Consider the following 57671-nt stretch of genomic DNA (forward strand, 5'->3'; position numbering starts at 1 on the left):
GTAAAATTAGGTCTTCCAGCTTAGAAAACTTCTCAATTTCCGCCCATTGTTTTTCAATATATCCAGAGTATTTAGCTTCTATCTCGGCTTCCTCTAACACTTCAGAATCCAAGTTATTTAATTCAGGTATAAGTTCAACTATTTGTTTAAGAGTAATCTCCGGCCTGCGAATTAAATCTTGAGCACTTATTCCCCCACGTGTTGGAGTCGAATTAACCTCAATCATTACCTTCTGTAAGGTTTCATTGAATGGAGAGAATACATTAGATTTTAATAGTTGATTAATATACATCAAATTACTTTTCTTCTCTTGATACCTTTGCCAACGATCATCACTCACTAATCCAACAGATCTTCCTTTTTCTGTCATTCTCAAATCAGCATTATCTTGACGAAGAACAAGTCGATACTCCGCTCTTGATGTCAATAAACGATAGGGTTCCTTAACTCCCTTTGTGACTAGATCATCAACCAAAACCCCCAAGTACCCATCTGAACGTCGCAGCACTAAAGGTTCTTTGGCTAAAGCCCGAAGAGCTGCATTTATCCCTGCCATCAAACCTTGAGCAGCGGCCTCTTCATACCCAGAAGTACCATTTAACTGACCAGCAGTAAACAAGCCATTTAATTGACGTACTTCTAGACTAAGAGAAAGTTGATGAGGTAATACATAATCATATTCAATTGCATACCCAGGTCGGAGCATTCGAACATGCTCTAAACCTGAAATGCTTTGTAGAATTTTTACTTGAACATCCTCAGGCATACTGGTTGAGAGACCCGCAACATAAAGCTCATCACTTTGCCAACCTTCCGGTTCTAAAAAAATCTGATGAGCATCCCTTTCAGCAAAACGAACAACTTTATCTTCAATTGAAGGACAATAACGTGGGCCAATACCCTCAATTTTTCCCGAATACAATGGTGCCCGATAAAGATTCTCCCGAATAATATCGTGGGTAATCGTTGATGTATATCCTAACCAGCAAGGGACTTGTTTAGAAGTATTACCTTGCCAAAAAATACTCTCTGTCGGTAGAAAGGAAAACCCCCAAGGTCTTTCATCTCCAGGTTGTATTCTAAATTTAGAATAATCTACTGACTGCCGCTGAATTCTTGGAGGAGTTCCTGTTTTAAACCTTCCTAATTCTACACCATACTCTTTGAGGGACTCTGAAAGAGAAATTGCAGGCATTTGACCATTAGGTCCACCTTCATACATAGAATCGCCAATGATAATTCTCCCTCTTAGATAGGTACCACTTGTCAATACTACGTTATTAGATTCAAAACGGGCACCTGTTCGAGTTACAACACCAGCTATTGAATAATTATTTATGACAAGTTTCTCTACCAAGCTTTGAACTATAGTTAATCTCGGTTGTGACAACAATGCATTACGCATATGAGCTTGATAGGCTTGTTTATCCGACTGAATTCTTAAGGCATGAACGGCAGGTCCTTTTCCCGTGTTTAACATCTTAGCCTGTATAGATGTTTTGTCTGCTATGATACCCATTTGCCCGCCTAAGGCGTCAATTTCGCGTACCAGATGCCCCTTAGCCGGTCCTCCAAGTGAAGGATTACATGGCATATGGGCAACCGTATCTAAATTTAGAGTTAATAAAAGCGTTTCACATCCAATTCGTGCAGCAGCAAGAGCGGCCTCACACCCGGCATGTCCGGCTCCAACTACAATCACATCATATTTTCCAGCAAAGTATTCCAAAGCTCTTCCTACTTTCCTATACAAAATCGAGAGAAAATATCGTCAAGAAGTGATTCTTGTACGTTATGACCTGTTATTTCTGAAATATGTTGTAAGGCATGTCGAATATCAATAGAGAGTATATCCCAAGGCATTCCCTGCAACAAACTTTCTAAAGCTTGATTTAATGAATTTTTACAATTATCTAGTGATGATATTTGTCTAATATTTGAGAGTAATGGATCTGATGATATAGCTGTATCTCCCTGAAAGACACGTTTTCGAATCGCATTTTCAAGTTCATCAAATCCTCTGTGTTCTAAAATAGAAAGGGGTATACCTAGTCCATAGTTATTATTTATAACAACTTCTTGATTATTCTTTAATAAGTCTGTCTTATTTAGAACTACAATAACCTTATCTTTATAAGTATTCAATATTTTATTCTCAACATCTGTAAGAGGAATATTTGCCTGAACAACCAATAAGATAAGCTCTGCAGACTTCAATGCATTCCATGATCGTTCAATTCCCAGCCGTTCTACAAAATCACTGCTCTCACAAATTCCTGCAGTATCTACTAACTTTAAAAGAATTCCACCAACACTGACCGATTCTCTTATTTCATCACGAGTTGTCCCTGGTATATCCGTAACAATTGCTCTATCTTCCTTCAATAGGGCATTGAGCAAACTAGATTTTCCTACATTAGGTTGACCTACAATAACTGTTAATAAGCCATCTCTGAGAATTTTACCGGTTTTACTTCCTCTTAAAAGATCCTCAATACTACTTAAGGTCTTTCCAATAAGTGATTCTAAGTTATTTCTATCAAGGCTTTCGACATCATCTTCAGGAAAATCAATTCCAGCTTCAATATAAGCTAGTATTTCTAATATTTTTTCTCTTAAATCTGTTATTTGGTGGGAGAGTCCACCACTAAGCTGAGCTAAAGCTAAGTTTGCTGAAGTTTCTGTTCGAGAGCTAATTAAATCAATAACTGCTTCTGCTTGAATTAAATCTAACTTTCCATTTAGAAAAGCCCTCTTAGAAAATTCCCCTGCTTCTGCTAAACGGGCACCATTTCTAATACATTCTTGCAAAATTCTTTGAGCTACGTAGGGACCACCATGACAGTTTATTTCATAGACATCTTCACCGGTATATGAAAACGGAGATAGCATTTTACCAATTAAGACTTCATCGAGGACTTTATGTTCATCATGAAATAGTCCCAGATTCAGAGTAAAGTTTTCGCCTAATTGCCAACGTTCACTATTTTGGGGTTTAAAACATTTTTCTATTATTTTTCCTGCCTCAGAACCACTTAATCTCAAAATATGAATACTAGCTTCACCCATAGCGGTAGCCATTGCAACTATTGTATCTTCCAAAGTATTCATCTCCAATTAACAAAACTTATTTTCTTTCTCTTCGTAAGAATATCTTTAGCCAGTGCTTAAAGATACATACCCTCTTTATTCTAATCACTTAAACTTCGGCAGCCTTAGATGCATAATCCTTAACTATATACTTGTTATTCTTTCGGGGTAATAACATAAAAAAGAGGGGTATACCCCTCTTAGCCTCGTTTCAGTGATATGACAACCCTTCGATTCGGATCATCTCCCTCACTAAAGGTTGCAATTCTAGCTTCATCCTGCAAAGAAGTGTGTATAATCCGCCGTTCATGAGGGTTCATCGGTTCTAACACTATTCTTGTACCCGTTCTCTTTACCTTTTCAGATAATCTCTTTGCTAGACGAACCAAGGTTTCTTCCCGTCTTAACCTATATCCCTCAACATCAACAACTATTCGAACTCTTTCGGATAGTTGTTTAGCTACTGCCAAATTCGTTAAATATTGAAGTGCATCTAGGGTATCACCACGTCTTCCTATCAGGATTCCAAGCTCAGGCCCACTAATATTAACATGCCAGTGCTCCCCATCCTTGCTCACCTGAGTATCAGCATTGACACTCATAACTTGGCATACTTTTTTTATAAAATCTGCAGCTAAAATACCCGGGTTGTCTTCACAAGAAATTCGCACCCTTGCTAAACGTGTTCCAAAAAGTCCAAATAAACCTTTCTTGGCAGGTTCTTCGAGAACCTCTATTTTTACCCGATCACGATCGACGGCTAGTTCGTTAAGACCCGCTATAATAGCCTCTTCAACTGTTTTCCCAGTTTTCTCTGCAATCCTCATGAACGATCCTCCTCACGCCTTACACATCCCTATATTGCTTTCTTACCTTTGTTCGATAATCTACTATTAATAAATAGTTGTTGAAAAATCGACACAACATTCATAGTAACCCAATATAAAGCCAAACCTGCTGGAACTGTTACACTAATGTACGCGAAAAACACCGGCATAATATAAAGCATTGTTTTTTGAGTTGGGTCAGTAGAAGCATTAGGACTGGTTAACTTAGTTTGTAAGTATGTAGTCGCAGCTGCAAATATGGGTAAAATAATATGATATGTTAGGGCAAATCCATAAATTTTTGTCAAATCAAATCCTAAAAATAAATGCGCAGAAGCATTAGCTGGATCATAGGGAAAATGTAACAAAGCACTATACAATGCCCAAAAGATCGGCAATTGAATAAGTATTGGCAGACACCCACCCAAAGGGTTTACATTATGTTCTTTATACAACTCCATGACAGCAGCATTAGCTTTTTCTTTATTATTTTTATGTTTTTCTTGAATAGCTTTGATCTTCGGTTGTAAATCTACGGTTTTGCGCATTGAGGCCATCTGTTTATAAGTGAGCGGAAAGATTAAAGTCTTGATCAAAATAGTCAAAAGAATAATCGCAACACCATAATAAGGCAACCCAACAGCGGTAGAAAAACTATATAGTATCTTTAATAAATAAGTCATTGCTTCAACAATAGTACTCACAAAAGCCCTCCTTATACTGGGTCATGTCCCCCTGGGTGAAACGGATGACATTTTACAATCCGTTTAATAGATTTCCAACTTCCTTTTATAAGACCGTACTTTAACAAAGCCTGAGCAGTATATTCAGAACAACTTGGGTAGAAACGACAAGTGGGCCCTTTTAAAGGAGATATAAAAACTTGATAAAAACGAATTAGAGCAATTAGAATACGTCTCATTACTAATCTCACCTTTTTATTAAGGTGTTGGCTCTTTTCAAAATATACATGATATTGCTTTCGACTTCGGAGTAAGAAACTCCTTTGATTCTAGCCCTTGCAATACAAATAATTTGTATATCTTTTCTAATTTCCGGCAGGTTAAGTCTTATTACCTCCCGCATAAGCCTTTTCGCACGATTTCTTTGAACCGCATTGCCGACTTTCTTCGAAGCAATAAAACCAAATTTATTAGGTCCTTTAAATAATACATAAATAGCTACATTTTTTGCAGAGTAATTTTTACCGATCTCAAAAATTGCTTTAAAACCAGATTTTTGACGTAAGCGAAATTTCCTTTGCAGCATATATCCTCCAGGTTTACATACCTTCTATATTCTAACTCACTATGCATTAGTTTAAACGTTTAAAGATTAAGTATGTTTACCCAATAAAAATAATTAAATCTGGGAAGGGACCGCCGACTTATGTATGGACGCTTACCCCATAGATATTTCACATCAGAAAACTATTCTTCACTAATGTAAAAAAAAGGCCACATTAATGCGGCCTTAAACTGATACTTTCTTCCGACCCTTTAAACGACGGCGCTTTATTACATTTCGCCCCGTTGGCGTACTCATACGGCTTAAAAAACCGTGAACACGCTTATGACGCCGATTCTTCGGTTGGTAGGTTCTCTTCAATTTAACGACACCTCCTTTATTTCAAACGAAAAACATTTCGAAGACAATCAAACTTACTTAGAGATTATACTCTAATAAAATTTAATCTGTCAAGCAAAGGACTTTGACAGTGTGTGGATAACTTTGATTAAAAAAAGGTTATCCACTGTGAATAATTTTTGAAACGTCGAATATTCCTGTTGATAACCCTTGGGAAACTTGATATTATATTTTTACAATACCTGACGACAACAACAAATCGTGTTTAAGGTTATTCACAACACGTAATTTGTTTAAGTTATCCACAAATGTGTATAAGTTTGTGTATAACTTTTTTATTGTCATTATTTTTTTTCATTTTTAGACAAGGGAGGTCCGTCAATGCCACCACAGTCGAACTCACTCCAATTATTGTGGCAGGAAACGCTAGAAAAACTAAAAAACGAACTTTCTAAGCCCAGTTTTGAAACCTGGTTGAGTTCTACACGACTTCTTAATATTGATGGAGATACACTTGTCATTAGTGTCCCCAATGAATTCGCAAAAGACTGGTTAGAAAGTCGTTATGCACCAATGATTCGGTCATCAGTTCAATCAGTTTTAGGTCATTCTGTCAGTCTGCGCTTTATTTTGTCTACTTCAGATGATATCTACAGTGATAGTATGTCGGCTGGCGATCCTGTTTCTACCGAAATTACTAAACAAGGCGAGCCAGTAGCTAATTCGCTAAATACTAAATATACCTTTGATACATTTGTCATCGGAAACAGCAACCGATTCGCTCATGCGGCTTCACTGGCTGTGGCTGAATCACCCGCTAAATCCTATAATCCACTCTTTATTTATGGTGGTGTAGGTTTAGGTAAAACGCACCTTATGCATGCAATAGGCCATCATGTACTTCAAAGATCGCCCAATACTAAAGTAATTTATGTCTCTAGTGAAAAGTTTACAAACGAATTAATTGATTCCATTAGAGACGAGAACCCTGAAGAATTTCGCAACCACTATCGAAATGTAGACATCCTACTAATTGATGATATTCAATTTCTAGCAGGTAAAGAACGAACTCAAGAAGAGTTTTTTCATACATTTAATGCCCTTCATGAAGCAAATAAGCAAATAATTATCTCATCTGACAGACCTCCTAAGGAGATTCCAACCTTAGAGGATCGTCTACGTTCTAGATTTGAATGGGGGCTGATTACTGATATTCAAGCACCTGATTTGGAAACTAGAATAGCTATCCTCAGAAAAAAGGCGAAAATGGAAAATCTCCAAGTACCTAATGAAGTAATGGTTTATATAGCAGATAAGATTCGTTCAAACATACGTGAATTAGAAGGAGCACTCATTAGAGTAATGGCTTTCGCTTCATTAAGCTCAATCCCTATAACCCCAGAGGTGGCTGTAGAAGCATTAAAAGATATTATTCCGGCGAATAATACCAAGCAGATTACTATTGACACTATCCAAGAATCCGTTGCAAGATTTTATAACTTATCACCAACTGACTTTAAAGCAAAAAAAAGAACCCGAGCTGTTGCATTTCCCAGGCAAATTGCGATGTACCTATCGCGGCAACTTACGGATTTTTCTTTACCTAAAATAGGTGATGAATTTGGCGGAAGAGATCATACTACTGTCATGCATGCTCATGATAAAATTTCTCAAGCTTTAATAGCAGATCCTTTGCTTGAGAAAAAAATAAGTGAAATCATTCAACGCATTCAATCAGATTAAATGCTCTTATTTAAATCAAGATTTAATTAGGGTTATAGATGGTCTAAAAGGTGGATAACCTGTTAATAAAGTTGGTATATAATTTTGCATGTGGACACGTGGATAATATTATCCGGTTGTCCACAACTTTTTCAACATACCTTTTATCAGCTATTTGAACCCCTCAGTAAACTTATACACATGTTGACAAGTAATACTACTACAACTACTAACTATTATCTTATTATTAATAACCAAGGTTTAGAACTAAAAAAATACAGAAGCTCTAAAGATTTTTTATTAAGGTTTTTTGTACTAGTCAGAAGGTAATAAGGCAACCAGCCCAGGTAAACTTTCTTTAACTAATAAAATTAACACTTGAAGAATCTTACTAGGTGTCTATTGAAGTTAAGATAACTACAAGACATCAGCACAAAAAATTATAGGAGGATTCGATTCATATGAAAATCTTCTGTTCAAAAGATGGACTGCTTTCTGGTGTAAATGCTGTACAACGGGCTGTTTCTAATAAAAACCCATTGCCAGTCCTACAAGGAATATTAATACAGGCCGAAAACCAGTCTTTACAATTTGCAGCAACTGATCTTGAAATGGGGATTCGCTGTGATGTTCCAGCCCAAATTATTGAGGAAGGTACAATGGTCGTTCCTGCTAAATTGTTTACAGAAGTCGTTCGAAAATTACCAGATACAACAATTACTTTAGAAGAACGTAATCAAAAAATAATTATAAGTTATTACCAATCTGAAATAGTTTTGAATGGATACGATCCAGAAGAATTCCCTTTACTTCCAGATTTGATTGAACCCTTATCATTTACATTGCCTACAGTAATATTTAAGAATATGATTAGACAAACAATATTCTCATGTGCTGCAGAAGAGAACAGACCAGTCTTTAACGGTATATTACTTCAAATTGAAGGATCAAATATTCGATTAGTAGCCACAGATACTCATAGATTAGCTTATGTAATTTCAGAAATAACAAATACAGGGGATTCAAGATTTAGTGGTATTATACCCTCCAAAACTCTTTCTGAAATTTATCGATTACTAAGAGATGAAGATGAAGTTTTAACAATAAGCCATAGCAACAATCAGGTAGTTTTTCAATTTGGGACAATATTTCTCATATCAAGACTGATAGAAGGTCAATTTCCTAACTATAAACAAGTTATTCCACAGGCATGTGAAACTAAGGTATATTTATCAGTTAGAGAATTTCTTGACGCAGTAGAAAGAGCTTCTTTATTATCTCGCGATAAGAGTTCAGCTAATATTGTCAGGATAAATGTTGTAGATAATGAATTAAGGATTGATCAGACTTCGGAATTAGGTAAGATATCCGAGCAAATAGGCATTGAAATGGATGGTAAAGAGGTAAGAATTGCTTTTAATGCAAAATTCCTAATCGATGCTCTGAAAGTAATAGATAGTGAGCAAATATTATTTGAGTTATCCGGACCATTTAGTCCAGGCGTAATGCGTCCTATTGATAATCCAAATTATATTTATCTTGTTTTACCTGTAAGAACTTCTTAATTTAATTATGATGATCAACAGCATAAGACTACAAAATTTCCGTAATTATGTGGATGAGAGTATCCACTTTATGCCTGGTACAAATATCTTAATTGGTGACAATGGGCAAGGAAAAACAAATATCATTGAAGGAATTTATTATTTACTAACTGGAAAGTCGTATAGAGTACATAGAGAACAGGAACTTCTGCGTTGGGAACAAAGTGATTTTCATATCTATGGACAATTTCTTATGAATCGTCATAAAGTTTCGCTAGAGAGTCATTATAAAGATAAGAAGAAGATGGTAAAGATTAACCAGGTGGCCTGTCAGCGTTTATCCGATTTTGTAGGTACTATTAACGTTATCTTCTTTTCTCCGGATGACCTTGTAATGATTAAAGGTGGGCCTGCAGAAAGAAGAAGATTTTTAGACTTACATATTGCCCAAATGCGCCCAGGCCATGTTAGCATTCTTAATGCCTATAATAAGGCACTTCAGCAAAAGAATGCTTTATTGAAGTCATATAATGACAAAAGCTTTAAATACTCACAATTACAGCTTTGGAATCAACAGATTATTGAATTAGGGAAAAAAATAATTCTCAATAGAGCTGATTTAACAGAACGTTTACAACATGTCGTTAAACCTATATTTCGAAATTTATCATCGGAAAAAGAAACTATAAAAATTATGTACTATGCCTTAGGCAAAAGCTCTGTTTCAGAGGCAATTTCGGAATTCGCGAATTTGCTCAATGAAAAGTTAGATCAAGAGATAGAACGTCAAATGATTCTAATTGGACCTCATCGTGATGATTTACAAATTTTTTTAAATGATAAACCAGGAAGACTTTATGCATCTCAAGGTCAACAACGTTCATTAGTGCTTAGTTTAAAGCTTGCTGAACTTGAACTAATGAGACAAGAAAAAGGGGAATACCCCCTTCTTTTACTTGATGACGTTTTGTCTGAATTAGACCGTTTTAGGAGAGACTATTTAATAAAATTTATTGAGTCTTCAAAAATACAAACCCTTATTACTATGACAAGTGCAGATAATCACCTAGACTTAGGTACAGTTTATTTTGTAGAAAAAGGGCATATAAGGAGGGAAGCTTAATTGTATATACATCTTGGAGGAGATGTTTTGCTTAAGACTGATAGAATAGTAGCAATCATTGATTTAGAAATGACAAAATTAAGTCAAGTCAATCAGATCTTTTTAGATAAAGTTCACAAAAATAATAGAAAAATAAATTATATTTCAGAAAAGGGTAGAGAAAAGACCTTAGTTGTAACAATGACTGACTTATATTTTTCTCCAATATCTTCAATTACATTATTAAAGCGTTCTTTTACTGAGGTTGGAAAAGACAATTAACAAGCAAACTTTAGCTTTAGATAGCTTTAAATTGATACCACTTTAATTTTAGTGTACAATAATAAGGTTGAAGGCATTTTTTGGCATATGGATTAAGCCAAAGATGCAACTATAAAGTCAAGTTTTCTATTAGGAGGAAACAGCTTTGCAAGAAAACAAAGAGCAACTAGTTCAAACTATTAGTGACAATTATAATGCGGGGCAAATCGAAGTGCTTGAAGGTTTAGAAGCTGTTCGTAAACGTCCTGGAATGTATATTGGTACCACAGGTCCTCGTGGTCTTCATCATCTTGTTTACGAAATTGTTGATAATAGCATTGATGAAGCCTTAGCTGGCTTTTGTAATGAAATTGATGTCATAATTCATCAAGACGACAGCATTACAGTAGTTGATAATGGGAGAGGAATTCCCGTCGATATCCATCCTAAAACAGGTAAACCGGGTGTTGAACTTGCATTGACAGTGTTACATGCCGGAGGAAAATTTGGTGGAAGCGAAAGTGCATATAAAGTTTCCGGGGGTCTCCATGGAGTAGGTTTAAGTGTTGTTAATGCTTTATCAAAGTGGTTAGTTGTAGAAGTTTCTAAAGGTGGACATGTTTATCATCAGGAATATTCAATTGGTAAACCAACAACGAAACTGATAAATGTTGGAGAAACCAATAAAAGTGGTACAAAAATATCGTTTATGCCTGATTCGGATATTTTTGAAGAGACAGTATATGATTTTAATATTTTGGCTCACCGCCTTAGAGAACTGTCATTTTTAAATAAGAGTGTAACAATCAATTTAACGGATGAGAGAACTGACGTTAAAGAGACATTTTTACATACAGGTGGTATTCAGGATTTTGTTCGTTATCTTAATAAAAACAAGGATTGCTTACATCCTCAACCAATATTTATTGAAACTTTAAAAGATAGTGTTCAAGTTGAAGTTTGTATGCAATATAATGATGGTTATGCTGAAAATTTGTTTTCTTATGCCAATAATATTAATACCCAAGAAGGCGGAACCCATGAGGCTGGTTTTAAGTCGGCATTAACACGAGTGGTTAATGATTATGCACGAAAAAACAATATGATTAAAGCCGGTGATTCCAATCTGACGGGCGATGACATAAGAGAAGGTTTAACAGCTGTTATATCCGTGAAAGTACCTGATCCGCAATTTGAAGGGCAAACTAAAACAAAACTCGGAAATAGTGAGATTCGTGGAATTGTAGATTCTGCTACGGGCGAGGGGTTAACAACCTTTCTTGAAGAGAATCCCTCAATTGCCAGAAAATTTATTGATAAATCTGTTCAAGCTGCCCGAGCACGGGATGCTGCTCGAAAAGCAAGAGAATTGACTCGTCGTAAGAGTGCTTTAGAAGGAACTTCTCTTCCCGGGAAACTAGCTGATTGCTCTTGGAAGGAACCGGATATGTGTGAAATGTACCTTGTCGAGGGAGATAGCGCAGGGGGTTCGGCAAAACAAGGCAGGGATCGTCGCTTCCAAGCTATTTTGCCATTACGAGGGAAAATTATTAACGTCGAAAAAGCCAGGCTTGATAAAATATTAGGAAGTACAGAAATTCGAGCCATGATTACAGCTATGGGAACCGGTATATCTGAGGATTTTGATATTGAAAAAGCTCGTTACCACAAAATTATTATTATGACAGATGCTGACGTTGATGGTGCTCACATTCGAACCTTATTACTGACCTTCTTCTACCGTTACATGAAACCCTTAATCGAAAATAATTTCGTTTATATTGCTCAACCTCCTCTTTACAAGGTTAAAAAGGGCAAAGATGTTCAATATGTTTACTCTGATAATGAATTAACAAAAATTCTTGAAAAAATAGGTCGGGATAAAGTGGAAATTCAACGCTATAAGGGTTTAGGAGAAATGAATCCGGAACAATTATGGGAAACCACCATGGATCCGGCCAAAAGAACTATCCTAAGAGTGACTATGGAAGACGCTATGAGGACGGAAGAAATGTTCTCGGTGTTAATGGGGGATAAAGTGGAACCCCGTCGTGATTTCATTAATCGCTATGCTAAGGATGTTCGTAATCTAGATGCTTAAAGGAGTGCTCAATCATGGCTGATGAAATATTGGAAGGGAAAGTCGTTCCCGTTGAAATTGCAGATGAAATGAGAAAATCATTTATCGATTACGCGATGAGTGTTATCGTTAGCCGTGCTTTGCCCGATGTTCGTGATGGGCTCAAACCTGTGCATCGAAGAATCCTATATACACTTCATGAGTTGGGTTTGACCCCTAATAAACCTTATAGTAAATCGGCACGTCTTGTTGGAGATTGCATGGGAAAATTTCATCCTCATGGGGATTCATCGATTTATGATGCAGTTGTACGTTTAGAACAAGATTTTGCAAGCCGCTATCCACTTGTTGATGGACATGGTAATTTTGGCTCAATTGACGGAGACTCAGCTGCAGCAATGCGTTATACAGAGCTTCGTATGGCAAAGCTTTCAACTTATATGTTAGAAGATATTGATAAAGATACGATTGATTTCACTCCAAATTATGATGAGAAACAAGATGAACCTACTGTATTACCTGCCAAATTTCCAAATTTATTAGTTAATGGGTCTTCGGGAATTGCTGTTGGTATGGCAACAAATATACCGCCTCACAATTTAGGAGAAGTTGTTAATGCTACTGTTGCCTTACTTGATGATCCAAATTTATCAATTGATGACCTAATAAAATATATTCAGGGACCTGACTTTCCAACAGGTGGAACTATTATGGGTCATGAAGGAATTAGATCTGCTTATTTAACAGGTAGAGGTTCAGTTAAAATTCGAGCTAAAGCTCAGATTGAGCAGATGGAGAAGGCTGGAAAAACTCGAATTGTCGTCACAGAAATTCCATTTATGGTTAATAAAGCTCGAATGATTGAGAAAATAGCTGAGCTTGTTAGAGATAAAAAAGTAGATGGGATTACTGATCTAAGGGATGAATCTGATCGATCTGGTCTGAGGGTCGTTGTTGAATTGAGACGGGATGTAAATCCCAAAGTCATTTTGAATCAACTCTATAAACATACTCAGTTGGAAGATACATTTGGAGTAAATATGTTGGCATTAGTCAATGGACAGCCACGGACGCTTACTCTTAAAGATATGATTTATCATTTCATCGAACATCAAAAAGATGTTGTCGTTCGAAGAACAAGGTACGAGCTTAATAAAGCCGAGGCTGAAGCTCATATTATTGAAGGATTAAGAATAGCCCTTGATCATATTGATGAGGTTATTGAAACTATTCGTTCTTCGCCTGATGAATCAAGAGCAAGAGAAAACTTATCACTTCGTTTTGGTCTAAGTGATAAACAGGCTCAAGCTATTGTGGATATGAGATTGAAGCGTTTAACCGGACTTGAACGAGATAAATTAGAAAATCAATATAAAGAATTGATGGATACAATTGCCTATCTCAAATCAGTCCTTGCTTCTGAAGCAAAGGTTATTGGAATTATTAAAGAGAAACTCGAAGAGATTAAGAATAAATTTGGTGATCCCCGACGAACCCAAATAACACTTGATGTTAGTAAAATGGACATCGAAGATCTCATTGCCGTTGAAGATGTTGTTATTACTGTAACTCATTATGGCTATATTAAGAGATTACCTCTAAGTACTTATAAGAGTCAGAACCGAGGGGGTAAAGGTGTTCATGGGATGGCTACAAAAGAAGAAGACTTTGTAGAACATCTATTTACTACGACTACTCATCACTATATTCTCTTCTTTACATCACAAGGTAAGGTTTATCGATTAAAGGCTCATGAAATTCCTGAAGCAAGTAGAACCGGTAAGGGAACCGCCGTTATAAATCTCTTAAATCTAGAACAAAATGAAATGATAACTGCAGTCATGGCCATTAAAGAGTACAGTCCTGATTACTTCCTGATTACTGCTACTAAAAAAGGGATTATGAAGAAGACTGCCCTGCAGGAATATGATTCATCACGAAAAGATGGGTTGATTGCTTTAACTCTCGATGAAGGGGATGAGCTCATAGGGGTTAAATTAACCCAAGGGTTAGATGATATTCTTTTAGCTACAAAAAATGGAATTGCAATTCGTTTTCCTGAATCAGATGTGCGTTATATGGGACGTACAGCGCGTGGGGTGAAAGGAATAACCCTTGCGGCCAACGATTTAGTTGTAGGTATGGATGTAATTGGTGATGAGGGTGAACTCCTTACAATGAGTGAAAATGGGTTCGCCAAACGTACAAATCTCAAAGAGTTCCGTGTTCAAGGACGTGGCGGCAGAGGGGTTATTGTCATGAAATTGAATGCCAAAACCGGGACACTTGTTGGGCTTAAAGTAGTACAAGTGGAAGATGAACTTATGGTAATAACCAATAATGGAATTATGCTCAGAATTCCTGTTTCCAGCATTTCAAATCAAGGTCGTTCAGCACAAGGAGTTATGGCCATGCGTACCGGTGAAAGTACTGTAGTTGCTATTGCTAAAGTCTTGATGAAAGATGATGAGGAACTTGTAGAAAGCAATAATGAGGATCCAGAAGAAGTCTAAAATTGACAAAATTTGCGCAAGGTGTTACCATGTCTGAGATTCATAGAATGTCGTTTTTATACATACACTAGTATTTAATATTTAATCTTGAGGAGGAACAAATATAATGACTGACATCGGCTCATTTAAAGTAAAAACCGGACTTGCGGAAATGCTTAAAGGGGGAGTTATTATGGATGTAACAACCCCTGAACAGGCTATTATTGCAGAAGAGGCAGGAGCATGTGCTGTCATGGCTCTGGAGCGTGTTCCTTCAGATATACGTGCAGAAGGTGGAGTTGCACGTATGGCAGATCCATCGATAGTCCAGAGCATTATGGCTGTAGTGTCTATTCCAGTCATGGCTAAGGCAAGAATTGGTCATTTTGTTGAAGCTCGGATTTTAGAAGCCTTGGGCGCTGATTATATTGATGAGTCTGAAGTGCTAACACCTGCAGATGATTCTTATCATATTAATAAGCACGATTTTAAAGTTCCTTTTGTTTGTGGATGTCGGAATCTAGGGGAAGCATTACGCCGTATTGGTGAAGGTGCCGCCATGATTCGTACGAAGGGTGAGCCTGGAACTGGTAACGTTATTGAAGCAGTTCGACATATGCGAACTGTTATGAGTGAAATACGTGCTTTAACCTTAACTCCCAAAGAGGAGCTTATGTCTGCAGCTAAAAATATGGGTGCACCCTATGATCTAGTTCTTTATGTTGCAGAACACGGCAAGCTGCCTGTTGTTAATTTTGCTGCAGGAGGGATAGCAACACCGGCAGATGCTGCATTGATGATGCATTTGGGAGTAGATGGTATCTTTGTAGGATCTGGTATTTTTAAATCCGGTGACCCAAAAGCACGAGCCAAAGCTATTGTAATGGCAACAACTCATTATAAAGATGCAAAATTGCTTGCAGAAATTTCTAAGGATTTAGGACAACCTATGTCTGGAATTGAAATATCAACCTTGACTGAATCTCAGAGAATGCAAGAACGGGGTTGGTAAGAATGAAAAAGCGTGTTGGCGTATTAGCACTACAAGGTGCTTTTCGCGAGCACCGGCAGGTTTTGGAAAAATTGGGCTGCGATGTTGTAGAGGTGCGTAAGACAAGTGATCTTGATGGAATACAAGGGCTTATCATTCCAGGTGGAGAAAGTACTACTATAGGTAAACTCCTGAGAATTGATGAGATGGGCGATAAGATTAAGGAACTTGGCGCTAAAGATATGCCTATTTTTGGAACTTGCGCAGGTATGATTTTACTTAGCAAAACTATTGTTGACAGTGAACAATATAGTTTGAATCTTATGGATACGGTAGTGGAACGTAATGCCTTTGGCAGACAAATAGCAAGTTTTGAAACAGATCTCCAAGTACCTGCGTTAGGAGTTAATCCTTTACGTGCTGTTTTTATACGGGCACCTTACCTCAAGGAAGTTGCTCCAAATGTAGGTATATTAGCGGAGTATAACGGCAAAATTGTATTTGTAAGACAAGGAAATTTGTTAGCCAGCGCATTTCATCCGGAACTTACCTCAGATCATAGAGTTCATCAATACTTTTTAAAAATGATTGATGAGCATTAAGTATAACTTGTGAATCCTTATAGCAAGTCATGGCTACTGGGGTTAGCCAATCCACACTACAGGAGTATGCCTATTGGGTTGCAGTGTGCGATAAGCGGACGAGCTTATCGCCATAGCCATCGCTTTCACGTAGGTTAATATGTGCGGAGACGGTGTCTGCAAGTAGGGATAATTCGTGCGAAGACAGTGTCTTCAAGTAGGTTTAACTCGTGCGAAGACAGTGTCTTCGTGTGCGTGCGTGTGTGTGTGTGGCGCTAGCCTAGTCTTCATATGGCATGGGAGGGTGTTTTGTTTGTTAGATCTTAAGTATGTACGTAATAACCCTGAAGTGGTAAAAGAAGCTCTGCTGAAGCGAAATGTTTCAATTAGTCTCGATCACTTCTTACAACAAGAAGAAGAAAGAAGAAAACTTTTATTTGAAATTGAAACGTTGAAGGCTCGTCGTAATTCTGTTTCTGAAGAAGTTGGTCGTCTTAAGAAAAAGGGTGAAGATGCTGAGTCTCTCGTATTAGAGATGCGAGAAGTAGGTCAAACAATCAAAGAACTGGAAGAAAAATCAGCCGGCATTGTAGGAGAGATGGAAAGAGTTCTCTATGATATTCCGAACATTCCCCACTCTTCTGTGCCAATTGGTTCAGATGAGAGTGCCAATGTTCAAGTTCGCACTTGGGGAACCCCTCGAGAATTTGATTTTGAACCCAAGGCCCACTTTGAAATTGGTGAAAAGCTAGATGTATTTGATTTTATCAGAGCAGCAAAGGTCACAGGTGCTCGCTTCACATTTTACAAAGGCTTAGGTGCAAAGTTAGAGAGATCCCTAATTTCTTTTATGCTTGATCGCCATACTTCAAAGGGTTATACAGAAATACTTCCTCCGTATATTGTTAATCGTGCTTCTATGACTGGAACCGGTCAATTGCCTAAATTTGAGGACGACGCCTTTAAAATTGTAGGAACGGATTATTTTCTAATTCCTACTGCAGAGGTTCCTGTGACAAATCTATATCGTGATGAAATAATGGATGGTAGTCAATTGCCGATCCATCATTGTGCTTATAGTTCATGTTTTCGCTCAGAGGCTGGTTCGGCTGGAAGGGATACAAGAGGACTTATTAGACAACACCAATTCAATAAGGTAGAACTAGTCAAATTCTCACTTCCAGAAAACTCCTATGAGGAACTTGAATTATTAACCAAGGATGCGGAAGGTATTCTTCAAGATTTGGAACTTCCTTATCGTGTCATGGCATTGTCCTCAGGAGATCTCGGTTTTTCGTCAGCTAAAACCTATGATTTAGAAGTTTGGTTGCCAAGCTTTAATACTTATAGAGAAATATCTTCTTGTAGCAATTTTGAGGATTTCCAAGCACGACGAGCTAATATCCGCTTTCGTAGAGGGCCTAAAGATAAACCTGAGTTTGTTCATACCTTAAATGGTAGTGGGTTAGCGATTGGAAGAACAGTTGCAGCTATCATGGAAAATTATCAAGATAAAGACGGCAGAGTTCGTGTTCCTAAAGTCTTACAACCCTATATGGGCGTTGAATATATTGGTTAATAGTAAATTCAACAAAAATTTTTACTGTTTATTGGACTAAATCTCAAATTTCCAGTAAATAATAGTATTTAGTAGTTGAAACTTTAGAAAATATATGGTATGCTTTTATTCGGTTGTTTCACTTGGAGGGGTGTTCGAGTGGTTTAAGGACCCGGTCTTGAAAACCGGTGACTTCGTAAGGGGTCCGTGGGTTCGAATCCCACCCCCTCCGCCATTATTTAAAGTGGATGACTATGATTATTATTTTGCGCTTGTAGTTCAGCTGGATAGAGCGTCAGACTTCGAATCTGAATGTCGGGGGTTCGAATCCCTCCGAGCGCACCAATTATTGTGTAAACAGGTTCGATATTCGAAGTGCGTATATCGAACTTTTTGCTCTTTTAAAAAACTAATGGCCTTGTAGCTCAGGGGATAGAGCGGGGGTTTCCTAAACCCTGTCTTGCGGAGGTTCGATTCCTCCCAGGGTCACCAAAAAATTGAGGTAACTATGCTTCATCAAGATTGGATGCGTCTTGCTCTGGTTCAAGCAGAGAAGGCTTTAGTTCTAGGGGAAGTTCCGATTGGAGCCATTATTGTTAAGGACAGCCAAATAATTGCCTCGGCGTTTAACGAAAAAGAACTGAGGCAGGATCCTACTGCGCATGCTGAAGTCTTAGTGATTCAACGTGCGGCTGAGAAGTTAGGTTCTTGGCGTCTATCAGACGCTACGTTGTATGTAACCCTAGAGCCTTGTCCAATGTGTGCAGGAGCTATCGTACAGGCTCGTTTAAAGCAACTTGTTTATGGGGCTGCAGATTTAAAAGGTGGAGCAACAGGTTCTGTTTTGAATGTCTTGAATACAAAGCTATGGAATCATAAGGTTGATGTTGTAGCAGGGATTTTAGAAGATGATTGTTCGAATATCTTAAAAACATTTTTTAAACGATTACGGTGAAATTCTTATCAGAAATGGTAGAATTCATCATAATTATATACGGAGGAGTATCGAAGTGGTCATAACGAGAGCGACTCGAAATCGTTTGACGGTGTGAGCCGTCCGTGGGTTCGAATCCCACCTCCTCCGCCATTACATAACTATGACAAGTGCCTTTGCGGTTCGCCGCAAAGGCACTTTTAAAATTGATCAAAAACATCTACGGATCAATAAGCACAATTACTTAAGATAATTAAAATTTGTAGGGATTATCTGCTGTTTGCAACCTAACTTAACCAACAGACTTAAACTCGTGGAATATTTCGACCATAAAATATTTCAGCCATTTCTCTAGTTAGACGCTGTTTAATTCTCTTCTTTTCATTGGGTGAGAGTTCGTTCTTAGCAGTACCAAATAGGTAATTATCTAGATTAAAGTCTTTTAGAATCATTTTGGTATGAAAAATGTTTTCTTGAAAAACATTTACATCAATCATTTGATAGAGTTCTTTCTTTTTTTTAGCGATATAGTTTTGAATGGAGTTAATCTTATGATCAATAAAAAACTTCCTGCCTTCGAGATCACGTGTAAATCCTCTAATTCGGTAATCAATGATGGCAATATCCGAGGAGAAACTAGTTAGTAAATAATTAAGAGCTGTGAGAGGGGAAATCTTTCCGCATGTAGAAACATCAATATCTGCTCTAAAGGTACTGATACCTTTATTCGGATGACTCTCTGGATAGGTGTGAACAGTGATATGACTTTTATCAAGATGAGCTACAACAGTTGAAGGAGATGACTCATTTGTATCTGATAAAGGTTCTAGAGTGTTACCTTGTTCTTCTGAGACAAGCATAGTAACACTTGCTCCTTGAGGATCATAATCTTGTTTAGCAATATTTAAAATACGAGCACCAATTATAGTAGATACTTCGGTAAGAATTCTTGCAAGACGGTCTGAATTATATTCTTCATCAATGTATTGAATATATTCTTGCCTATGTTCTGGAGATTTTGCATAGCAAATATCATACATGTTGAAACTGAGAGTTTTTGTAAGATTATTAAATCCGTATAGTTTAAGTTCCCGTAATTGTTTGATCTCCATTCCATCCTCCATAAAATATAGAACGTAACACAGACATACTTTGCGATTTTTGGGATAAAAATATTCAAATATCAAAAAAAATGTAAGAATACATATATTTACAGTCATTTAGGGATTGACGTGCCTGTCTATTTGCGATATAATCTCTCTTGTTCACTAAATTCCTCAAAACGCATATGTTTTGACGAAGGAACACCATTGGAGAGGTGGCTGAGTGGTCGAAGGCGCCCGCCTGGAAAGCGGGTACATTGGGCAACCGGTGTCGAGGGTTCAAATCCCTCTCTCTCCGCCATTGTGTTATCAAGCCAAAGCATCTGACTTGGGCTTTTTTACTTCTATAGATTAAATTATAAGCGGTACCATCGATGACTATTATGAGTCAGCTAAGGAGGCACCGATTGTCTCCTAAAGGCTTGGCGCTAGCCAAGTTTTCTATATTTTGCTATAATTGATTTAGCCGTACTAGACGGGGAGGTAGCGGTTCCCTGTAACTTGCAGCCCGCTCTAGCAAGGTGGAATTCCTGCGAAAGGGTCACGCTTGTGAAGCTGTCTTTGATTGGCGGCGATGATATTTTGGTCTTACGCAACAGAACACTCCGAACCGTGTCAGATCCTGACGGAAGCAGCACTAAGGAGAACGTTTTGTGTGCCGTAGGGTTGCCTGAATTGAGTCTGCTGATCAAGGTAACGTTCGGAAGCGATGATTCAATCAAAGGTGTACGGCTATTTATATGAAATAAAGGTGGTCAAGTACCATCTTTTTTGATACTATTCAAAAGTATAATTTTTATATATACACTCTATTTATTGAGGGTGAAGACATGGCATATTTAGCACTTTATCGTGAATGGCGCCCGAAATTGTTTAGAGATATAGTCGGACAAGAACATATCTCTAAGACGCTGCTTAATGCTCTAAAACAAGATAAAATTGCGCATGCCTACTTATTTAGTGGGCCAAGAGGTACGGGTAAAACGACTGCAGCGAAAATATTAGCCAAGGCATTGAATTGCGAAGAACGTAATGGTCAGGAACCTTGTAATAAATGCTCTTCCTGTATTAGTATTGATCAGGGCTCAGCCATGGAAGTTTTCGAGATTGATGCAGCTTCTAATCGTGGTATTAATGAGATACGCGATTTACGCGAAAATATTAAGTTAAGTTCAATTCAAGGTAAACATAAGGTTTATATTATTGATGAAGTACATATGCTGACTACAGAGGCCTTTAATGCTTTACTTAAAACTTTGGAAGAACCTCCTCCAAAGGTTGTTTTTATTCTAGCAACGACCGAAGTTCAGAAAATCCCTTTAACAATCTTATCCCGGGTACAACGTTTTGAATTTCATCGAATTTCAATCGAAGGTATCCAAAGGAGACTGACTGAGGTTTGTGCTTCTTTAAAGCGGGAAGTTAATCCCAATGCGCTGGTAGTTATTGCTCAGAAATCTGAGGGAGGACTTCGAGATGCGCTAAGTATCTTAGATCAGTGTCTTCTTCAAGAGGGTCCAATAGGGGTAGAAGAAGTTTATTTGGTTCTAGGTATGGTTGGTGAAACCTATAGTTCAAAATTAGTCGATGAACTTGCTTCAGATGATTATGGTAAGTGCATAAATTTTTTATCTGATGGTATTCAACAAGGGAGAGATCCTCGGCAAATTATTAGAGAACTCTTAGATTATTTGCGTCAAATGCTGTTAACTGCTGCAACTGGCGACACTCCTATGGTTGCACCACATATTCAAGAGCGGTTAATTAAACAGAGTAAACAAATTGGGATCTCACGTATTTTGAAATGGATTTCGATACTTTTACAAGGAGAAGGTCAGCTTAAATACGCTTCTAATGCCAGATTAGCCGCGGAACTATTATTGGTGCAAACTATTTATGGAACGCAACATCAACTGATGAATGGGCAAGAAGAAGTTTTACAAAGACTGTCTGCCCTCGAACAACAGATCCAAGGGGTATCTCCTATCAATAAAGTTCCTCGTGAAGTGAAGTCATCTAAAATATCGAATACAGGTGTCCTAAATACTCTAAATAATGTAGTAAAAACAGAAGTAGTAGAGAACACTAGTAATCTGGAGCAAGCACCAGCCAGCATTTCTAAATTAACAATTGAAAGTGTTCAAGAGCGTTGGAATGATGTAATGGAGCAGGTTAAAAAACGAAAAAAGTCAACTCAAGCCTTTTTGATGGAGGGAAGACCCGTTCAACTTAAAGGTAATAATTTAGTAATTCTTTTTCGAGAAGGGTGTTCCTTTCATAAAGATAAAGTAAATCAGGCGGAAAATCGTAAGACTGTCGAAGAAGTCCTTAACCTGATGTTTGGTACAACATTGATATTACAAAATATCATGGAAAATGAATTCAAAACCATAAATGATCAGGATAACCAAGTGGTAAAAAACCAAGAACAGGTTTTAATAGATAAAGCAAAGGACCTGTTTGGATCAGATCTTATAGAGGTAAGAGAATAGACTTTTCCATAAAAATCAACATTTTATTAATAGACAGTGTTTTAATTATTGATAAACTTATAGATAGGAAGTGTTTTAATTGGCAGGTTTTAAAGGTATGGGTGGCGGCATGGGTGGAAATATGAACCAGATGTTGAAGCAAGCTCAAAAAATGCAAGAAGAAATGGCTAGAATGCAGGAAGAGCTTCAGACCAGAACAGTAGATGCATCTTCGGGGGGCGGAATGGTTCAAGTTGTAGTGAGTGGTAAAATGGAATTAGTAGATTTAAAAATCAAACCGGAAGCTGTAGATCCTGAAGATGTAGAAATGCTGGAGGATCTGGTAAAAGCGGCCTTAAACGAAGGATTACGGAAAGCTCAAGAGATGACTAGCAATGAGATGGGTAAATTGACGGGCGGTTTAAAAATCCCCGGATTATTCTAGGTGTTCTATGGATTTCTTAAAATACCCCCAGCCTTTAGCGGAACTAATTAGCTCCTTATCTCGTTTACCTGGGATTGGACCCAAAACAGCAGGGAGGCTTGCTTTTTACCTTCTTCAACAACCACAAGTTTCGGAGGATCTAGCAAAGGCTATTGTTGTTGCGAACAGGGATATTCGGAAATGTTCGATTTGCTCAAATTTTACTGATCAGGATCCTTGCGCAATTTGTCAAAATATGCAAAGAGATCTAACTGCTTTATGTGTGGTCGAGCACCCAAGAGATGTAGTATCGTTAGAAAAAACCGGGGAATTTAAAGGAATGTATCATGTACTCCATGGTGTACTCTCTCCAATGGATGGGATTGGACCGGAGCAATTGACAATTAATCAACTTTTAAAACGTTTAGAAGGAATTAAGGAAGTCGTTATGGCAATGAATCCCACTGTGGAAGGGGAAGCAACCGCTCTGTATTTGGCTCGATTGTTGAAACCAATGGGGATAAAAGTATCACGAATAGCTCACGGGTTACCCGTTGGCGGAGACTTAGAATATGCAGATGAAATAACTATTGCGCGTGCTCTAGAGGGCCGGAGAGATTTATAGATTCTCTTTTGGAAATGGTAATAAAACTATCTGCTCAAGCAGAATAATACTAATAAATTCTCTCAAGTAAAACGATCTCAGATACTCTCCAGTGACGATACTCTCCAGTGACGATACTCTCCAGTGACGATACTCTCCAGTGGAGAGTATCGCCGAGGCACAAGGCTAGTAAGATTACGTAGGCGCCGAGGATGAGTATCGCCGAGGCGCAAGGCTAGTAAGAATACGCAGGCGCCGAGGATGAGTATCGCCTTAAGCGCAATGGCCAGCTATTTGGCACTCTAAGATGATTTAGGCGTTATATTCTGCCTACTAGATTTATTAAGGACACTTTGAAATCATTACCAATATGGCTGCAATGTTACATAAATAGAAGGTCTCTAGACCATATTGAAGCGCTTAAAAAGCGAGATCAATACATTTCAAATAGTCAGAATATTATAATTAATAATTTTTTTGTATCATGGGATGAAACAAAACAAAATTCAATTGTGAAAAACAAAACATGCCATAAATAGATTTTATTATTGACCGGTATATGAATTAAAGATATACTGTGACAAAGGGGACTATTCGGGCATGACCTGAATTTGTTCCCTCACCCTTTTTTTACACCAGTTTCGTAAAAATTCAATCTTTTCAAGGCCTGATTTCAATTATGTACTTAATTAATTACTTAATTAAGTAAAAAAGTTACTTAATTAATTTAAATAATTGAAAGAAGGATCGCCATAAGAAGAGTACCTAACCTAATGATTCCAAAAAATTAAATTAATCACATGAGGAGGAAAAATTATGGCTAAAATGAAAACTATGGATGGGAATGAGGCAGCCGCTCACGCATCGTATGCTTTTACAGAAGTTGCAACTATTTTCCCCATCACCCCTTCATCAACCATGGCTGAGTTAGTTGACGAGTGGGCTGCCCACGGACGTAAAAACGTTTTCGGTCAAACTGTAAAAGTTGTTGAGATGCAATCCGAGGCTGGTGCTGCAGGTGCAGTTCATGGTTCCCTACAGGCTGGGGCTCTGACCACTACATATACCGCTTCACAAGGATTACTCTTAATGATCCCAAATATGTACAAAATTGCTGGAGAATTACTTCCGAGTGTATTCCATGTCAGTGCTCGTGCCTTAGCAACTCATGCACTCTCTATTTTCGGAGATCATCAGGACGTTATGTCAGTACGTGCAACAGGTTTTGCAGAACTTTCTTCTCACAATGTACAGGAAGCCTTAGATTTGGGCTTTATAGCTCATCTTGCAACCGTAAAGTCCAGAGTTCCGTTCCTTCATTTCTTTGATGGATTCCGTACTTCTCATGAAATTCAAAAAATTGAAGTTCCAGAGTACGAAGAGGTTGGCCAACTTTTAGATATGGATGAAGTCCAGGCTTTTCGTGACAGATCATTAAATCCTGAGCGCCCTGTTCTACGTGGAACAGCTCAAAATCCTGATATTTACTTCCAAGGTCGGGAAGCTTCAAATCGTTTCTATGACGCTATTCCTGACATCGTTGAACATTATATGCAAGAGTATAAGAAACTGACAGGTAGAGAATACCATCCATTCCAATACTATGGTGCAGATGATGCTGAATATGTCATCGTAGCCATGGGCTCCATTTGCGATACTATTGAGGAAACTATTGACTACTTAATGGCTAAAGGAGAAAAGGTTGGCGTTATAAAAGTTCATTTATACCGTCCATTCTCTAGTGAATACTTCTTTAAAGCACTGCCAAAAACTGTTAAGAAAATTGCCGTACTTGATCGTACAAAAGAGCCCGGCTCTTTAGGCGAGCCATTATATCTTGATGTTAATGAACTTTTCTATACCAGTGAGCTGAAACCAGTTATTGTTGGGGGGCGTTATGGTTTAGGTTCTAAAGATACTACCCCATCCCAAGTACTGGCTGTCTATAAAAACCTCAAATCCGAACAACCTAAAAATGGATTTACAATCGGTATTATTGATGATGTAACAAACACATCCTTACCGGAAGATGAGATCATCGATACTGCGCCAGAAGGAACTATTTCCTGTAAATTCTGGGGTCTGGGCGCTGATGGTACAGTTGGAGCCAATAAACAAGCAATTAAGATTATTGGAGATCATACCAAGCTTTATGCTCAAGCATATTTCCAATATGACAGTAAAAAATCTGGCGGAATTACTGTTTCCCATCTTCGCTTTGGCAAAAAGCAGATTAAATCCCCTTACTATGTGACAGGAACAAATTACATCGCTTGTCACAACCAAACTTACGTTTACCAATATGACCTCTTAAAAGGCCTTAAACAAGGCGGAAGCTTTGTTTTAAATTGCCAGTGGACACCGGAAGAGTTGGATCAAAAACTCCCTGCATCCATGAAACAAGCTTTAGCAAAGAATAAGGTTAACTTCTATATCATTGATGCTGTATCAATTGCCCGTAAAATCGGACTTGGAAACCGTATTAATATGATTATGCAAGCAGCTTTCTTTAAGCTGGCTAATGTTATTCCTGTTGAAGAAGCTGTCGATTATCTTAAAGCATCTGTGGTAAAAACCTATGGCAAGAAAGGTCAAAATATTGTTGACATGAACACAGCCGCGATTGACATGGGTGTAACATCCCTGGTCAAGGTTGATATTCCAGCTGCTTGGGAAAATGGGGACAATCCTCAGGCTGAGGCTGCTGCAGCAGTTGATGAGCCGGATTTTGTCAAAAACATTCTGCGCCCGATGAACGCATTAGAGGGAGATAGTCTGCCTGTCAGCACCTTCATAGGTCGTGAAGATGGAACTTTCCCTGTAGGAACCACCAGCTATGAAAAGCGTGGTATTGGTGTAATCGTACCGGAATGGCAAATTGATAATTGTATTCAATGTAATCAGTGCTCCTATGTTTGCCCTCACGCAGCAATTCGCCCCTTCTTATTTAATGAAGAAGAAGCAAAAAGTGCTCCGGAGACCTTCGTAGGTAAGAAAGCTATTGGTAAGGAAGCAGCTGGCTTGCAATTCCGTGTTCAAGTAAGTGCTTTGGATTGTACCGGTTGTGGAAACTGTGCGGAAGTTTGCCCGGCTAAAGTAAAGGCTTTGGTTATGAAATCTGCTGCAGAGCAAACTGAGCAACAAGTTGCCAACTGGGAGTATGCTGTTACCCTGAAGAATAAAAGTAATCTTTTCGATGTAACAACAGTTAAAGGTAGTCAATTTGCACAACCCTTACTAGAGTTCAATGGTGCTTGTCCGGGATGTGGAGAAACTGCTTACGTTAAACTCATCACTCAATTATATGGAGATCGCATGATGATTTCCAATGCTACAGGCTGCAGCTCCATCTGGGGTGGAAGTGCTCCAGCGGTTCCATATACTACGAATGAAGACGGCAAAGGACCCAGCTGGGCTAACTCCTTATTTGAAGATAACGCTGAATTCGGCTATGGTATGTATTTGGGCGTTCGTCAGCTCCGCGAAAAGCTGTTTGATTTAATGACTCAAGCCTTAGAAATGGATATTAGTGCAGATCTAAAAGAAGCATTCCAAGATTGGTTGGCCGGTTGGGATGATGCTGATGCCTCTAAAGCTGCTTCAGCTAAGATTCTTGCAGGATTGAGCGAATACACAGGAGATAATAAGGTTCTTGCTGAAATTCTAGCGAAGAAGGATCATCTTATTAAGAAATCCCAATGGATACTTGGTGGAGACGGTTGGGCTTATGATATCGGATTTGGTGGCTTAGACCATGTCCTAGCTTCGGGCGACGATGTAAATATCTTTGTTATGGATACTGAAGTATACTCGAATACTGGTGGACAGTCTTCAAAGTCTACACCAAGAGCAGCTGTAGCTAAATTTGCTGCTGCAGGTAAGAAAATTCGTAAGAAAGACCTAGGCATGATCGCTATGAGTTATGGATATGTCTATGTTGCTCAGATTGCTTTAGGAGCTAACATGGCTCAAACCATTAAAGTAATTAAAGAAGCCGAAGCTTACAAAGGACCTTCCTTGATTATTGCTTATTCACCTTGTATTAACCATGGACTTAAATCTGGAATGACTAAGAGTGTACAGGAACAAAAGAAAGCAGTTGATGCTGGTTACTGGCATCTCTATCACTTCAATCCGGACTTGATTGATCAAGGCAAAAATCCGTTTAGCCTAGATTCGAAAGAGCCAAGTGCATCCTTCCGTGACTTTATCATGGGCGAAGTTCGTTACTCATCCCTCTTGAACACCTTCCCTGAAAGTGCTGAAGAACTCTTTGTCGGTGCAGAGAAGTATGCGAAGGTTCGCTATGAGTCATATAAACGTTTAGCTGAACAAAAGTGGGATTAATTCATAAGGCTAAATCATAAATTCAAACAATATAATCAAAGAGAGTAGGTTAAAATTAGCCTGCTCTCTTTTTTTGTTCTACTTTGTTCTTATAAGCATATGCTTTAATATGCTTAGGCAAAGGAGGATTTCCATGACCTTTGTTTTTTTGGGATTATTTGCAATATTGTTGGCCTTAATTGTGCGTTCGTCTTTGGGACAACCTAGAGTCTTTCTTAAAGTACTAATCCATGTTTTGGGAGGAGTTGTGGGGCTCTGGCTTTTAAATTTGCTGTTAACTGTAATAGGCTTGGATATTCCAATTAACCTGTTTACGATCTTGCTGGTAGGACTACTAGGTTTCCCGGGAGTATTAGCTTTAACAGTATTACAACTGCTGGGGATATAGCACAGGAAATATCAGACTTAAAACACCAAAATACGGAAACAAAGAAGAAACTGCCGTGTAAATGTGCAGTTTCTTCTTTGTTTTACACAAAAAATCAAATCTAAAGATTCTATTTTAGGGGTTAGGATTTAGGTATAAGTCAGGTGATAGAATACCGGGCGAATAATCAACCCATTACAGGACAAAATAAGCTGAATGGGAGGGAATTTCATGTCAAGCTGGATGAAAATGCTTAAAGATCTTACTGTACGTCCCAAGGGAGAACGAAGAATACGGAAATCTCCTTCTTTTTCATTTGATGAGGATATGAATAAGCCCATATCAGGGCAGACCGTAAAAGAAATCTTATCAAAGAGCAGTGATATTGTCTTTCGAGAGTTTAATTTCCCCGGAAAAAGTCGTATCCCCTGTATGTTAGTAGTAGTTGACGGGCTTGTTGATAAAAATATACTTGATCAATTTGTCTTAAAACCTCTAATGGTGGATTTAAACCATCACCCAGATTTGGAGCGGGTGACACTAGCTAATGTTATTGATATCACAATTCAAAGTTTCCTTCCTGGCATAGAAATTAAGAAAATAGTGAAAATGGAAGAGGCTGTAAGTACAATTTTATCAGGTGATGCAGTTATCTTTTTTGGAGAATCTAGTGAGGCAATTTCTATTGGGGCAAGGGGATGGGCTAATCGCGGCGTCAATGAGCCTATTGCTGAATCTATTGTAAAGGGGCCTCATGAAGGCTTTACTGAGACCCTTCGAATTAATACCTCTCTTCTACGGCGGAAGATTAAACATCCTTCATTGAGGATTATCTCCTTAAAACTTGGGGATATATCGAACACCGAGCTTGTAGTAGTATATATTGAGAAAATAGCTAACAAGGATATTGTTTCTGAGGTATTGCTAAGGTTAAGCAAAATTAAGATGGATAGTGTGATAGACGTGGGATATATTGAGGAAATGATTGAAGATTTTCCCTATTCGCCTTTCCCTCAGATTGCCTATACAGAACGACCGGATGTATTAGCTGGCAAGCTCTTGGAGGGGAAGGTAGGAATTATTCTTGATGGAACACCTATAGTCCTTGTTGTACCGGCGATACTAATGGAGTTTCTAAATGTTAATGAGGACTATTATCAAAGAGCTATGACAGCGATTCTTTCGCGTTTTGTACGTTATGTAGGATCCTTTGTGGCTGTCGTAGCTCCGAGTACTTATATTGCGGTTACAACATTTCATCAAGAAATTATCCCTACGGATTTGTTAATGAGTATATCCGCAGGCCGGCAGGGAGTACCTTTTCCCGCTTTATTAGAGGCCTTAACGATGACTATTGTATTAGAGATATTACAGGAAGCCGGCCTAAGATTACCCAAACCAATCGGACAAACGATTGGAATTGTGGGGGCACTTATTATTGGGGACGCAGCAGTAAATGCAGGCTTGGTCAGTCCCTTGATGGTCATTATCATTGGTTTGACAGCTGTTGCCAGTTATGCTATCCCCTATTACGACCTTAGTTTAGCTGTTCGGCTCTTACGATTTCCATTGATGATATTGGCTGGCATTCTTGGTTTTTTTGGTGTAGCAGTTGGCCTTTATGCTATCTTAATCCACTTATTAGGTCTTCGGTCATTTGGAGTGCCGTATACAAGTCCTATTGCTCCGCTGCGTGTACGGGCCTTGTTACAGGATACTTTCGTTAGGGCCCCATGGTGGGCATTAAAGCGCCGACCTCAATTGATTGATGTTCAAGAACCCCGCTCAAAAGGGAAAGGGTGACAATGGAAAGAATTTCGGCACATCAATTCACAACTTTAGGAGCTGGGGTATTGTTAGGAACCACATTTCTTCCCGTGGCCTCCATAGTTGCTTTAGTCGGGGGGAGAGATGGCTGGATGAGTGTTCTGCCGGGATTTGCACTGGGAATTCCTTACAGTCTGATGATATTGTCTCTAATGAAGTATTATCCTCGTAGAAATTTATTACAGATATCAGAAGAGGCCTTTGGAAGGTGGATCGGAAAACTAATAGGGATAATTTATTTATTATGTGCTATCTACCTCGGGGGTCTATTGCTGGGGCAAGTTGGAGATATCTATCAAACATCAATTATGCCACTAACTCCTCTCTGGATTTTTTTCTTAGGCGGGATCATTCTTGTTCTATACCTAACCAGATCGGGCATTGAAGTTTTTGCCCGCTTTTCTGAGATAACCTTCCCTTTGATCGTGGTGGCAATACTTTTAAACGTAGGACTGTCTATTCCACGAATTGAGCAAGGAGAACTTCTGCCAATCCTAGGGGAGGGACTAATACCTATTTTTAAGGGCTCATTGAAAGTTATTCCTTTTGTAATGACATATATGCTTTTTTTGGCCGGAGTTATTGCTTATCTGCCTACGGATAAGAAAGCAATTGGTCAACTAAAAACGGGAGCTTGGAAAATTGTATTCTGGGCAGGCATTCTTGACACCCTTATAGCACTGATCCAAATGCTTGTTTTTGGGCCAACAGAGACTATTCGTTTGGTATACGGATTACTGGCATTAGGAAAAATGGTAGAAGTAAGTCGGACAGTTTCGGGAGTGGAATCCTTATTTCTAGGTGTTTGGTTTGCTGCTGCAGTCATAAAGATAGGATCACTATTTTTTGTAGCAATTTGGGGTTTGGAAAGTGTCTTTGGTATAAAAGGTGTCAAATGGCGACATGTAATAGCTATCATATTTCTAGGAATTGCCTTTAAAAACGTTAGAGCACCTTCTTTAATTAATGAAATTGGACTTGTTGGTGAATACATAATTATGCCTTTTGTATCTCTTTGGATACCGGTTCTCTGGGGAGTTATGCGTTGGAAGAGGGGAGCTGGATACTGAAGAAATGGAAAGAATCTCCTCACATCAATTTACTATATTAGGAGCAGCCGTACTTATGGGGACGACCTTTCTCCCCATAGCCTCACTGACAACTGGGGTCGCCGACCGGGATGGCTGGATGGCTGTGTTGCCTGGCTTTGCCTTAGGGATCCCATATGGCTTGATGATTATGTCGTTGTACAAAAAGTATCCTCAAAAGAACTTACTACAGATGACCGAAATGTTGCTGGGAAAATGGGTTTGTAAAATAATTGGTGTACTTTATATATTAATAATGAGTTACTTTGGTGGTTTATTGTTAGGACAAATCGGGGATATTTATGAATCATCGATTATGCCGCGAACCCCAATTGAGATGTTTTACCTGGGGGGATTGTTACTTGTCTTATACTTAGCTAGATCGGGCATTGAAGTATTCACGCGTTTTACCGAAGTGGTCTTTCCTCTAATTGTCATTGCCTTAGTGTTGAATATGGGGCTTTCCATACCACGTATAGAACAAGGTGAACTAATGCCAATTTTAGGTCAAGGAATAATCCCAATTATTTTGGCTGGTTCCAAAGTAACTCCGTTTGTAATGGAGTACATTCTGTTTCTTGCTGGAATTTTACCTTTTCTACCAGCCGATAAGCAAGAGTTTACTTCTTTGAAAAAGGGGGTATGGTTAGCAGTTTTTTTAGTAGGTTTTATGAATACCTTAGTTGTCTTAATGCAGATAGTGATATTTGGACCTTCTGAAACTGTTAACTTAGTCTATGGTTTATTGGTATTAGGGAAAATGGTAGAGGTAAGTCGAACAATTGCCGGAGTTGAATCCTTATTTTTAGGAGCATGGTTTGGAGCATTGGTAATAAAGATTTGCGCCTTCTTTTTCGTTGTTCTTTGGAGCTTAGAAAGTCTATTCGGGCTTAAAGGAACTAAGAGTCATTTAGTTGTCGGGATGATATTTATGGGGGTTGCCCTAAATAATAAGCGAGGGCCTGGCTTAGTTGTAGAAATAGGACTTGTTGATAATTATCTTATTTTTCCTTTTGCAAGTCTATGGATACTCACGATATGGACGTTTTCTCACTGGAAGAAGAAAGTGGGTGTCTCATGAAAAGTAGCAGAAAAAAGTATATGACCGGACTAATGATTTTCAGTCTGTTTTTAATTTTATCTATATCAGGATGTTGGGGAAAGCGAGAAGTAGAAGATTTAGCCCCTCTGATGGGAATAGGATTTGATCTGGGAGAAAAGCCAGGAACATATCTAGTTACACAACAATATGCAAAGACGAAAAAGGGAGGTAACAGCGGGGCGGAAACTGAAGAACGGACTTTAGGTGCGGAAGCCTCAAGCGTTAGAGAAGCCTTTGACATAGTATCTAAAGCAGCATATCGAACCCCTTTTATGGGTTCATTAAAGGTAATCGTCATTGGGGAGGATGTTGCAAAAGCTGGAGGCTTTAACAATATGTTAGATTTTGCTCAGCGTTTTGCAGAATTTCGCCGTTCAATGTATCTGGTTATTGCTCGAGGCAAGGCTGAAGACGTGTTAAATTTAAAGCTGCGCTCCGAGCAGCTGCCGGCATTATATATTAGAAGTATTATTGAAGGAGGACATGAACTATCTGCCTTTCCAATGGTACGGTTAGGGCATTACCTTACAGTTTTGGGCACTAAAAGCACCGCCCCTATCCTGCCGGTTGTTGAAGCAGTTAAGGATGGAGATAGGATTCACTATAAAGCAGAAAAAGCTGATGAGGCCGGAGAGATTCGAATTGAAGGAGCAGGAGTTTTGAATGGAGATCAATTAGTTGATTTTCTAAACGATGAAGAAACAAAAGGGTATATGTGGCTGGAAGATGATGTATTCAACCGGTTAATTAATACTGTGGATCTCAAGGAAAGCACTGTGAAGTTTAGTGGTCAAGTCCTGAAATCTAATACGAGGTATAAAGTTAAATCAGATGGCGAAAATATTGGTTTAAACTATCAAGTAAGAACGAGCATTGCGATTGATGAAGTTTTAGGGCTGGATCGACAACTGTCCGGGTCGGATTGGGTAGAATTAGTAAAAGAGGCAGAAGAAAGCTTTGCTAAAGTAATTCAGCAGGAATGCGAGAGTGCCATTAAAAAACAAAGAGAATTAGGTTTTGATTTTCTAGGGATTGGAAGGCATATAGAGCAAAGAAACCCTAAGTATTGGAAGAGTCTAAAAGAACGCTGGAAGCAAGAAGTTTCCGATTTTCCAGTTTCCTTTGACGTTAAAGTAACAGTTCATCATACCGGAATGTCCAGCAGCAGTGCGACTAATTCAGAAGGAGAGGGGCAAGACTAGGGTTAGAAGTAAATAGGAGGAATTTAATTATGGCTAAAACTACAATCACTGCTCAGCCCTCTTTAGAAGTGACTGATAACAATCCAAGTATTCTAGAAAACGGGGGAAAAGTTTTGCCCGTGTGTTATCGTTGTACGAAGGTTCCGAAAGAAGGATTATATGATGGGTTTAGAATACAAGGAATGTTTTTTTGTTCGGAATGTCAACAGGAGTTGTTCTCAGCAGAGCCGGGGTCACCAGAATATCAGGAGTTTATGTTCTTAATAAAAGGGATTTTTTATTAGAAGATCATCTGGAATATGAAAATAATGTTCAAGTTAAATAAACAGGAGTTGCCATTTGGATGAAATATTTCCTAATCCATGTTAAACTAAGATTGTACCCTGTCAAAATTGTATTCGTACATTTATGGATAAATGGAGGGTTTTTGTTACGTGGGTGAACTTGGAGAAGGATTGAGCCATTATCACAAACAAGGATACTGCTCTTTCCATACTCCTGGACATAAAGGTCGACAGGAGTTTTTTAATGGCTACGACTTTTTGAGTTTTGATTTAACTGAACTTCCGGGTCTGGATATGCTGCATTCTCCAAGTGGAATTATTGCTCTGGCCCAAAAACAAGCGGCGAAGATTTTTGGAGCGGAGGAAACTTTTTTTCTTGTTAATGGTGGGACAGCTGGGAATCAGGCAATGTTTCTGGCATTAAAAGACACTGGGGACAAACCCATTGTAGTGGAAAGAAGTTCTCATCGTTCTGTAATGTCGAGCTTGGTACTAAGTGGGTTAAAGCCGGATTATCTAATCCCACGGGTTCATCCAGAGTTTAATCTTCCTTTAGGGTTGGAGCTTAGGAAGCAGCATATTAGGTGGGAAGAGGTTATGGGCTGTCATGTCACCTACCCAAGTTATTATGGAACAACTTTTAATCTGGAAGGTTTATTGGCTGAAAGATCACAATTAGGTTATAATAAACCGATTCTTGTTGATCAGGCTCATGGCTCACATTATCTCAGCGAGTTATTTCCTCGAAGTGCCTTAAAACTGGGTGCTGATCTTGTCTTGAATAGTTGCCATAAAACCCTAAGTTCTTTGACTCAGTCGGCAATGTTACATATTCAGGGATCAAGAGTAAGCCGCCCTCGATTAAAACAAAGCTTAGAACTCTTACAATCTTCAAGTCCGAGCTATTTGCTTGTCTCTTCTTTAGAACGAGCAGCAGAGTTTGCTTTGGATAAGTGGAGATGGGAGAATCTTAAAGAAGAAGTAGATAGGCTTCATAAAAAACTAAATAATTGTTATCGGATTCTTAATTCTAAAGATGCCGGAACTTTTGGTATTCATTCAGTTGACTGGTCAAAGATTGTTATAAACACAAATCCTTTAGGTATTTCTGCACCTGACTGTGTAAAATACCTTAGAGAAACCTTTGGTATTGAACCAGAATTATGGGATGAAGAGAACATTCTATTTTTATTAGGGATTGGGAACACTCCTGAGGATATTCGATGGCTTACCAAAGGACTAGAAAATTTAAGAGATTTCGCCCCTTCACTAACCCCAGCAACTAAGGTACAGAAACATGAAGGGGGATTAATTCCGCCATTACCTACCTCCATTCTCTCCCCCAGAGAAGCTTTCTTTGCCTCTAAACGTAAAATTCCTCTTAGGGAGAGTTTGGGTCATATTGTCGGAGAAACTATTTCACTCTATCCACCAGGAATTCCTGTCATTGTAATGGGCGAAGAAATAACTTATGAAGTTCTAAAAACGCTGCTTGCTTCGGAAGGGAAAAGATGGCAAGGATGGGATGGTTTCCGGGATCAGACAATTTGGATAGTTGAGGAGGATTAAGGATGAAGATGGGGAGTAATAAGATTTCATGAAACTACAGTTGACTCTATTAGAAAAAGCTGCCCTGGAAAACAGATTGGCTCATCTCTTATTGTTTCATGGAGGAAGTAAACTTCACCAGCGCGAGGTAGCTCTTCGTTTGGCGCAAATTTTGAACTGCCATAACAGTACATCTGAAGGGCCATGCAATGTATGTCCACCCTGCCGTAAGATCCTTAGTGGGAACCATCCTGAAGTTTCATGGTTGAAAGCACAAAAAGCGGTAATTGGGATTGAACAAGTTCTTTCATGGCAAGAAAGGTTATACCTTAAGCACTACGAAGGGGACTATAAGATATCTATCGTAGAACAGGCAGATTTGTTAACATTGCCGGCGGCAAATTCCTTGTTGAAGGTTATTGAAGAGCCACCTGAGCGAACTATAATTATATTGTGTGCTGAGAATGCCGAAGGAATTTTACCTACAATACAAAGCCGTGCCCAATTGGTATTTTTTCCTAATCTCTCCGAGGAAAAATGGTTAAGCAGCTTAGGAGAGGTTGACGACTTTGAAGCAGCTCAGGCTTTCCGCTTAAGCGGAAACAATCATAATCTGGCAACTGAAATAGTGCAATATGGTATTCAGCAAATCAAAGACTGGTTAGAGAAGTTTCGCACGGCGGTGGAAGAGAGAAATTTTTTGAAACTGTTTCCGCTTTTTCCAATCGACAAGAACCAAGCCCTTCTATATTTACAGGTTATGGCTGTACAAGCTGAGGAAGGGATAAAGAATAACACCATTCGTCCGTTGGAATTATTAGAGATCGGTAAAGCGATCGATGTACTACGACAACAAGCTAATCCCAGATTAGTGATTGAGGTGTTAGCATTAGAATTATTTCAACAAGGAGGGGTTCGCAGTGATTGAGGTCGTAGGGGTTCGCTTTAAACACGCAGGGAAAATATATTATTTTGCCCCAGGAGATCTTACACTTGCTGTATCGGATAAGGTAATTGTTGAAACAGCAAGAGGTATCGAATTTGGAGAATTAGTAATTCCATCTCGTCTGGTTGCAGATGAAGAAGTAGTGCTCCCTTTAAAGCAGGTTATGCGTAAGGCGACATTGGCAGATGAATTATTTGTAGAGCAAAATAGACTTAAGGAAAAGGATGCTTTTCAAATATGCCTAAAGAAAATATCCGAACATCATTTACCAATGAAACTGGTAGATGTGGAGTATACATTTGATGGAAATAAGATCATATTCTCCTTCACAGCAGAAGGACGAGTTGACTTCAGAGAACTAGTGAAGGATCTAGCCGCCATATTTAGGACGAGAATAGAACTTCGCCAAATTGGAGTTCGGGATGAGGCAAAAATGCTAGGAGGAGTTGGATCCTGTGGACGGATTCTTTGTTGTACTTCATTCTTAGGCGATTTTGAGCCTGTCTCGATTCGTATGGCTAAGGACCAAAAGCTTTCCCTAAATCCAACTAAGATTTCTGGGATTTGCGGTCGTCTTATGTGTTGCTTAAAATATGAAAATGGTTGTTACAGACCTGAGGATAAAGAACATTGTGGGCGACAAAATCCTCAAGCCGGACATAAGACAATTGAAATCCAGGATGAATCAAACCCTCGAGTCGAAAGTGTTTATTCACCCAAAACGGAGGGGAAACATCAACGTAACAGGAAAGGGGAAAAGCCCAAAGAAAAGAGTGAAAAAGTATGAGCCAACTGACGCAGGCACTTACAGAAGTGGAAGAAAAATTGCGCTCCTTATTAGAAGAGGTAAACCGTTTGAAGCCCTATGTGCAAGCGTTAGAAGATGAAAATACTAAGTTAAGGCGGGAATGTACTCTTCCGGAGAAAGAAACAGAACGTGTTATTGCTAACGCCGAGCACATTCAAGGGGTTGCGCATGACAATCTTGTCCGTCTGTATCAAGAAGGGTTTCACGTTTGTCACCTTCACTTCGGGCAACCTTTAGAGGGCGATTGTTTGTTTTGTATGGGCTTTTTACGGAAAGACTAGTGGATAGAGAACTTAAATATACAAGGAGCCAAAGGTATGTTATCTAAAGGCACATTGTATGTATGTGCAACTCCGATAGGAAATTTAGGAGATATCACCCTGCGGGTATTGGATACACTTCGGGAAGTAGATCTTATTGCTGCGGAGGATACACGTCATTCAAGAAAACTATTACAACATTATCAGATTAATACTCGCATGATAAGTTATCATGCTCATAACGAAAAGAAGCAATCTGTAGAATTAGTTGAAAAGCTCAAAGGTGGGCAGGCAATCGCCCTGATCTCAGATGCCGGGCTGCCTGGTATTTCCGATCCGGGAATAGAGGTTATCAACCTTTGTCTAGCCGAAAATATTCCGGTTGATGTCTTGCCGGGACCTAATGCGGCTCTGACGGCTTTGGTTCTATCGGGAATGCCTACGGAACACTTTGCCTTCCATGGCTTTCTGCCTTCTTCAAATACAGCAAGGAAACAGAGTCTGGAGCAATTAGCCAATCTGCCGCTAACACAGATTTTTTATGAGGCTCCACACCGTTTGGTAGCTACTCTTCAAGGAATGTCAGAGTTTTTTGGCAATCGACAGGCAGCGGTAGTCCGCGAGTTAACTAAGTTACATCAGCAAGTGCATAAGGGGACTACGCTAGAACTCAAAGAAGCTTTTGAGGAGACTGAACCTCGTGGTGAATGTTGCATAATAATTGCACCCTACATCCCCGTAAAACCCGTCGGAGGCCCCGTTGAATGGTGTTCAGAGGTTAAAGTACGAATAGATCAAGGATTAAGTAAGAAAGAGGCTATGAAGGAAGTAGCAAAGCGATATGGGGTAAGGAAATCCGATGTTTATCAGGCGCTCTTGACTGACGAAACAACAGATAGTTAATCAAAACGGGATTTTTAATCCAGCATAAAAAAGAAGGCCATATGGCCTTCGAATTTTGAGTTTATGCTAGTTGATTGTCTATGTATAGGCTAACTTAAACAGCTTTTGAACTTGATTCAGAATTAGCGGCCACGTTTTCTCCCATAGCAACTGCACATTCTCGGCAAACATTTTTGCCATGGAAAAGTTGAATATCGCTTGCATTACCACAAAATACACAAGCAGGCTCATACTTTTTGAGGATAATTTTTTCTTGATCTACATAGATTTCCAGGGCGTCTTTTTCGTCAATACCTAAAGTGCGGCGAAGCTCTATCGGTAATACAATACGGCCAAGTTCATCTACTTTTCTTACGATTCCAGTTGATTTCATCATTTTTCCCCCACTCCTTTGCAACAACATTCGACACAAAACTACAGACTTATGATACCAATCGTTCCATATAAAGTCAACCCATTTTTTCAAAGTTTTTGCTGGTATTATTAGCCTGTACAAGAAATCCCTTACTTTACATATTAATTCTTAATCATGGGCAGACTTGACAAATATTAATTTATATATTATTAATTCAAAAAGATATTTTGAGAGGGAGACTTAGCGTGAAATACTATATAACAACCCCAATTTTTTATCCAAATTCAAGTCCGCATATTGGAACGGCCTATACAACGGTTGCTGCAGATGCCTTAGCTCGTTATCATAGATTGCAAGGGGATCAGGTCTACTTTTTAACGGGAACCGATGAGAATGCCCAGAAAATTGTTCGTACTGCAGAAGCAAACAATACTGATACAAAAAGTTACGTTGATGGGGTCGTGGAACGGTTTAAAGATTTATGGAGAGCTTTAGATATTTCCAATGACGACTTTATCCGAACAACGGAGGAGCGCCATCAAAAAGTTGTTCAACAAATCTTCACCAAATTATACGAACAGGGAGATATCTACAAGTCAGAGTATTCGGGCTGGTATTGTACCCCTTGTGAAACGTTCTGGATGGAAAACAAATTAAATGAAGGTAAGTGCCCAAATGCCGATTGTGGAAGAGATGTTGAATTACTGAAAGAAGAAAGCTATTTCTTTCGTCTTTCTAAATATCAAGGAGCCTTGCTAGACTATATCAATACACATCCTGATTTTATCCAACCCGTTTCGAGGCGTAACGAAATGGTTAAGTTTATTGAAGGTGGTTTAGAGGATCTTTGTGTTTCGCGCACTACATTTCAATGGGGAATTAAAGTACCCTTTGATCCCAAGCACGTGGTATATGTGTGGCTTGATGCTTTAATAAATTATATTTCTGCCTTAGGTTACCCTGACGGGGAAAACTATAAAAACTATTGGCCCGCTGATGTTCATATAATGGGAAAAGATATTGTGCGGTTTCATGCGATTATTTGGCCAATTATTTTAATGGCAATTGATGTTCCGCTGCCTAAAGTAATTTATGGACATGGATGGTATTTAACTAAAGATGGTGGGAAAATTTCTAAATCCCGAGGCAATGTCCAAGACTCCTTTGCCTTGATCCAAAGATATGGGTCAGATGCCATTCGTTATTTCTTGTTGCGTGAGATGCAAGTAGGAACAGATGGGACATACTCGGAGGATAATGTGGTAGAACGGCTAAACAGCGATTTAGCAAATGATTTCGGGAATTTTATATCTCGAAGTCTGGCCATGGTTGTTAAGTTTAGAGATGGAATAGTTCCTCCTCCCGGTCAAGAACAAGCTCTGGAACTGGAATTAAAGGCTTTAAGTACGGAGGTCAAAAATGCCGTCGATAAAAGCTTAAGGAAATGTGATCCTGCAAGTGCACTGGAAGAAATATGGCGGTTTGTCGCAAGATGCAATAAGTATGTTGATGAGACAGCTCCCTGGTCACTAGCTAAACAAGAGGATCAGAAGGAACGCTTAGACACGGTTCTTTACACCTTTGTAGAATGTATTAGGATCATGGCAATCCTGACAGCTCCCTTTATGCCTGGTTTACCCGCTAAGATTTGCGGGCTGCTTGGCAAAGATGAAAGACTCATCAAATGGGAAGAAGCAGATCAATGGGGTATTCTTGAAGAGGGGATTAAGGTAGAAAAGGGAGAACCTCTCTTTCCAAGAATTGATATGACAGAGTATTTAACACCAGAGGAGACGAAAACGGTGGATGAAAAACAGAACGCTCCCACAGAAAGTTTAGAAATGCCTGTTCTCGAATTTGAACCGATTAAAGAAGAAATCAGTATTGATGAATTTGCTAAAATTGATTTGCGTGTGGGAAAAGTCATAAGTGCGGAAAAAGTAGAAAAAACAGATAAGCTGATGAAGTTAGAAGTTGAAATAGCAGGAGAAGTTCGTACAATAGTCTCCGGTATTGCCAAACATTATTCAGCAGAGGATCTAATCAATCAGTATGTCGTTGTAGTTGCTAATCTAAAACCTACCAAGCTAAGAGGAATTACTTCCCAGGGTATGATATTAGCAGCCTCACAAGGAGAAGTCTTGGAAGTGCTTACGGTCAACAAGGATCTTCCCGGAGGGGCGCGGGTAAAATGATCTGGGATACACATGCGCATATCGATGATCCCAGCTATGCGGAAGATTTTCAGGAAGTTTTACTTCGAATTCAGTCAGCTCAGATTTCAAGGGTAACAAATGTTGGCTATGATCTGCCTTCCTCGGAACGATCTGTCAAGTTGACTGAGGACTACAGTTTTATCTACGCAGCGATTGGAATACATCCTCATAACGCTCAAGATGTTACAGTGGATACCTGGAATAGTCTGCTAGAGCTTGCTAAGAAGCCAAAAGTTCTGGCTTGGGGTGAAATTGGTCTGGATTACTACCGGGATTTATCTCCACGGCCTATTCAAAAAGAGGTATTTATTCAACAGATAAAGCTCGCTAATGAAATTGGATTGCCGATTGTTATCCATAATCGCGATGCCCACCAGGATGTCTTAGAGATCGTCAAAGCTAATCCTCCGCAGTATGGGGGGGTATTTCACTGTTACTCAGGATCCTGGGAAATGGCAGAAATTCTTTTGAAATTAGGATTTTACTTGTCTTTTGCTGGGCCCGTTACGTATAAAAACGCCCGCCATACCGTCGAGGTGGCGAAGCGCATCCCCCTAGATAGAATGTTAGTAGAAACAGATTCCCCCTATTTAACTCCGGAGCCACGCCGGGGAAAACGTAACGAACCCACCTATGTTCGGGAAATTGTGCAGAAATTATCTGAAATTAAAAATATGAGCTTTGAGGATGCAGCAATTGCAACTATGCAAAATGCAGAAACGATCTTTAGACTAAAAGAACCTTCATTTTAGAAGGTTCTTTTTTTTGTGAAAACTTCATACGCTTTTTGTAAGGAGGGGTAAAATGTATTCTTTGCCGATTACTACTTATTCCGATTATTGGCGTAAAACAAAGGCGTTGAGCGTATACTTTGGGAGTTTAGCAGTATTAGCCGCAGGTACCAGGTACTCATCACTATATGAAGGAGATAGCGGGAAGACGTTTAAACCATCAGTACAATTAGTTGATTCCATAAGTTTAAAAAGTGTAAGAACGAATGACTTCACTGAAGGTACTCTAACAGTCAAAAAAGGTAGTGAGAGTTTAGTTAAGCAAGGATTGAACAAACCTAGGCAAATGAGTCGGGGATTTCGAGGCTTTAGCCCGCAGGAGCCTAGTGTACTTGATCAATCAGAATCGCGAAGCTTGAATTTACAATTAGGTGATATAGAGTCAAGGACGAGTAAAATAGCAATAGTTGATATGGAGTTGCCTTTTAAAACTGAATTTGTTGAATCCGAGAAAATCCCACCGGGAACTAGTCAGATCCAGGTTAAAGGGGAAAATGGCATTAGACGTCAAGTTATCAAGACCTTTGAGATCGGTGGACAACCTGTAGATCAGCAAGTTCAATCATTCTATGAACTTAAAAAGCCAAAGAATGAAGTCGTTCTCCGAAACACTCAACTCATTCCGAAGAAGAAGGTTATTATTGACAACTCAAAGCTTGAAGCTGGCAAGTTAGAGTTGGATTTGAGTAAGTTGAGTATTGCTAAAACTTTAAACGTTGAAGCAACTGCCTATACATTTACAGGAAATAATACAGCTACAGGTATTAAACCGAGAGAAGGGTTGATTGCAGTCGATCCTAGAGTAATAGCTATGGGAAGTCAGGTTTATGTTGAAGGGTACGGATATGCAATAGCTGCAGATACTGGCGGAAATATTCGTGGCCATAAAATTGATGTCTTTTTCTCAACACTAAGACAATGTATTGATTGGGGCCGAAAGCCCGTAAGAATACATATATTAAATGCCAAATAATGTAAAAATATTTTGACAAGTGACCACCTATGCCTTAAAATGAAGTTGTTATCAGTAATTTTGGAGGGATTTAATGTTTCAGAAGAATCCAACTCAGGTAGTAACCTTAGTTCGGAAATCTCGTATTGCTCAGATTGCAGTTGCTTTGGTCGGTATCATACTGGTTGCAGGCATAACAGTTTTATACAATGTGAAGACTATCAATGCCAATATAGATGGCAAACAGGTTTGTATCAGAACTCTTTATGGGACAGTAGGCCAGGCACTTGAGCATTCGTCGAAAATTGAGTTTTATCCAGAAGATATTGTGAGTCCTTCAATAGATACCAAAGTTACCAGTGGGATGGCAGTTGATGTAAAAAGCAGCGTTCCAGTTAATCTCTCAGTTGATGGTCAGATTTTTAACACCCGAACGGCTAAAGAAACAGTAGGTGAAGCTCTTAGCGAGTTATCAGAACGTTATAAGCTTGAGATCAAAGATGTGGATGAAGTCAATGTTGCATTATCGGAATCAGTAACTGATAACATGGATATCCAAGTACTTAGATCAATCCCTATTAAAGTTAGTGCTGACGGAAAAAAAATAGATACTTATATTGCACCACGAACTGTGGCTGACGCTCTCAACAAGCTTGGTATAACCTTAGGGGCAGAAGATAGAATTTCTTTAGCTCTTGACCATATGTTGGAGCCTAATGACCAACTGAATGTGGTTCGGGTTACCCATCCTATTGAGACCGTAAAAAGTGAGATCCCCTATCAAATAGTTGCTCAACCTGCTGATTACCCCCTTGGCTTACCGGATAGAATAGTCAGTCGGGGCTCTAACGGTCTTCAAGAACAGACAGTAAGACTGACACTTGAGGATGGAAAAGAAGTAGATCGTGAAATACTCAACCAACGGGTTGTGAAACCTCCCACAAATCAAGTTGTTTCCCGCGGTACACAGACGACAATTTCCAGGGGGGGAAATACCATTAGCTTTAAACGAGCTTATGTCATGAAAGCGTCTGCGTATTGTATGCCAGGAGGGAAAACCGCTACCGGCGCATCGGTTGGTAAAGGAATTATTGCAGTTGATCCCAGAGTGATTCCGCTAGGAAAGTCAGTTTATGTTGAAGGGTATGGTTATGCCAAAGCTCTTGATACCGGTGGAGCAATCCGTGGAGAGCGTGTCGACCTTTATATGGATTCTAGACAAGCTGCTTTATCATGGGGAGTTCGAACCGTCACAGTATATGTTCAATAATTCAGCCCTTTCATAACACTTAAGCCGTTACTTCAACTTAAATAAATGGAAAGAAGCCTTAGGTCAAGCCAAGGCTTCTTTTTTGTTAAGAACTGAAAGTATATCTTTATTTATCAGCACATAATCATTAAGAAGAATCGCTAATTGGGGGAGTGCTAAAATGCGATGGCCGAAGGTGATTATTGGAACAAAGCTAGCTATTTTGCTTGTCATTGGTGTTATGGGTACACTAGTACTCTCGGTATTTTGGCAAGGCTCTGCAGCCGTAATTAGTCAATTTGAAAACCGCTATGTGGTAATGCTTGATCCTGGGCACGGAGGGTATGATCCTGGAGCAGTTTCATCTAAAGGTGTCTATGAAAAAGCCATTAATCTAAAGATTGCCCAGAAAGTTAAGGAGATGTTGCAGCCAAGTGGTATTGAAGTTTTTCTTACACGTGAGGAAGATCTTGATTATGTTCCTGATGGAGTTAAAGGAAAGACGACAAAGAAACAAATTGATTTAAATCATCGGATTGAAATGGCCAAAGAAGAGAAGGCAGATATATTTGTGAGCCTACATGTCAATGCAACTAAAACAGGTCAAAATTCTGGGGCAGAAACATTTTACCATTATAAATCAGAATCTGGAAAAAGATTGGCGGAATTAATCCAACAAGAAATGATAAAAATAAATGGGATGAATCGTAGGGTTGCCAAACCTGGAGATTTTTATATTATTAAAAACACTAGTATGCCCGCTGTAATCGTAGAGGTTGGTTATCTTTCGAGTGCTAAGGAACAGAAGAAGCTACAACAGACTTGGTATCAAGAACAACTATCTAGAGCAATTGCCAAAGGTATTTCTAATTATTTCGAACTTCCATAATTAGCTTGAATAGGATATTAACGTACAATCCTTATATACATAACCTCTTTTTGAAGCGGGGAAGATAAAGTCAGTTACCGAATCTAGATTAAGGAGTTGAAGTGAAGCATGAAACGGTTTCTGACTTTATTAGCGAGTAGCACTTTGGTTTTAAGCCTTTCTTTGGCAGGATGTACAAATGTTCAACCACCGGCTGCTCCGGAAGCCCCTGAGCAAACAACACAATTGCCGGAAGCCGAAGCAGGAGCAACACGTGATTCTGTATTAGGTCCCGAGAAGCGGGTAGTCATGGGGTTTTATACTGACCAGGAAGGACCAGTGCCCAGCTCAAAAGAATCTACATTAAAAAATGCAAAACTATTGGATGAAGTAGCGTTTTTTTGGTATTCCTTTGATGCAAACGGTAAAGTCATTCCGACTGGGGAGATCGATCTAAAGTTAAAGGATCAGGTTCAAAAGAATGGCTCCAAAGCCTATGCCTTAGTGCATAACATGAAATTAAAAGGGACTGTTGGCTTTGATGAGAATTTGGCTCATAGTGTATTATCCAACCCAGGAAAAAGATCAAACCTAGTTACAAATTTAGTCAATCTGACAACGAAGGATAATTGGGATGGTATTTCTATTGACATTGAAAAAACTCCCCCTGGAGATCGAGACAATTTCTCAGCCTTTGTTGCAGAACTGAAAAAAGCCTTGCAAGCAAAGGACAAAGTTTTAAACATTTCTATTCCTGCAAAATTTGCAGATTATCCATCTGACCTTTGGTCGGGAGCTTACGATTATGCAGCAATCGGAAAATCTGCTGACCAAATCATTCTTATGACTTATGATGAGCATGGGCTGGGAACAACTCAAGGACCTGTGGCATCTGAAGGATGGGTTGATCGGGTTATCAAATTTGCAGTAGGAAAAATTCCTAAAGAAAAAATTGTAATGGGTCTGCCAGTTTACTCCTTTGACTGGGGAACTAATAAACCTACAATGCCCGACTATCTGTCTTACGCACAAACCATTGAGAGGGCCAAGAAACATGGGGTAGAGATTCAGACCGACCCTAATGCCAAGGTTCCGCAATTTACCTATACAGCAAATGGGATTCGTCATGAAGTTTACTTTGAAAATATAGCTAGCTTAAGAGCAAAAATGGATGATGCGCTGAAGCATAAACTACATGGGGTTGCTGTTTGGAGATTAGGAATGGAAGATCCTCAGATTTGGGAACAACTTCTGAAGACCTATGGAACAAACAAAGAGACCCAGGAAAAGAAATAAGCTGAAATATTTTTTAAAAGCCCTCACTGAAGTGGGGGCTTTTATTTGAGTATTTGAACATTCTCGGTTAAGATATAAGAGTTGAAAACGGAGGAATCAAAATGATAAAGGAACTAATAGTTGTTGAAGGGAAAAATGACGCTCATGCAGTGCGCTTAGCCCTTGGTGAAGTGGATATAATATGGACTGATGGTTATGGGCTTACGAAAAAAAAGCTGGAATACATTGCAGAAATGGCCAATCGACAAGGGGTAATTGTATTTACTGACCCGGATACAGTCGGAGAACAGATCCGCAATCGTATTCGAAGGCACGTACCAAAGGCGAAGCATGTTTACTTAGCAAGAAAGGTCGCAACTAAGCAAGGGGATATTGGGGTTGAGAACGCAGCACTTGAGGAAATTCGACGTGCTTTTGCACAGATCCAGCAAGAGCAGTTTGAGGTGGGTCAGTTTAGTATTGAGGATTTAGTACATGCTGGCCTTGCAGGGGCTGGACATGCTAAAGAATATCGGTTAGCTCTTGGCCGCAAGTTGGGAATTGGAGATTGTAATGCAAAACAATTTCTTCATCGTTTAAACAGGTTTGGAATTTCTCGTCAGGAGTTTTTCCAAGTACTAGAGGAGGTGCAACATGGAGAGTGCAGCTGAATATACTCAACGTTTGGTCAAACATGGGGCACGGGCTTTGAAATCCATGGGCCAAAATTTTTTAATAAATGATGAAGTAATTGATGGAATTGTTGCAGCAAGTGAATTACAAACAGATATTCCCTTAGTTGAAATTGGACCTGGTTTGGGTGTGTTAACTCGAAAATTAGCGCCAAGAGTACCGCAGATGTGGGCAATAGAGTTAGACCAACAGAAAATAAATCTTTTACACAAAGAACTTAAGGAGCACTCTGTGGAAATTGTTCACCAAGATGCTTTAAAGGTAAATTTAAGGGATTTATGGGGCGATAGAATGGGGTATTTGATAGGAAATTTACCCTACTACATTACCAGCCCACTAATCATGCATTTTTTAGAGCAAGCTGACCTTTTAAGTGGGATGACTATCATGGTTCAAAAAGAGGTTGCTGATCGGATTAATGCTCAGCCAGGCAGTAAAATATATGGAATTTTATCTATCGCAGTCCAAATATCAGCCAATGTCACAAAAATTATGAATGTTTCAGCAAATTCTTTTTGGCCTGTTCCTAAAGTAGATTCGGCAGTAATTAGGCTAGACCTCCGCCCTTATCCAGGATTTGATGTGGATAAGAAAGACTTCTTCCGGGTTGTTAAAGCTGCCTTCAGCCAACGAAGAAAGACCTTAGGGAACTCATTGGCCGGTGGGTTAGGCTTAAAAAAAGAGGAAGTCATCGAACGCATGCAGTGTGCGGGGATTTCAGATGGTAGACGAGCGGAGTCCCTGAGTATTGAGGAATTTATAGTATTAACTAAGGCCTTTATTTAAAAACAGAGATTAATAGTCAAAGGGATGTAGGGGTTATAGTCAAGTAGGCTTGAACAAAGCTCTCCGTGTGGAGGGCTTTTATTATTTATAATAAATATTTGATTTTGAGGGCATAAAACAGGAAAAAAATCCAAAACTATAAAAAAGGTTCTGACTGTTTTTTCGGAATATCAATTAGATTAAGTTTTACATACTGGGGGTCGAAGGGAATATTGGAAAAAGGTAAGCACCGCTCAATAAAATGGTCGAGCGTTATTGCTACGTCTGCCACTTCTGTGTTAGCGCTGACTGCATTAGTTACTGTATACCTAACAGTTGCCGCTTGGAAAGTTCAGCAAGGGACGACACGTCCTTATTTTGTACTCAAAGAGTCGCCAAAAGTAGAGATAAGCAATGAACTTAGCTTAGAATTAAAATTTAATAATGTGGGGGTACACCCGGCGGTTGATCTTTCTAGTGAGACTATCGTTTTCGATGAACAATTATCTGCAGAGCCCGTTTATAATGATGAGTCATCAATTGTCAACGAGATACCTAAAGATGCTGCTTCAAGCCTGGTAATGAATATACCCAGTGACGAAATGTACCTTAAACAATCAAATATTAATGCTCATTACGTAGTAGTTGATTTATTGTACACAGATCCCATCTTAAATAAATCTTATAATCAAACGATTTACATGAAGTGGAGCGGAGTGAATGAGGGAAAGATGCAACCAATTGTACACGTACAAGCTGATGAAAAGGAAGAGATTTTAGATTACTTTCAAAAGTATAATATTGATCCAAGATTGAGAAGGGCTTAAAGACAACTAGAAAGCTTCAGGTAGATTTGGCGATGGCAGGGGAGATCCGGGGATAATTATATGCTGTTCAAAGAAAATTCCTTCAGACTTAAGGGACTGCTCCCAGTATTCAAGAAGATCAAAACGTCGTTCAGGATGATAGCCTAATAAAGTGTGTTTTCCCAAGGATCTAGAGGGAGGTTCATTTTTAACAAGGGATAATCCCATTAAGCAATCTCCGATAATGGTTTCAGCAATTAATCGGGCATGACGACGATGTTTTCTGGGAGAATGAAGAGCTTCGTGGGGAATTGATGTAGCAACTTTAACAGTCAGGTTGTTTTTTTGGGCCCAATATAGGGTAAGGGGTGGGATTGCTATTGCTTCAGGGGGGAGAGTGGACAGAGCTCGTTGGGAAAGTGCATGTGGTCCGTGTGTTGGGGTTGCGAGGCCAAGGCTTTTAAACAAATCCAGCTCACGGTTTAGTTTTGCCCTAAACCTTAAGACTAGATTGGCCAACTTTTGACGATGTGGAATATAAGGATAGCAGTTTGTTAAGGCGACATCGACTCCTGACTCTATGGAATCAAGAAGTTTAACGAGATTCTCATAGATATCTCCAGACATATCCCCATCGACGAAGAGGGCCCCTTTAACACCTAAATGGCGTGCATAGAGTGCTCCAATTGCCCTCGGGATATCAATTCCCAGGGAGTCCGAGAAATAGAGAGTGTGAATTCTAGCATCAGGAATTGAACGGACAAGTTCAAATGTCCGGTCTGTACAGCCATTGAGTACTAATATGATATGACTGATAGGAAGACGCAGAATGGTGGTCAAGGCAGCCAAGATGCTCTTTTCTTCATTTTGGGCTGGAATGATGCCTGCGAACATCATGGAGACCCCCTTTTACGTAAATTGTTATAATTCTAATATATGCCGTTTTAGTCAGGTTCGACATAGGATATGGAGATATAGCAAACTTACTATCATAACTATGATGAAATTCTATCTAAAAGCTTAAAATGGCCGATTTAGATTTGCCAAAGAGGGGGTCAGACTGATGATTCAGGTTGGAGATGTTGTAGCACGTCTATCACATCAGCAGGATGTCTATTTCCATGTTTATAAAATACAAGGCAACAATTTTAAAGGCAAAGGATCTAACTCTGTGATTCTTAAAGGACTTAATTTAAGGTTATTGGCAGATGCCCCTATCTCCGATCTTGTGTTGAAGAGTCCTGTAGAGGTTGCAAACTATGAACGGGAAGACCATAAAATGATTTATCAAAAGTTACACAAACTGACAAGTCAGAGAAAAGTAGAATTGGATGATCAAAAAGAGTTCTTCGAAATACCTGGTCGAGTGTTGCAACTTGATGGGGATCAGGAGTATTTGCAGCAATGTATTAAGACATATCGTCAAATGGGAATTGAGGCTAAAGGGATTTGTAAATCAGAAATAGAGCAACCCAGAGTAATTCGCAAAATATTGCAAGAGAACCCGACGGATATTTTAGTGCTGACAGGACATGATGGGCTGATTTCAGGAAAAAAAGATTTTCATAGTATGGACAGCTACCGTAGTTCTCGTTATTTTGTGGAATCTGTTTTAGAGGCTCGTCGTTTTCAGCATAATCGAGATGCACTTGTTATCTTTGCAGGTGCCTGTCAATCAAATTATGAGGCGATTCTATCAGCAGGAGCGAATTTTGCTTCGTCGCCTAAACGCATGCTAATTCATGCTTTCGATCCAGTATTTATTGTTGAGAGAATTGCATTTACCCCAACAGATCAAATTGTTTCTGTAAAAGATATCTTAACCCACACCATTACGGGAACTGATGGAGTAGGCGGGGTAGAAACGAGGGGACAGATGCGACGAGGTTATCCGCGAAGCCCTTATTAAATATCATAACCGTAGATTCGAGGAGGGTTGTCTTAAGACAACCCTCCTCGTGTCTGAGTAGCGACCGCATCATGGTCATGCCTGTATGGTTACGGGAGTTTCAATATCGACAATTTGATAGAGCTCTTCTACGTCCTGATTGTACATACGAATACAACCTTTTGAAACAGCTTGCCCAATGCTCGAGGGGTTATTGGTACCATGAATTCCGTAGTAAGGGATAGATAGTCCCAGCCAACGGGTGCCAAAGACTCCGCCGGGTTGCATTGTTTTGGTTGCGATATAGTAATTGCCCGGAGGAGTAGGGGTTGACTTCTTGCCTACTGCTATAGGATAGGAACGAAGGTGTTGATTGTCTTTATAGAGTTCAAGCAAGCGACTAGCTGTATAAATATAGATTTGATAGTTGGGCATAGAGTATAAGCCCCTTTCTTTAGGTAATATATTTCTTAACTCATGGTATGTTTTTGATTTCTGAATGTTCGCTTGTATAATTAAACCCTTTTTAGGTGGAAAATAAGTCAGACTGGAGGGATCAGTTTTGACAGAACGTGTTGAAGGAAAACTGCTTATTATTGGTGGAGCAGAAGATAAGAAAAATGAGTGTAAAATCTTGAAGAGATTTGTTGAGGAATCAGGAGGCAGAGAAGCCCGTATTACCGTATTGACCGCTGCGACGGAGTATCCTCTTCAAGTGGGAACAGAGTATTACTCATTGTTTTTACAACTAGGGGCTAAAGAAGTTCAGGTTCTGGATGTTTCGGACCGTACGCAAGCTAACAGACAAGGAATCGAAAAAGAATTTGAACAGTCAACAGGAATTTTCTTTACAGGGGGTGATCAACTAAGAATAACTGGATTGCTGGGCGGTACGCTGCTAGGCCGTAAACTTCAACTATTATATGAGAACGGTATCATTATTGCAGGAACAAGTGCAGGAGCATCTGTTATGTCTGATACGATGATTGTCGGTGGAGAAGCAGGAACCGCCAAGAAAAACACTTTATCCATGGCTCCGGGGCTAGGGCTCCTTCGTTCTGTAGTAGTCGATCAACATTTTGCCCAACGCGGGAGAATTGGCAGACTCTTATCTGCTATTTCTCAGAATCCCTATGTACTAGGAGTGGGCATTGACGAGGATACTGCCATTTTAGTTCAATCAGATGCCAGCTTTTCAGTGATAGGAAGCAATACAGTAACTGTCGTTGATGCATCAACTTCAACCACTACAAACGTTTCTGAAACCACTCCTGGCCAATCCTTGGTATTAAGCCCGATTGTAATGCATGTTCTATCTGAGGGCTATGGGTTTGATCTTAAGCAGCGAGTCTCTAAGCTTTGACCAATTGAAAGAATTATGAGGAATACCAAGAGAGAAAAAGGTTAAAACTAGTGAAGGATATTGAACCATTGCTTCTTAAGGAGGAACAATAATAAAATGGAGATTAGAGAAATCCATGCAGTCGAAGGGGCTAATGTGTACAGCCATCGCCCAATTATTCGAGCGATTGTGGATCTCCAAGAATGGACGGAACGGTTTACTGATGAACTGGGTGATTTTCGTCAGCGACTTGTTGAACATCTACCCAGCTTAGAGGAGCACTACTGCTCTAGAGGCAAACGCGGAGGGTTCCTAGAGCGTCTACATGAGGGAACTCTTATCGGCCATGTCATTGAACATGTAACTATAGAACTATTAACTCAAGCCGGCCAGACAATTAAATATGGTAAGACTATGGCTGTATTAGATAAGCCTGGATGGTATGAAATTATTTTTAATTACGAAGATAAAACCGGTGCCATTGAGGGTTTTAAACTAGGTTTTTTACTTGTTGATACACTCTTAAAGGAAAACTCCTTTGATGTATCAAAGGCAGTAAATCAAATTAAATCCGAAATGGCTAAGTGCGAGTTAGGGGTTTCAACACAAGTAATTGTTAAGGCCTGTGAGGAACGAGGAATTCCGGTTTCTCGTCTCAATGAGGGAAGTTTACTGCAGTTAGGCTATGGCCGTAACCAAAGACGTATTCAAGCGACAATCACAGATGCAACGTCAAGCATAGGGGTGGATATAGCTTGTGACAAAGAAATGACCAAGAAAGTGCTTAGTGAGGGTGGAGTGCCCGTTCCATATGGCCTGATTGTGCGAACTGAAGAAGAAGCTGTAAAAGCGTTTATTGATATGGATACTTCGGTTGTCATTAAGCCCTTGAATGGTAATCAAGGGAAGGGGGTAACTCTTCAACTCACAAGCATAGCTGAAGTTAGAGCAGCGTTTAAGGTAGCTCAAACTTATGGCGAGTGGGTCATTATAGAGGAATATATTGAAGGAGAGCATTTCCGTTTAGTGGTTGTTGGCGAGCGGCTAATTGCGGCAGCCAAGCGAGTGCCTGCCCACGTGATTGGAGATGGGCAATCCACTATTGAAGAGTTAGTTGCCCAAACTAATTTGGACCCTTTGCGTGGAGATGATCATGAGAAGGTCTTAACGAAGATCAAAATTGATTCCGTAGTCCTTCTGAATTTAACGCTTAAAGACTTAACTCTCGAATCTGTTCCGGTAAAGGGAGAAGTTGTCTACTTGAGGGACAGTGCTAATCTAAGCACCGGAGGGATTGCAGAAGATGTAACGGATCTTGTGCATCCGGATAATGTAGAGATGGCGGTCTATGCCTCTAAGCTGGTAGGGCTGGATGTGGCTGGAATAGACTTAGTTATTGAGGATATTGAAGCCTCCTATCGAGAGAGAAGAGGCTGTATCATCGAGGTGAACGCAGCTCCGGGTATTCGAATGCATCATTTTCCAAGTAAAGGAAAAGCCAGGGATGTGGGGAAAGCTATTGTAGAACAAGTTATCCCCACCGGAAACGGGCGCATCCCCATTGTTGCAATCAGTGGCACCAATGGGAAAACCACAACTACCCGTATGATTAGTAAGTTACTTACAGATCAAAAGCTATTTGTGGGAATGACTTCGACTGATGGGATAGTTATTAATAAAAAAATGTGGGCAAGAGGAGACATGACCGGGCCGGATAGTGCTAAAGTCGTTTTGAGACACCCACAGGTTCAAGTAGCCGTATTAGAAACCGCAAGGGGAGGAATCCTCCGATCGGGCTTGGGTTATGATTATGCAGATGTGGCTGTTATTACTAATGTTTCAAGTGATCATCTTGGTCAATACGGAATAGAAACTCTTGAAGATATTGCTCATGTTAAGAGCCTAATTGCTGAAGTAGTCAAACCTCATAGCTACGTGGTTTTAAATGCTGATGATCCGTATGTTGTCCAAATGGCACAGCGAACCAAAGGGAGGGTCATCTTCTTCAGCACGGAAAAAGATAATATCCATATTCGAAAACACCTGGCAAAAGGTGGAATCGCTGTCTTTGTGCGCAGAGGTATAATACTTCTTTGTCAAGGCTCCCAGATTTTTCGCATCTGTTCTGTAAAACAAATTCCCGTGACCTGGGATGGGAAGGCTAAACATAATATTCAAAATACCCTTGCAGCAATTGCTTCAGGATGGGCCTTGGGGATAAGTACTGCAGCTATTCGAGATTCTCTCCAAGGGTTTTCTTCAGACTCAGAACACAATCGCGGACGGCTCAATCTATATAAGGTCGATGGTGTGGATGTATTTGTGGATTACGGACATAATGCAGCAGGTATTGCAGAAATTGCCAAGACTCTTAAACATTTTAAGAAAAAATCCCTCGTGGGCTGTATTACTGTTCCGGGAGATAGACCTGATGAGATGGTGAGAGAAGTAGGTCGGATTGCAGCAAAAGGGTTTCACCGACTAATTATTCGTGAGGATCAGGATCTAAGGGGACGAAAACCCGGTGAAATTGCACAAATTCTATATAATGAAGCTATAGCCAGCGGTATGGATACTAAGAACATAATGGTTGTACTCCCAGAGCTAGATGCCTTTTGTCGAGGGTTGGATAGTAGTTCGCCTGGGGACACTTTTGTAATGTTCTTTGAGCATCTAGAGCCGATTGAGGAAGAAATTCGAAAGAGGCTTGAATTGCAGAAGGCTTTATCTTATGTTCCGGCACAGAATGATTGGGTTGTTGGTGGTGAATTTTAAAAACTTAAAGTATTTCAAAGGGTAGTTTAAGTAAAGAGTTTTGTAGGGGCGAGGATTATCTTCGTCCCTATTGTTCTATTAAGATTTTGCCTAATGAAGTGCTGGAACTCCAACCTGAAAATATGTATAATAGTAGGAAATACTCTGGTAATGTTCGGAAGAGGTAATGTATATGGGAGAATCTTTTCTTACAACGTTCGCAAATGCGAAGATTAATTTAGCTTTAGCCATAAATGGTGTCCGGGAAGATGGGTTCCATGATCTTCAGAGTGTTATGCAATCCATTGAATTACACGATATTGTTAAGGTTCGTCGTTATGGTGAAAATGTTGTATGTCGTTGCGGAAGATTAAGTGGTTCGGGAAATTTAGCCTATAAGGCGGCGATGGTGTTTTTAGAACAAGCTAAACTATCCGGTGGAATTGAGATTGAAATTGAAAAACACATTCCGATACAGGCTGGATTAGCTGGAGGTAGTGCTGATGCCGCAGCCACTCTTTGTTTATTAAATCAGCTTTATGATGAAGCCTTAAGCCCTGATGAGCTGCTTAAGCTGGCAGGTATATGTGGAGCTGATGTGGCCTTTTGTCTTCAAGGTGGAACCATGTGGGCAACGGGACGTGGTGAGCGGCTAGAGCCATTGCCTAAAGCTCCCAGAATAGATCTTGTCTTAATAAAGCCAGATTCCGGAGTGAATACGGGAGAGGCTTATCGACAGTTTGACTTATTAGGGCAGTCAGGTCAATTAAGCAAAGCGGATTGGGAACAGGCCTTAGAAGAAAAATCTTTGGAAAAAATTAAAGAACTTCTCTATAATGATCTGGAACCTGCCTCAATTCAACTAGTTCCTATTATTCAAGAATATAAGCAAATTTTACTGGATTTGGGATGTTCGGGAGCCTTAATGTCTGGAAGCGGCTCGAGTGTATTTGGAATTGCCCAAGGAGAGAACCATGCGAGGCAAGTTGCATCCGAGTTGAGAAAAAGGGGTTTTAAACACGTTTGGGTGACGAATACTATTTGAAAATAATTCTTCTGAAAGGGGATATTTAGGATGGGAAAACGATTATTGCCGGTAATACTAGACGGTTATAAACCATTACGGGAGATTGTTTTTGAGTCTATGAGGGATGCGATTTTAAGTGGCGTTCTTGAACCGGGAGAGAGGTTGATGGAGATTCAGTTAGCCGAAGAAATGGGGGTTAGCCGAACTCCGGTACGTGAAGCAATTCGGAAATTAGAACTGGAGAACTTTGTTGTCATGATTCCCCGTAAGGGAGCCTATGTTGCCGGAGTTTCGTCAAAAGATGTCGCCGATGTTTTCGAAATACGTTCAGCTCTTGAAGGACTTGCAGCAGGGCTGGCAGCAGAACGTATTACGGAAGATGAATTAGAACAAATGGAGCGAGTATTGTTTTATCGAGCCAATGCCGAAGGCGAGATGGATTTGGATCAGATTGTAAAGTCTGACACGGATTTTCATGCCTTGGTGTATAGTGCGAGCCGCAATGAACGATTAATTCAAATTTTAGCTAACTTAAGGGAACAAATCCAACGTTTTCGGGCCACTTCCTTAGCGGTACCAGGACGAAATAAGCTGGCTCTTGAGGAGCATAGAATGATTGTTGAAGCATTAAGAAAACATGATAGCGAAGAAGCCCAGTCATTAGCAATGGCCCATATAGTTACAGCAGAGAATGTCATGTTTGATGTACTCAGTATTAAGACTGAACCGGACAAGGTGGATAAATAATCGTGGAGAAAATGAAAAGAGCGGAACGGATGGTGGCCATCACTCAAGTGTTGATGTTAAAGCCCAATGTCCTGACTCCTTTAGCCTTATTTGCAGAAAAATTTCGAACAGCTAAGTCCACAATTAGTGAGGATTTAATGGCTGTCAAGGGGAGTTTGCAGCTCTCCGGACATGGTCATCTTGAAACCATTCCAGGTGCTGCCGGAGGGGTGCGTTATATTCCAGAGATTTCCAGGGAAGAAGCAACTGGCGTGCTTACTTCCTTAGCGGAACGGTTGAATGATAAAGAGCGAATTTTAGCGGGTGGTTTTATTTATATGACGGATTTGTTGTTTAATCCATCTATTCTACGACCACTGGGGTTAATATTTGCAGGTGCCTTTCGACAAAAGAAGCCTGATGTAGTAGTAACTATCGAAACTAAAGGTATTCCCTTGGCCCTTGTCACAGCAGAGGCGCTGGGAGTGCCTATGGTGGTTATTCGAAGCGGCAACAAGGTTACGGAAGGTTCCTCGGTCAGCATCAATTATGTTTCAGGATCATCCCGACGTATTCAAACAATGTCCCTCTCTAGAAGAGCTTTAGAAGCACGACAACGAGTTCTGATTATTGATGATTTCATGAAAGCCGGCGGAACAGCATTGGGAATCAAAAGTCTGATGGAAGAATTTCAAGCAGATGTTGTCGGTATTGGTATTTTGGTGGAAGCACAAATAACTTCAGAGCCTAAGCTCGTTGAAGGGTATCTGTCTTTGTTGCAGCTTAAGGAGTTGAATCCTGACTCAGGAAAAACCACAGTTGTTCCTGTTTTTTTGTAAAAATGATATAGGATATTTTTATTAAATTAAAAGAAATTTTCCTAAATTTGAGGCAGGATTTTTTTACCATACAGAGAATATTATTATGAATAGGCCCGGAAGTGGAAGGGTGGTGATTCATAATGAATATTACCGATGTGCGGGTTCGGAAGATTAATACTGAAGGAAAGATGAAAGCAGTAGTTTCAGTAACCTTTGATAATGCTTTCGTTGTTCATGATGTCAAAGTTGTAGAAGGTATGAATGGGATTTTTGTTGCTATGCCAAGTCGTAAAACTCCTGAAGGGGAATTTCGTGATATCGCCCATCCCATTTCAGCTGTTGCCAGAGAAGTCATTCAGACTGCGGTTTTAAAAGCTTATCAAGAAGCCATTTGAATAGCTTATTTTAGATATTTTAGGCATGCTAAAGGGGACCTTGCAGTTGGGTCTCCTTTAGCGTGTCTAAATTTTTTGTTTTGGATAGCGGGAATTTGATTAGGTATAGGCTATAGATAAAAAGGATGGTAAATAAAATAAAAAAGGATTCTTGCTAAATTTGGCGAATAAATTAGATTTGAGGTCTGCTACAAAAGTCTTAGTTGCACTTAAGCCATCTGAAAGTTATACTTTTACGGGTATATAAAATAAGTAGAGGTTAAACTAGAGCTGGAGGCGAATTAGATTATGTCTAATTTGGTAGCGGTGATTATGGCAGCAGGAAAAGGTACAAGAATGAAATCAAAGTTGCCGAAAGTTATGCATACATTGGCTGGAAAAACTCTTGTTGAACATGTCTTGGATATGGTGGGCAAAGTCGGGGTTAACCGCCCGCTGGTTATTGTAGGACATGGTCGGGAGAGTGTCGAAGCCTGTATAAATAATAGAGCGGAGATTGTCATTCAAACTGAACAACTTGGTACCGGACATGCAGTTCTGCAAGCAATGCCTTATGTAGAAGATGATCAGACAGTTCTTGTTTTAAGCGGTGATCAACCGTTGCTTAGATCCGAGACTTTAAATGCTTTGGTTGAATTGCATCAGGCTCAGGGGGCCAGTGCTACGGTTCTGACAGCCATTATAGAGCAGCCTTT

The 57671-nt window shown here is 39.6% G+C and carries 53 protein-coding genes, 5 tRNA genes and 1 other RNA gene (2 of these 59 cut by a window edge); 48 read left to right on the forward strand and 11 right to left on the reverse strand.

Annotation, left to right across the window (positions count from 1 at the left end; all coding sequences use genetic code 11):
* From mnmG to rpmH, 7 genes are all read right to left on the reverse strand, one after another.
* A protein-coding gene (gene mnmG, locus DP73_RS10200) for a tRNA uridine-5-carboxymethylaminomethyl(34) synthesis enzyme MnmG (RefSeq protein WP_034599277.1) crosses the window boundary here: on the reverse strand, positions 1 to 1729 show its 5' portion. Its footprint begins 173 nt before the window's first position; 1729 of the gene's 1902 nt are visible here — the first part of the coding sequence; the start codon lies at positions 1727 to 1729; the stop codon falls past the left edge of the window.
* A gap of 8 nt (positions 1730 to 1737) precedes the next feature.
* On the reverse strand, positions 1738 to 3102 hold the full coding sequence (gene mnmE / locus DP73_RS10205; RefSeq protein ID WP_034599279.1) for a tRNA uridine-5-carboxymethylaminomethyl(34) synthesis GTPase MnmE: 1365 nt from the start codon (positions 3100 to 3102) through the stop codon (positions 1738 to 1740).
* 188 nt (positions 3103 to 3290) lie between these two features.
* The gene (jag, locus tag DP73_RS10210) at positions 3291 to 3917 is read right to left on the reverse strand and encodes an RNA-binding cell elongation regulator Jag/EloR (protein WP_034599281.1); all 627 of its coding nucleotides are present in this window, start codon (positions 3915 to 3917) and stop codon (positions 3291 to 3293) included.
* Positions 3918 to 3946: 29 nt separating this feature from the next.
* A complete protein-coding gene (locus DP73_RS10215; protein ID WP_034599282.1) occupies positions 3947 to 4621 on the reverse strand; it encodes a YidC/Oxa1 family membrane protein insertase in 675 nt (224 codons plus the stop codon).
* A gap of 11 nt (positions 4622 to 4632) precedes the next feature.
* Complete coding sequence (gene yidD / locus DP73_RS22495) at positions 4633 to 4839, reverse strand: membrane protein insertion efficiency factor YidD (protein ID WP_081963008.1); 207 nt, start codon at positions 4837 to 4839, stop codon at positions 4633 to 4635.
* 8 nt (positions 4840 to 4847) lie between these two features.
* On the reverse strand, positions 4848 to 5186 hold the full coding sequence (rnpA, locus tag DP73_RS10220; protein ID WP_034599284.1) for a ribonuclease P protein component: 339 nt from the start codon (positions 5184 to 5186) through the stop codon (positions 4848 to 4850).
* 204 nt (positions 5187 to 5390) lie between these two features.
* Entirely contained in the window at positions 5391 to 5525 is a 135-nt protein-coding gene (gene rpmH / locus DP73_RS22500) for a 50S ribosomal protein L34 (protein WP_081963009.1), read from the reverse strand.
* Positions 5526 to 5885: 360 nt separating this feature from the next.
* On the opposite strand from rpmH, the gene dnaA reads away from it, so the two are divergent.
* The 14 genes from dnaA to DP73_RS10290 all read left to right on the forward strand — a co-directional run bounded on the left by dnaA (position 5886) and on the right by DP73_RS10290 (position 18922).
* Complete coding sequence (gene dnaA / locus DP73_RS10225; protein WP_034599285.1) at positions 5886 to 7247, forward strand: chromosomal replication initiator protein DnaA; 1362 nt, start codon at positions 5886 to 5888, stop codon at positions 7245 to 7247.
* A gap of 440 nt (positions 7248 to 7687) precedes the next feature.
* Entirely contained in the window at positions 7688 to 8791 is a 1104-nt protein-coding gene (gene dnaN / locus DP73_RS10230) for a DNA polymerase III subunit beta (protein WP_034599286.1), read from the forward strand.
* Between the two features lie 7 nt (positions 8792 to 8798).
* Positions 8799 to 9893: a DNA replication/repair protein RecF gene (gene recF, locus DP73_RS10235; RefSeq protein ID WP_034599287.1), complete on the forward strand. Its 1095-nt coding sequence runs from the start codon at positions 8799 to 8801 to the stop codon at positions 9891 to 9893.
* The gene (locus DP73_RS10240) at positions 9894 to 10154 is read left to right on the forward strand and encodes an extracellular matrix/biofilm biosynthesis regulator RemA family protein (RefSeq protein WP_034599288.1); all 261 of its coding nucleotides are present in this window, start codon (positions 9894 to 9896) and stop codon (positions 10152 to 10154) included.
* Between the two features lie 145 nt (positions 10155 to 10299).
* A complete protein-coding gene (gene gyrB, locus DP73_RS10245) occupies positions 10300 to 12234 on the forward strand; it encodes a DNA topoisomerase (ATP-hydrolyzing) subunit B (RefSeq protein WP_034599290.1) in 1935 nt (644 codons plus the stop codon).
* A 14-nt stretch (positions 12235 to 12248) separates the two neighbouring features.
* Complete coding sequence (gyrA, locus tag DP73_RS10250; RefSeq protein WP_034599291.1) at positions 12249 to 14726, forward strand: DNA gyrase subunit A; 2478 nt, start codon at positions 12249 to 12251, stop codon at positions 14724 to 14726.
* A 106-nt stretch (positions 14727 to 14832) separates the two neighbouring features.
* Positions 14833 to 15717, forward strand: a complete 885-nt coding sequence (pdxS, locus tag DP73_RS10255) for a pyridoxal 5'-phosphate synthase lyase subunit PdxS (RefSeq protein ID WP_034599292.1) — start codon at positions 14833 to 14835, stop codon at positions 15715 to 15717.
* Between the two features lie 2 nt (positions 15718 to 15719).
* Positions 15720 to 16298: a pyridoxal 5'-phosphate synthase glutaminase subunit PdxT gene (gene pdxT / locus DP73_RS10260; RefSeq protein WP_034599293.1), complete on the forward strand. Its 579-nt coding sequence runs from the start codon at positions 15720 to 15722 to the stop codon at positions 16296 to 16298.
* Between the two features lie 292 nt (positions 16299 to 16590).
* The gene (serS, locus tag DP73_RS10265; protein WP_034599294.1) at positions 16591 to 17856 is read left to right on the forward strand and encodes a serine--tRNA ligase; all 1266 of its coding nucleotides are present in this window, start codon (positions 16591 to 16593) and stop codon (positions 17854 to 17856) included.
* A gap of 124 nt (positions 17857 to 17980) precedes the next feature.
* Positions 17981 to 18070, forward strand: a tRNA-Ser gene (locus tag DP73_RS10270).
* A 33-nt stretch (positions 18071 to 18103) separates the two neighbouring features.
* Positions 18104 to 18180 (forward strand) — tRNA-Arg (locus tag DP73_RS10275).
* Positions 18181 to 18249: 69 nt separating this feature from the next.
* Positions 18250 to 18327 (forward strand) — tRNA-Arg (locus tag DP73_RS10280).
* 16 nt (positions 18328 to 18343) lie between these two features.
* A complete protein-coding gene (tadA, locus tag DP73_RS10285; RefSeq protein WP_034599295.1) occupies positions 18344 to 18790 on the forward strand; it encodes a tRNA adenosine(34) deaminase TadA in 447 nt (148 codons plus the stop codon).
* Positions 18791 to 18831: 41 nt separating this feature from the next.
* Positions 18832 to 18922, forward strand: a tRNA-Ser gene (locus DP73_RS10290).
* A 152-nt stretch (positions 18923 to 19074) separates the two neighbouring features.
* Here the strand turns inward: DP73_RS10290 and speD are convergent.
* On the reverse strand, positions 19075 to 19881 hold the full coding sequence (gene speD / locus DP73_RS10295) for an adenosylmethionine decarboxylase (protein ID WP_034599297.1): 807 nt from the start codon (positions 19879 to 19881) through the stop codon (positions 19075 to 19077).
* A gap of 200 nt (positions 19882 to 20081) precedes the next feature.
* Here speD and DP73_RS10300 point away from each other — a divergent pair.
* From DP73_RS10300 to rsmI, 17 genes are all read left to right on the forward strand, one after another.
* Positions 20082 to 20173 (forward strand) — tRNA-Ser (locus DP73_RS10300).
* A 165-nt stretch (positions 20174 to 20338) separates the two neighbouring features.
* An RNA gene (ffs, locus tag DP73_RS22505) (signal recognition particle sRNA large type) lies at positions 20339 to 20604 on the forward strand.
* Between the two features lie 98 nt (positions 20605 to 20702).
* Positions 20703 to 22364 carry a DNA polymerase III subunit gamma/tau gene (dnaX, locus tag DP73_RS10305; RefSeq protein WP_034599298.1) on the forward strand — a complete coding sequence of 554 codons (1662 nt, stop codon included), beginning with the start codon at positions 20703 to 20705 and terminating at the stop codon, positions 22362 to 22364.
* A gap of 97 nt (positions 22365 to 22461) precedes the next feature.
* The gene (locus DP73_RS10310) at positions 22462 to 22788 is read left to right on the forward strand and encodes a YbaB/EbfC family nucleoid-associated protein (protein ID WP_014901054.1); all 327 of its coding nucleotides are present in this window, start codon (positions 22462 to 22464) and stop codon (positions 22786 to 22788) included.
* A 7-nt stretch (positions 22789 to 22795) separates the two neighbouring features.
* Entirely contained in the window at positions 22796 to 23392 is a 597-nt protein-coding gene (gene recR, locus DP73_RS10315; protein WP_034599301.1) for a recombination mediator RecR, read from the forward strand.
* A 795-nt stretch (positions 23393 to 24187) separates the two neighbouring features.
* The gene (nifJ, locus tag DP73_RS10320) at positions 24188 to 27718 is read left to right on the forward strand and encodes a pyruvate:ferredoxin (flavodoxin) oxidoreductase (RefSeq protein WP_034599303.1); all 3531 of its coding nucleotides are present in this window, start codon (positions 24188 to 24190) and stop codon (positions 27716 to 27718) included.
* A 133-nt stretch (positions 27719 to 27851) separates the two neighbouring features.
* A complete protein-coding gene (locus DP73_RS10325) occupies positions 27852 to 28106 on the forward strand; it encodes a pro-sigmaK processing inhibitor BofA family protein (protein WP_014901057.1) in 255 nt (84 codons plus the stop codon).
* Positions 28107 to 28316: 210 nt separating this feature from the next.
* The gene (locus DP73_RS10330; RefSeq protein ID WP_034599305.1) at positions 28317 to 29888 is read left to right on the forward strand and encodes a spore germination protein; all 1572 of its coding nucleotides are present in this window, start codon (positions 28317 to 28319) and stop codon (positions 29886 to 29888) included.
* Between the two features lie 2 nt (positions 29889 to 29890).
* The gene (locus DP73_RS10335) at positions 29891 to 30982 is read left to right on the forward strand and encodes an endospore germination permease (protein ID WP_034599307.1); all 1092 of its coding nucleotides are present in this window, start codon (positions 29891 to 29893) and stop codon (positions 30980 to 30982) included.
* Positions 30983 to 30986: 4 nt separating this feature from the next.
* Complete coding sequence (locus DP73_RS10340) at positions 30987 to 32081, forward strand: endospore germination permease (RefSeq protein WP_034599308.1); 1095 nt, start codon at positions 30987 to 30989, stop codon at positions 32079 to 32081.
* The gene (locus DP73_RS10345; RefSeq protein WP_034599310.1) at positions 32078 to 33304 is read left to right on the forward strand and encodes a Ger(x)C family spore germination protein; all 1227 of its coding nucleotides are present in this window, start codon (positions 32078 to 32080) and stop codon (positions 33302 to 33304) included. Before DP73_RS10340 ends, DP73_RS10345 begins: the two co-directional genes overlap by 4 nt.
* Before the next feature lie 29 nt (positions 33305 to 33333).
* A complete protein-coding gene (locus DP73_RS10350) occupies positions 33334 to 33588 on the forward strand; it encodes a sigma factor G inhibitor Gin (protein ID WP_034599312.1) in 255 nt (84 codons plus the stop codon).
* A 150-nt stretch (positions 33589 to 33738) separates the two neighbouring features.
* Positions 33739 to 35157: an amino acid decarboxylase gene (locus DP73_RS10355; protein WP_034599314.1), complete on the forward strand. Its 1419-nt coding sequence runs from the start codon at positions 33739 to 33741 to the stop codon at positions 35155 to 35157.
* Between the two features lie 28 nt (positions 35158 to 35185).
* Entirely contained in the window at positions 35186 to 36064 is an 879-nt protein-coding gene (locus DP73_RS10360) for a DNA polymerase (protein ID WP_034599315.1), read from the forward strand.
* The gene (locus tag DP73_RS10365) at positions 36057 to 36869 is read left to right on the forward strand and encodes a stage 0 sporulation family protein (protein WP_034599318.1); all 813 of its coding nucleotides are present in this window, start codon (positions 36057 to 36059) and stop codon (positions 36867 to 36869) included. The genes DP73_RS10360 and DP73_RS10365 overlap by 8 nt, the downstream gene beginning before the upstream one ends.
* Positions 36866 to 37171 (forward strand): initiation control protein YabA, encoded by a 306-nt coding sequence (locus DP73_RS10370; protein ID WP_014901066.1) that lies wholly within the window; start codon positions 36866 to 36868, stop codon positions 37169 to 37171. Before DP73_RS10365 ends, DP73_RS10370 begins: the two co-directional genes overlap by 4 nt.
* Positions 37172 to 37207: 36 nt before the next feature.
* Entirely contained in the window at positions 37208 to 38053 is an 846-nt protein-coding gene (gene rsmI, locus DP73_RS10375) for a 16S rRNA (cytidine(1402)-2'-O)-methyltransferase (RefSeq protein ID WP_034599320.1), read from the forward strand.
* A gap of 94 nt (positions 38054 to 38147) precedes the next feature.
* Here rsmI and DP73_RS10380 read toward each other — a convergent pair whose 3' ends face one another.
* On the reverse strand, positions 38148 to 38426 hold the full coding sequence (locus DP73_RS10380; RefSeq protein ID WP_034599323.1) for an AbrB/MazE/SpoVT family DNA-binding domain-containing protein: 279 nt from the start codon (positions 38424 to 38426) through the stop codon (positions 38148 to 38150).
* Positions 38427 to 38653: 227 nt separating this feature from the next.
* Here DP73_RS10380 and metG point away from each other — a divergent pair, with 227 nt between their 5' ends.
* The 9 genes from metG to DP73_RS10425 all read left to right on the forward strand — a co-directional run bounded on the left by metG (position 38654) and on the right by DP73_RS10425 (position 48044).
* Positions 38654 to 40603 (forward strand): methionine--tRNA ligase, encoded by a 1950-nt coding sequence (gene metG / locus DP73_RS10385; protein ID WP_034599325.1) that lies wholly within the window; start codon positions 38654 to 38656, stop codon positions 40601 to 40603.
* Positions 40600 to 41376, forward strand: a complete 777-nt coding sequence (locus DP73_RS10390; protein WP_034599326.1) for a TatD family hydrolase — start codon at positions 40600 to 40602, stop codon at positions 41374 to 41376. Before metG ends, DP73_RS10390 begins: the two co-directional genes overlap by 4 nt.
* Before the next feature lie 52 nt (positions 41377 to 41428).
* On the forward strand, positions 41429 to 42388 hold the full coding sequence (locus tag DP73_RS10395; protein ID WP_034599328.1) for a 3D domain-containing protein: 960 nt from the start codon (positions 41429 to 41431) through the stop codon (positions 42386 to 42388).
* Between the two features lie 73 nt (positions 42389 to 42461).
* Positions 42462 to 43637, forward strand: coding sequence for a 3D domain-containing protein (locus DP73_RS10400; RefSeq protein ID WP_034599331.1), 1176 nt, complete (start codon positions 42462 to 42464; stop codon positions 43635 to 43637).
* A 160-nt stretch (positions 43638 to 43797) separates the two neighbouring features.
* Positions 43798 to 44505 (forward strand): N-acetylmuramoyl-L-alanine amidase, encoded by a 708-nt coding sequence (locus DP73_RS10405; protein ID WP_034599334.1) that lies wholly within the window; start codon positions 43798 to 43800, stop codon positions 44503 to 44505.
* Between the two features lie 108 nt (positions 44506 to 44613).
* A complete protein-coding gene (locus DP73_RS10410) occupies positions 44614 to 45780 on the forward strand; it encodes a glycosyl hydrolase family 18 protein (RefSeq protein ID WP_034599335.1) in 1167 nt (388 codons plus the stop codon).
* A gap of 101 nt (positions 45781 to 45881) precedes the next feature.
* Positions 45882 to 46430, forward strand: coding sequence for a ribonuclease M5 (gene rnmV / locus DP73_RS10415; RefSeq protein WP_034599337.1), 549 nt, complete (start codon positions 45882 to 45884; stop codon positions 46428 to 46430).
* Positions 46414 to 47238, forward strand: a complete 825-nt coding sequence (gene rsmA / locus DP73_RS10420; protein ID WP_034599339.1) for a 16S rRNA (adenine(1518)-N(6)/adenine(1519)-N(6))-dimethyltransferase RsmA — start codon at positions 46414 to 46416, stop codon at positions 47236 to 47238. The genes rnmV and rsmA overlap by 17 nt, the downstream gene beginning before the upstream one ends.
* Positions 47239 to 47450: 212 nt before the next feature.
* Positions 47451 to 48044 carry a hypothetical protein gene (locus DP73_RS10425; RefSeq protein ID WP_052090550.1) on the forward strand — a complete coding sequence of 198 codons (594 nt, stop codon included), beginning with the start codon at positions 47451 to 47453 and terminating at the stop codon, positions 48042 to 48044.
* A 6-nt stretch (positions 48045 to 48050) separates the two neighbouring features.
* On the opposite strand, the gene DP73_RS10430 is transcribed toward DP73_RS10425, so the two are convergent.
* A complete protein-coding gene (locus tag DP73_RS10430; RefSeq protein ID WP_034599342.1) occupies positions 48051 to 48917 on the reverse strand; it encodes a glycosyltransferase in 867 nt (288 codons plus the stop codon).
* A gap of 169 nt (positions 48918 to 49086) precedes the next feature.
* Here DP73_RS10430 and yabG point away from each other — a divergent pair, with 169 nt between their 5' ends.
* Positions 49087 to 49932: a sporulation peptidase YabG gene (gene yabG, locus DP73_RS10435; RefSeq protein WP_034599343.1), complete on the forward strand. Its 846-nt coding sequence runs from the start codon at positions 49087 to 49089 to the stop codon at positions 49930 to 49932.
* A 75-nt stretch (positions 49933 to 50007) separates the two neighbouring features.
* Here yabG and DP73_RS10440 read toward each other — a convergent pair whose 3' ends face one another.
* The gene (locus DP73_RS10440; RefSeq protein ID WP_034599345.1) at positions 50008 to 50346 is read right to left on the reverse strand and encodes a L,D-transpeptidase; all 339 of its coding nucleotides are present in this window, start codon (positions 50344 to 50346) and stop codon (positions 50008 to 50010) included.
* Between the two features lie 127 nt (positions 50347 to 50473).
* Here DP73_RS10440 and DP73_RS10445 point away from each other — a divergent pair, with 127 nt between their 5' ends.
* From DP73_RS10445 to glmU, 7 genes are all read left to right on the forward strand, one after another.
* Positions 50474 to 51274 carry a cyanophycinase gene (locus DP73_RS10445; RefSeq protein WP_014901081.1) on the forward strand — a complete coding sequence of 267 codons (801 nt, stop codon included), beginning with the start codon at positions 50474 to 50476 and terminating at the stop codon, positions 51272 to 51274.
* A gap of 96 nt (positions 51275 to 51370) precedes the next feature.
* Positions 51371 to 54028 (forward strand): cyanophycin synthetase, encoded by a 2658-nt coding sequence (cphA, locus tag DP73_RS10450; RefSeq protein ID WP_034599347.1) that lies wholly within the window; start codon positions 51371 to 51373, stop codon positions 54026 to 54028.
* A 172-nt stretch (positions 54029 to 54200) separates the two neighbouring features.
* Entirely contained in the window at positions 54201 to 55052 is an 852-nt protein-coding gene (gene ispE, locus DP73_RS10455; protein WP_034599348.1) for a 4-(cytidine 5'-diphospho)-2-C-methyl-D-erythritol kinase, read from the forward strand.
* A 30-nt stretch (positions 55053 to 55082) separates the two neighbouring features.
* The gene (locus tag DP73_RS10460) at positions 55083 to 55781 is read left to right on the forward strand and encodes a GntR family transcriptional regulator (protein WP_034599350.1); all 699 of its coding nucleotides are present in this window, start codon (positions 55083 to 55085) and stop codon (positions 55779 to 55781) included.
* A 2-nt stretch (positions 55782 to 55783) separates the two neighbouring features.
* On the forward strand, positions 55784 to 56599 hold the full coding sequence (gene purR / locus DP73_RS10465; RefSeq protein ID WP_034599351.1) for a pur operon repressor: 816 nt from the start codon (positions 55784 to 55786) through the stop codon (positions 56597 to 56599).
* 122 nt (positions 56600 to 56721) lie between these two features.
* Positions 56722 to 56976 carry a septation regulator SpoVG gene (spoVG, locus tag DP73_RS10470; RefSeq protein ID WP_007777981.1) on the forward strand — a complete coding sequence of 85 codons (255 nt, stop codon included), beginning with the start codon at positions 56722 to 56724 and terminating at the stop codon, positions 56974 to 56976.
* A gap of 288 nt (positions 56977 to 57264) precedes the next feature.
* Positions 57265 to 57671 carry the 5' end (the start) of a bifunctional UDP-N-acetylglucosamine diphosphorylase/glucosamine-1-phosphate N-acetyltransferase GlmU gene (gene glmU / locus DP73_RS10475; protein ID WP_034599354.1) on the forward strand. 955 nt of this gene lie beyond the right edge of the window, so 407 of the gene's 1362 nt are visible here — the first part of the coding sequence; the start codon lies at positions 57265 to 57267; the stop codon falls past the right edge of the window.

Source organism: Desulfosporosinus sp. HMP52, assembly GCF_000765145.1.
Lineage (GTDB): Bacteria > Bacillota > Desulfitobacteriia > Desulfitobacteriales > Desulfitobacteriaceae > Desulfosporosinus.

Bases quoted from the DNA above. Each gene is read 5' to 3' on its own strand.
- jag (WP_034599281.1), bottom strand. From the start codon at position 3,917: ATGAGGATTGCAGAGAAAACTGGGAAAACAGTTGAAGAGGCTATTATA.
- yidD (WP_081963008.1), bottom strand. From the start codon at position 4,839: ATGAGACGTATTCTAATTGCTCTAATTCGTTTTTATCAAGTTTTTATA.
- rnpA (WP_034599284.1), bottom strand. From the start codon at position 5,186: ATGCTGCAAAGGAAATTTCGCTTACGTCAAAAATCTGGTTTTAAAGCA.
- dnaA (WP_034599285.1), top strand. From the start codon at position 5,886: ATGCCACCACAGTCGAACTCACTCCAATTATTGTGGCAGGAAACGCTA.
- dnaN (WP_034599286.1), top strand. From the start codon at position 7,688: ATGAAAATCTTCTGTTCAAAAGATGGACTGCTTTCTGGTGTAAATGCT.
- recF (WP_034599287.1), top strand. From the start codon at position 8,799: ATGATGATCAACAGCATAAGACTACAAAATTTCCGTAATTATGTGGAT.
- gyrA (WP_034599291.1), top strand. From the start codon at position 12,249: ATGGCTGATGAAATATTGGAAGGGAAAGTCGTTCCCGTTGAAATTGCA.
- pdxS (WP_034599292.1), top strand. From the start codon at position 14,833: ATGACTGACATCGGCTCATTTAAAGTAAAAACCGGACTTGCGGAAATG.
- pdxT (WP_034599293.1), top strand. From the start codon at position 15,720: ATGAAAAAGCGTGTTGGCGTATTAGCACTACAAGGTGCTTTTCGCGAG.
- tadA (WP_034599295.1), top strand. From the start codon at position 18,344: ATGCTTCATCAAGATTGGATGCGTCTTGCTCTGGTTCAAGCAGAGAAG.
- speD (WP_034599297.1), bottom strand. From the start codon at position 19,881: ATGGAGATCAAACAATTACGGGAACTTAAACTATACGGATTTAATAAT.
- dnaX (WP_034599298.1), top strand. From the start codon at position 20,703: ATGGCATATTTAGCACTTTATCGTGAATGGCGCCCGAAATTGTTTAGA.
- DP73_RS10310 (WP_014901054.1), top strand. From the start codon at position 22,462: ATGGGTGGCGGCATGGGTGGAAATATGAACCAGATGTTGAAGCAAGCT.
- recR (WP_034599301.1), top strand. From the start codon at position 22,796: ATGGATTTCTTAAAATACCCCCAGCCTTTAGCGGAACTAATTAGCTCC.
- nifJ (WP_034599303.1), top strand. From the start codon at position 24,188: ATGGCTAAAATGAAAACTATGGATGGGAATGAGGCAGCCGCTCACGCA.
- DP73_RS10325 (WP_014901057.1), top strand. From the start codon at position 27,852: ATGACCTTTGTTTTTTTGGGATTATTTGCAATATTGTTGGCCTTAATT.
- DP73_RS10330 (WP_034599305.1), top strand. From the start codon at position 28,317: ATGTCAAGCTGGATGAAAATGCTTAAAGATCTTACTGTACGTCCCAAG.
- DP73_RS10335 (WP_034599307.1), top strand. From the start codon at position 29,891: ATGGAAAGAATTTCGGCACATCAATTCACAACTTTAGGAGCTGGGGTA.
- DP73_RS10340 (WP_034599308.1), top strand. From the start codon at position 30,987: ATGGAAAGAATCTCCTCACATCAATTTACTATATTAGGAGCAGCCGTA.
- DP73_RS10345 (WP_034599310.1), top strand. From the start codon at position 32,078: ATGAAAAGTAGCAGAAAAAAGTATATGACCGGACTAATGATTTTCAGT.
- DP73_RS10350 (WP_034599312.1), top strand. From the start codon at position 33,334: ATGGCTAAAACTACAATCACTGCTCAGCCCTCTTTAGAAGTGACTGAT.
- DP73_RS10360 (WP_034599315.1), top strand. From the start codon at position 35,186: ATGAAACTACAGTTGACTCTATTAGAAAAAGCTGCCCTGGAAAACAGA.
- DP73_RS10370 (WP_014901066.1), top strand. From the start codon at position 36,866: ATGAGCCAACTGACGCAGGCACTTACAGAAGTGGAAGAAAAATTGCGC.
- rsmI (WP_034599320.1), top strand. From the start codon at position 37,208: ATGTTATCTAAAGGCACATTGTATGTATGTGCAACTCCGATAGGAAAT.
- DP73_RS10380 (WP_034599323.1), bottom strand. From the start codon at position 38,426: ATGAAATCAACTGGAATCGTAAGAAAAGTAGATGAACTTGGCCGTATT.
- DP73_RS10390 (WP_034599326.1), top strand. From the start codon at position 40,600: ATGATCTGGGATACACATGCGCATATCGATGATCCCAGCTATGCGGAA.
- DP73_RS10395 (WP_034599328.1), top strand. From the start codon at position 41,429: ATGTATTCTTTGCCGATTACTACTTATTCCGATTATTGGCGTAAAACA.
- DP73_RS10400 (WP_034599331.1), top strand. From the start codon at position 42,462: ATGTTTCAGAAGAATCCAACTCAGGTAGTAACCTTAGTTCGGAAATCT.
- DP73_RS10405 (WP_034599334.1), top strand. From the start codon at position 43,798: ATGCGATGGCCGAAGGTGATTATTGGAACAAAGCTAGCTATTTTGCTT.
- DP73_RS10410 (WP_034599335.1), top strand. From the start codon at position 44,614: ATGAAACGGTTTCTGACTTTATTAGCGAGTAGCACTTTGGTTTTAAGC.
- rnmV (WP_034599337.1), top strand. From the start codon at position 45,882: ATGATAAAGGAACTAATAGTTGTTGAAGGGAAAAATGACGCTCATGCA.
- rsmA (WP_034599339.1), top strand. From the start codon at position 46,414: ATGGAGAGTGCAGCTGAATATACTCAACGTTTGGTCAAACATGGGGCA.
- DP73_RS10430 (WP_034599342.1), bottom strand. From the start codon at position 48,917: ATGTTCGCAGGCATCATTCCAGCCCAAAATGAAGAAAAGAGCATCTTG.
- yabG (WP_034599343.1), top strand. From the start codon at position 49,087: ATGATTCAGGTTGGAGATGTTGTAGCACGTCTATCACATCAGCAGGAT.
- DP73_RS10440 (WP_034599345.1), bottom strand. From the start codon at position 50,346: ATGCCCAACTATCAAATCTATATTTATACAGCTAGTCGCTTGCTTGAA.
- cphA (WP_034599347.1), top strand. From the start codon at position 51,371: ATGGAGATTAGAGAAATCCATGCAGTCGAAGGGGCTAATGTGTACAGC.
- ispE (WP_034599348.1), top strand. From the start codon at position 54,201: ATGGGAGAATCTTTTCTTACAACGTTCGCAAATGCGAAGATTAATTTA.
- DP73_RS10460 (WP_034599350.1), top strand. From the start codon at position 55,083: ATGGGAAAACGATTATTGCCGGTAATACTAGACGGTTATAAACCATTA.
- spoVG (WP_007777981.1), top strand. From the start codon at position 56,722: ATGAATATTACCGATGTGCGGGTTCGGAAGATTAATACTGAAGGAAAG.